The organism is Bacillus songklensis (assembly GCF_042649685.1).
Taxonomy (GTDB): domain Bacteria; phylum Bacillota; class Bacilli; order Bacillales; family Bacillaceae_H; genus Bacillus_BA; species Bacillus_BA songklensis.
The window spans coordinates 708,043-765,713 of record NZ_JBHRZT010000020.1; the positions used below are offsets into that span (position 1 = coordinate 708,043).

A 57,671-nucleotide genomic window follows, 5' to 3' on the forward strand; every position below is an offset into this window, starting at 1 on the left:
ACTTCTTCAGTTCCTTCTGCATACTCGATACCTGCATAGATATCTTCAGTATTTTCACGGAAAATCACCATATCCGTATCTTCAGGACGCTTAACAGGTGAAGGTACACCTTCAAAGTAACGTACAGGGCGCAGACATACGAATAAATCGAGTTCCTGGCGCAACGCTACGTTTAAGGAACGAATCCCGCCGCCGACAGGAGTCGTAAGCGGACCTTTAATCCCAATTATGTACTCACGGATTACATCCAATGTTTCTGAAGGCAGCCACTCACCTGTCTCGTTGAACGCTTTTTCTCCAGCTAACACTTCTTTCCAAACAATTTTCTTTTGGCCATTGTATGCTTTCTCAACAGCTGCTTCTAATACACGTGAAGCTGAAGCCCAAATATCTGGACCTGTTCCATCCCCTTCAATAAAAGGGATAATAGGATAGTCTGGTACGTTTAATACACCGTTAGTTACTGTAATTTTTTCTCCTTGAATCACGAAAATTACCTCCTAATAGCTTGTCTAAATGAAGTAGTTTAATAGAGAGTGCCCAACAACACTCCAGTACTATTGAGCACTCTAACGCCATGTTATTACATGCGCTGCTCGATTGGAATGTAGGCCTGTTTTTCAGGACCAATATAATCCGCACGCGGACGAATCAAGCGATTATTTGAATATTGCTCTAAAATATGGGCAATCCACCCGGATACACGACTCACCGCAAAAATTGGTGTAAATAAGTCATGGTCAATTCCTAGACAGTGATATACAGAAGCTGAATAGAAATCCACATTAGGCGGTAATGCTTTTTCAGATGTTACAATGCCCTCAATTTTCACAGACATTTCATACCATTTCGTCTCGCCATTCAATTGTGTTAACTTTTCAGACATTTTTCTTAAATGTTTCGCACGCGGATCACCTTGTCTGTATACACGGTGTCCGAATCCCATGATTTTTTCTTTATTATTTAATTTGTTGCGGATATAAGATTCTGCATTTTCCACTTCTCCGATGTCTGACAACATTTTCATAACCGCTTCATTTGCTCCGCCATGAAGCGGACCTTTTAATGCACCGATGGCTGCCGTAATACCGGAATAGATATCAGATAAAGTGGCAACACAAACGCGTGCAGTAAAGGTCGAAGCATTCAATTCATGATCAGCATGAAGCACAAGTGCCTTATTGACAGCCTCAACTGCTACATCGCTTGGCTCTTCGCCAGTTAATGTATATAAGAAGTTCTCGGCAATGCTGTAATCTGCTTTTGGCCTGATTGGCTGTAATCCTTTACGAATACGCGAAAAAGCCGTAACAAGAATCGGCAGCTTTGCTTGAAGACGAATGGCTTTACGATAATTTGCCTCTTCATCCATTACATCCGCTTCCTCATCATACAGCCCTAATAAAGAGACCGCTGTTCTAAGGGCTGCCATTGGATGAACTTGCTTAATGGGATATGCGTTGAAATGGTTAATGACTTCTTCCGGTAAACTGGCATTTTCCGCTAGCTGTTTAGTGAAAGCAGATAGCTCTTGTTGATTCGGCAATTTGCCATGCCACAATAAATAGACCACTTCCTCAAATGTTGCGTATTCTGCTAGATCATCAATATTATATCCTCGATAAGTTAGTGTATCATCAATTATTGAACTAACAGAAGATGTAGTTGCTACAACCCCTTCTAGACCACGAGTAGCTGTCATAATCCTCTCTCCTTTACTGAAAAATTCCCCATAACCCATTTGTCTAAACCATTAGACAAATGTAAACATTCAAATTGAGCGCATGCTCAGCGTGAGAGTAAACCGTGGAGAAAAAGCACATCCAAATAAGCCATAAATAACGAAAAACTGGTGCACCAAAAAAGTAAATGCTTACATTTCCATTTTCAACCAATAGTACATAAAGCAGTATAAATGTACATGGAAAAGTTTTAGAAAAATCATTCTTAATAAATTTAAGGATATGTAAGCGGATGTTGCTTCAAGTTATATTATAAACAATTATCAGACTTTTGTGAATGAAAACAATAAATTATTTTTTTAAAACATTATTATACGAGAAAAATTTATGAAAAAACATTAACTAATTTCATAAATAAATAAGCAATCCCAGCCCCTATTAACGGTCCAACAGCCACCCCCCTAAATAGCGAGACCGCTAAAATGGTTCCAAACACGAGAGCTGTTGTAATATGAGGGTCGTCAGCCAAAAGCTGCAATCCATATTTTGCGATAAGCGCAACTGCAACCCCTGCTCCCAAAGCAACCCAGGCATAAGACGATTTCATCGCCTCTCCAAGCTGCTTAAATCCAATTTCCCCTGTTGCAATCGGAACTAAAACGGCAATCGTAATGATAGTAACGCCGAGATTAATCCCCTTCGACTGCAGATAAGGAAACACCTTTCCTTCTAATCCTGCCAATTTTAAAATGAGCAATAATCCAGCAGCAATAATCAATGACTGATTTTTGGCCATCAGTCCAATAATGAGCAAAACAAGTAAAAACAAAGATGCTTGTGAAATCACCATTTTCTTCCTTTCCGCTTTCAAAAATTTGAAACTTCTCTTTTATTATTTTCGTAAAAACATGAAAACGAGTAAAATAAAGGTAATAATGCCTTAGAGGGGGGAACTTTTTGAACAAGCAATACTTATACAGCTTCCTGCGCTTTTTTATAGTAGTAGCTGCCATTATTTTAGGAGTCTATATGCTTTATTATGTATCCACTCTTACATACCCTTTCATTATTGCTCTTATTATCGCTTTCATCATTAACCCTGTTGTTAATTTATTCGAAAAAAAAGGTAAAATGCCCAGGGCCTTGGCCGTCATTATTTCCCTCACCTTGATATTCGCTTTACTGGCAGGATTGATCACATTATTAATAGCTGAAATTTTATCAGGTACGGAATACTTGGCAAAAGTCGTCCCAGATCACGTCGGAAGCCTTGTCATGTTTATTGAAGACTTCATCGCCAGCCAAATCATTCCTGTCTATAATCAAATCAATTCCTTATTCAACAACCTGGAAGCCGGCCAACAAGAAACCATCATGACAAACATTCAAAACATCGGAGGAAAAATCACTCAAACAGTAGGTGAGTTCATTAAAAATTTTCTTCAAAGTATTCCGGCCCTGCTGGCATGGCTGCCAGACGCCGCAACAGTCATTATTTTTTCATTGCTTGCCACCTTCTTCATCAGCAAGGATTGGTATCGTTTAGGAGCATGGTTTCAACGATTTCTTCCGCTCAAAGCCCGCAAAAGCAGCAAAACGATATTTGCAGATTTGCGCAAAGCTTTATTCGGATTCCTTCAGGCACAGTTAACACTCATCTCTATTACAACAGTCATCGTTTTAATCGGCTTGCTTATTTTACGGGTAGACTATGCCATCACAATCGCTTTATTAATCGGTCTGGTTGATATTTTGCCTTACCTGGGAACCGGCCTCGTCTTCATCCCGTGGATTATTTACGCTTTTTTTACCGGCGATACATCATTTGCTATCGGTTTATCCGTTCTTTATTTAGTCGTAGTGGTGCAGCGTCAAGTAATGGAACCGAAAGTGCTCTCCTCAAGTATTGGACTTGACCCGCTCGCTACGCTAATTTCTCTATTCATCGGATTTAAGCTTTTTGGATTATTGGGCTTAATCGCAGGTCCAGTTACTCTTGTCCTCTTAAAAACCTTACACAGTGCCCATGTATTCGAAGATTTCTGGGATTTTATTATCGGTAAAAAAATAACGTAATCACTGAACTTCAGTTAACATCAAACATAAACGTCAATTTCCCAACTAATAACGCGGATATGGATTGACAAGAAGACTGTCCCCTAAATCCTAAAAAAGACAATAAACATGCTTTTTAACTGAAATGAACCGTCAGGGAAATCCTTGGCTTCAATAGGTTTCCCATGGCGGTTCATTTTCAGGAGATGACGTAGGAAGCATGTTCTTTATGTTTTCTGCGTCATCCTCTTTTTTACCATCTCTTGATTGTCATAAATGGACCATTTCTAAAAAATCGCTGCAGCCATTTCGCTAATATTGGCTTTACCACCCTTCTTGTCGGTGGAAACAGCAAAAAGAATCCCAATACATCTGTAAGAAAGCCAGGTGTCAATAAAACTGCCCCGCCAAACAGAATGCATACTCCGTCCAGGATGGCTCCGCCAGGAATCTGACCATAAGATAATTGCTCTCTCGCTTGCATTAAAACCGCCATACCTTGTTTCTTGGTTAAATATGCACCAAGAACCCCCGTCAACATCACTAGTAAAAAGGTTGGCAACGCTCCAAAGGTTTTACCGGATAAAATTAATAACCACATTTCCATTGCAGGCACAATAATCAACACAGGAATGAGAAAACGCATCTATAAGTCCCCTTTTTTGCAAACAAACGGTTGTACATACCCTATTATAATTAATAATACGCTAAAACCCAAAATTAATGTACGAAAATGCCCGAGATCCATTTTATGGATCTCGGGCATTTTTTAACTATATAAGTCCTACTTAATTTTTTAACCTCTGTCACTGATCCTTCTTCTATTTGCGCCTTTCTGTTCTCTCACCTTGAGCAGGCTTACAAAGGTCTTCGTATAAGCGGCTGACAAGAACCCGAAAGGGAGATTGGCGGCCGCTTATGCGTAAATCATTTGCGCGGATGTTTTTTATCCACGTCAAATGATTTATGTGGATTTATATATTATAGAACACTTGCATGACCTTGATAAATGATACCTTGTGTTGCATCTACTGTAATTTCTTGACCGTCAGTAAAAATGCTTGTCGCATTTTCAACCCCGACGATAACTGGAACACCTAAGCTTAAACCCACAACGGCAGCATGGCTTGTTAATCCACCTTCCTCCGTGATGATAGCCGAAGCCTTCTCAAGTGCTCTCATCATATCTCGATCCGTACCGTTTGTAACAAAAATCGCACCATCCGCCATTTTCTCAGTAGCTTCTGCTGCATTTTTAGCCACCACTACTTTTCCGAAAGCAGATTTACGGCCGATTCCTTGTCCTTTCGCTAACACATCGCCAACAACATGAATCTTCATTAAGTTTGTGGAGCCTGCTTCGCCAACTGGAACACCTGCTGTAATCACGACAACGTCACCGTGTGAAATGATACCCGTTGAAAGGGCTGATTGAACAGAGTTATCCAACATTTCATCGATTGAAGCAGCGTTTTGACCGCTTACAGGATGCACACCCCAAACAAGGGCTAAACGGCGAGATACATCCTCATTTGCTGCTACCGCAATGATTGGAGCCTTTGGACGATACTTTGAAATCATTTTTGCTGTATGTCCACTCTCTGTTGGTGCAAGGATTGCGGCTACCCCCAAATTTAAAGCAGTATGCGCAACCGATTGTCCAATCGCATCCGTCACCGTAGAACCTATTTGTTTATTACGTTTTGATAAAATTTCGCGATAGTCTAATGCTTGCTCTGCACGGGAAGCGATAGAATGCATTGTTTTAACAGCTTCAACAGGATATGCCCCTGCTGCTGTTTCACCAGATAGCATGATTGCATCTGTGCCGTCAAAGATTGCATTCGCTACGTCACTTGCTTCCGCACGTGTCGGACGCGGGTTGCGTTGCATAGAATCAAGCATTTGAGTAGCTGTGATCACCGGTTTACCAAGAGCGTTACACTTTTTGATTAACGCTTTTTGAACAAGAGGTACTTCTTCAGCTGGAATCTCTACCCCTAAGTCTCCACGAGCGACCATTAAGCCGTCAGATACTTCCAAAATCTCATCGATGTTATCGACACCTTCTTGATTTTCAATCTTTGGAATGATTTGAATGTGGCCTGCATTGTGCTCTTCAAGCAATTGACGAATTTCCAATACGTCAGCAGCACGTCTTACAAATGAAGCAGCAATGAAATCGATTCCTTGTCCAATGCCGAACACGATGTCATTTGCATCTTTTTCTGTCATACCAGGTAAGTTCACACTAACGCCAGGTACGTTTACACCTTTTTTATTCTTTAATGTACCAGGGTTTAATACTTTTGTTTTAATTTCTTTTGCTTGCTTATCAACACTTAATACCTCTAAACCGATTAATCCATCATCAAGCAAGATTTTAGACCCGGCTTGTACATCGTCAATTAAGCCTGGGTATGTAATGGAAAACTTCTCTGCTGTCCCGAGTACTTCTTCCATTGCAACGACTACTTCAGATCCCTCTGTCAAATCGATTGCCCCGTTTTCCATATTATGAGTACGAATTTCCGGTCCTTTCGTATCTAATAAGATTGCTACCGTTTTGCCTGTCATTTTAGCCGCTTCACGGATGTTGCAAATACGATTGCCGTGCTCCTCAAAATCGCCGTGTGAAAAGTTCAGACGACATACGTTTAATCCTGCGTTCATTAGCTCAACTAATTTTTCTACACTTTCACTCGCAGGACCGATAGTACAAACAATTTTTGTTTTACGCATTCCCTTATATCCTCCTCGAACTTGTTCCATTCGCATTAAATTGATAACTCTTGAGAAAGCTTGTACATTGAATGATCAATGTCATGTCTGTGTTCTAAAATTTCAAGGATGTCGTGATCAACGAGTTGATTTTTCTGAATTCCAACACAACGTCCACCTTTTCCTTCAAGCAATAATTCCACAGCTTTTGCACCTAAGCGGCTTGCAAGCACTCGGTCAAATGCAGTCGGTGAACCGCCGCGTTGAATATGGCCTAATACGCTGACACGCGTTTCCAGACCAGTCTGCTCTTCAATTTTTTTCCCGAACTCTACACCACTGCCTACACCTTCGGCTACGATGATGATACTATGCTTCTTGCCACGCTCTGTTCCGCGCTTTAAGCGATCAATGATATCTTGCATATCATAATCTGCTTCTGGAACCAAAATGGATTCAGCTCCACCTGCTAATCCTGACCATAGTGCAATATCACCCGCATGTCTTCCCATTACTTCAATAACATATGTACGATCATGAGATGTAGCCGTGTCACGAATTTTATCAATCGCATCAATAACTGTATTTAAAGCAGTATCAAATCCAATGGTAAAGTCGGTACCTGGAATGTCATTATCAATTGTACCAGGAACGCCTACGCAAGGAAAACCATGTTCTGTTAATTTTTTAGCACCCATGTAAGAACCGTCGCCGCCAATGACTACTAGTCCTTCAATCTCATGTTTCTTTAACTGTTCAATTCCTTTTTGTTGTCCTTCAAGTGTTTTAAACTCTGGACACCTTGCTGAGTAAAGCTTTGTACCGCCGCGGTGAATAATGTCACCCACGTCGCCAACTTCAAGTTTTTTAATATTGCCTGCCATCAAGCCGGAGTATCCATTGTAAACACCATAAACTTCTACATTATGATAAATGGCTTTACGAACAACTGCACGAATGGCAGCATTCATACCTGGGGAGTCTCCGCCACTTGTCAAAACACCAATTCTTTTCATGTCCTTTTTCACCTCATTGCGTTTTAACTGTCTATAAAATACCATGAAGAATGACCGAACACAATAGAGAAGGTAGATTCCTAAAACAGGAAAGCGCGCATCCCTTCCTTCACAAGGATGCACGCTCCTTTATTTTATCCCTATGGTATCGTTTTCAAGCGAAAATTTTCCGATTTTTTTGTATTTTGAATAGCGTTGTTGAATGAGTTCTTTTTCTGTCATTTTTTTTAATTCCATCAAGGACCGCTTCAGCACCAAATCCATCAGTTCCGCTTGTTGTTTAACATCGCGGTGTGCGCCGCCTTTGACTTCCGGAATCACTTCATCCACAATATTTAGTTCTTTTAAATCCGGAGCTGTAATTTTCATCGTTTCGGCTGCTTTTTTCGCTAAACTTGCATCCTTCCATAAAAGTGCTGCTGCACCTTCAGGAGAGATAACTGAATAGGTAGAGTTTTCCAGCATATGGATGTAATTTCCTATTCCGAGTGCAAGCGCTCCTCCGCTTCCGCCTTCTCCAATGACAATACAAACAACAGGAACCGTTAAACCGGCCATTTCGAATAAATTTCTTGCAATGGCTTCACTTTGACCTCGCTCTTCTGCCGCTTTTCCAGGATAGGCTCCTTTTGTATCGATAAAGCAAATAATAGGTCTGCCGAATTTTTCTGCTTGCTTCATGAGTCGAAGTGCTTTACGATATCCTTCAGGGTGCGGCATCCCAAAATTTCGTTTAATGTTTTCTTTTGTATCCTTTCCGCGTTGATGTCCGATGACTGTAACAGGCAGCCCATGGTATTTGGCGATACCACCGACAATCGCTTGATCATCACCGTAATAACGGTCTCCATGACACTCGAAAAAGTCTGTGAATAAATGTGAAATATAATCAAGCGTTGTCGGACGCTCTGGGTGTCGGGCAATCTGGACGCGGTCCCAAGGTTTTAAATGCTCGTAAATTTCTTTTTCAACTCGCTCTAAGCGGGCCTCTAATTTTTCAATCTCATTATTTAAATCCACATCCGTATTTTGGGCGAACTCTTTTAATTCATTAATTTTATTTTTTAATTCGATTATAGGACGCTCAAACTCCAATTCTCCTACCACTCTAGTTCACCACCGTTCACATGAATATCAAGGATTTGGGCCAGATTCTCTTTTAACTGATGACGCGGAATAACAGCATCCAATTGACCGTGCTTTAATAAAAATTCAGCCGTCTGAAAGTCCTCCGGCAATTCTTCCCTAATCGTTTGTTCAATAATTCGTCGACCGGCAAATCCAATCAATGCGCCAGGTTCGGCAAAATTATAATCGCCAAGGGAAGCGAAGCTTGCCGATACTCCTCCCGTTGTCGGATGCGTCATCACAGAAATGATAAGTCCGCCCTGGTCGCTAAACATTTTTAGTGCCGAACTCGTTTTGGCCATTTGCATCAAGCTCAGAACACCTTCTTGCATCCTGGCCCCGCCGGAAGCGGTAAAAATAAGGAAAGGCACCTGCAGCTCCATCGCTTTTTCAACAGCACGGGTAATTTTTTCACCGACAACAGACCCCATGCTTCCCATCCGGAAATGTGCATCCATGACAGCTATGACCACTTTCATATCCTGTATCTTAGCTTCACCTGTAACGATGGCCTCGTTCAAATCTGTTTTCTGTTTATCTTTCTCTAATTTTTCTTCATAATCCGGAAAATCCAGAGGGTTCCCGGAAACAAGATTGGCATCATACTCTACAAATGTCCCTGCATCCACAAGGCTGTCAATTCTTTCAAATGCCGTCATGGGATGATGATGACCACAATTCAAACACACTCTTAAGTTTTTGACAAATTCCTTTGTATACATGATTTTTTTACAGTTTTGACATTTCGTCATAATACCTTCAGGTACATCTTGTTTTGCGTGTTCTGAAGGAACGGATGCATACTTCTTCTTTTTGACAAACAATTCTCTTAACAAGCTGTAACCTCCCTTTTTTAAAGCCTCTTTGATTAAAGAACAAAAAGACTCTTACTGTGGGAATCTACTGCATACTCCCCAAGAAATAAATTACCTTTACTTTACATAAAAGAGAGTAAATGATGTGTAGAACGATGGCATGTCCTATTCGACATTTTCCATCTTGATTAATGTCTCATAATACTGGCGGTGGATCGTTAAAGCACGTTGTTCGTCCCGGTTGATCATTGCTTCAAACAATTCTTTTAATATCTCCCTGCCATATGTGGGATACGTATGCTCAAATGTCTTAAAATACCCTTCCACAACTCTCCAAATGCGTAGCAACAAACGATTATCAATATATTGAAATAACTCTTTTACAAGGTATTCATAGTTAGGCTCATCCAGCACCTTCGTTTGCAAGTGCTGTAATTGTGAGTCTGTCAATCTATAAAAGGCTATTTTCAAACCGATTTGCTCAATCCAAAATTTCGTTTCAATTAAATCTTTTTTGGCTTTACTATCTTGAAGGAGAAAGGTAGCCAGCAGTTCAATTAGTTGATGCTCACCAATTTCCTTTATGAATGTACCTTCCCCTCGCCTTGTTTCAATGATGCCCAACAATTCGATTGCGCGTAGTGCTTCCCTTACAGAAGAACGCCCCACATTCAAACGCTCGGATAGCTCTCGTTCAGAAGGGATTTTATCCCCTGTCTTTAATCCGTCTGTCTCCATCATCTTGCGAATTTGATTTAAAATCTCTACATATACCTTCGATTTCTCGCCAGTCAATGGTTCTCTCACTCACTTTATTCAATAATGGCTAAACGACGCGTTTTCTCTGCTACATCTTCCGGGTTTACCTTAATGCGGGCTACGCCTGTTTCCATTGCAGCTTTTGCAACCGCTGCTGCTACAGCAGGGGCAATGCGCGGATCAAATGGAGCCGGGATGACATAGTCCGGGTGAAGCTTATTCTCGTCAATTAAACCTGCAATCGCTTCTACCGCAGCCATTTTCATTTTTTCATTGATATGCGTAGCACGAACGTCTAATGCGCCGCGGAAAATTCCAGGGAACGCTAAAACGTTATTTACCTGGTTAGGAAAATCTGAACGACCTGTCCCGACCACTTTTGCACCGGCTGCTTTTGCCTCTTCTGGCATGATTTCCGGAACAGGATTTGCCATAGCAAAAATAATGGGATTTTCATTCATTGTTTCAATCATTTCTTTTGTTAATGCACCTTCAACGGACACTCCAATGAAAACGTCTGCCCCTTTGATGACATCTGCCAAAGATCCATCCAGCTTATCACGGTTTGTGTATGCGGCGACTTCTGATTTTACGTTGTTCATTCCATACGGGCGCCCTTCATAAATCGCACCTTTTGAGTCGCACATAATAATATCGCGTACACCATAACGATATAAAAGTTTAATAATGGCAATTCCTGCCGCACCTGCTCCGTTTGCTACTACTTTAATTGCTGACATCGTTTTTCCAACTAGCTTTAGTGCATTGAGCAACCCTGCTACCGTAACGATGGCGGTTCCATGCTGATCATCATGAAATACAGGAATATTGGTTTCTTTTTTTAGTCGTTCTTCAATGACAAAGCAGTTTGGAGCTGCAATATCTTCTAGATTTACACCGCCAAATGTAGGTTCCAACATTTTGACTGTCTCTACAATTTTGTCCACATCTGTCGTACTTAAACAAATAGGAAATGCGTCAACTCCAGCAAAACTTTTGAATAAAACAGCTTTTCCTTCCATTACAGGCAGGGCAGCTTCAGGACCGATATTCCCTAAACCTAACACAGCTGTTCCATCCGATACGACAGCTACCATATTTCCTTTCATCGTATATTCATACACTTTAGTGACATCATCATAAATAGCCTTACAAGGCTCTGCTACACCTGGAGAATATGCCAAACTTAAATCCTTTGCATTTCGAACCGGGATTTTTGATTTAGATTCTAATTTGCCCTGATGAATTCGATGCATGTGCAATGCTTCTTCCCTTAACGACATACGTACCCACTCCCTCTTTTATAAAAAAACCTTTGGTCAATTTATGAAATGAAAGCTCCCCTAAAGTGGTCTGACCACTCCAACTACTTTACAATATAACAAAAGAACGTCAAATGTAAAGATTATAATTCTTTTAATACAACATTTCCTTCTCCTAAAACATCCGTTAATTGCTTTAAACATTCCGAAGCAGGATGGACATTGTACATCTCAGGAAGCTTTACTGTTCTTTTTTCATCTTCATAGTACATGATGACAGGAACATTCCCTTTATGTGATGCTAAAATATGCTGAATATGCGGAAGGCACCCCCGGTATTTATGCTGTTCCTCAATCTTTAAATACAATACATTCGCTGCTTCTTGTGCCAATTCCTGTGAATTCGGCACTTTTTTCGCTTCTTGAATAACGAATTGCAATTGCCCTTCGCGCCTTTCTACCTTCCCTTGCAGCAATAAAACCTCTCCCTGTGTTAACAGAGTTTGATGGGGTTGATAAACACGCGGAAATGCGACAGCTCTTACCTCTCCTGTTTCATCGCTCGCTGTAAAAAAGGCCATAAGCTCTCCATTTTTCGTGCGAATAACCTTCTCAGATGAAAGAAAAACCCCAATAGCCACTTTGGATACACGTTGGTTCACCAGTACTTCGTATATCGTTTTTGCTCCGTACGATGAAAAGGCGGAGCGGAAGAGCATGGCAGGATGACTTGTTAAATAGAAGCCAAGGGCTTCCTTTTCCAGCTGTAACTTCTCTGCTAACGGCATCGGACCTGCTGTTACATACTTTGGCTTTAATGAGAATTCCTCATCCAAAAAGAAATTTTCTTGATCATCAACACCTATCAACTCGATATGCTCTAATGCCACATCGATGCTGGCAAGAAGCGTGGCACGATCTTCTCCAAATTCATCAAAACTCCCTGATGTAATGAGAGATTCCAATGTACGGCGATTAACGATTTTCATGGAGACACGCATACAAAAGTCAAACAAATCGGTAAAGTGCCGCTGTCTCCTTGCTCGGAAAATTTCTTTTAAAGCCATCGCCCCCACATGTTTAATAGCAGCTAAGCTAAAGCGAATCCCCTCTTTCTCCACTTTAAATTCGTACATGCTTTCATTAATGGAAGGAGACAAAATCTTTATAGCTTTACTCCTTGCCTCATGAATATATTGTGCCATTTTCCCTTCATTTCCAATGACGCTCGTTAATAAGGCCGAGAAAAAATAAAGCGGATAATTGGCTTTTAAATAAGCAAGCTGATAAGCAATCATACTGTACGCTACTGCATGGCTCCGGTTAAAGCCGTAATCAGCAAATCGGACGATTAAATCGTAAAGAGACTGTGCCAATTGCTCATTGTAACCATTTTGCATGCATCCGTTCACAAAGCGGGCCCTTTGCTCGTCCAATACCTCTCTTTTCTTTTTACTTACTGCCCTTCGCAGCAAATCCGCTTCGCCAAGGGTAAATCCCGCCATTTTAGAGGCAATTTGCATAATCTGTTCCTGATATACAATGACACCATAAGTTTTACGTAATATCCCTTCTAAATCCGAATGCAGATAATGAATGGGATTTTTTCCATGTTTGCGCTCAATGTAGAGCGGAATATTTTCCATAGGCCCCGGCCGGTATAACGCGTTAACGGCCACAATGTCTTCTAGCTCCGTTGGTTTAAGCTGCTGAAGGACGCGTCTCATCCCTTCTGACTCCAGCTGAAAAATTCCGGTTGTATCGCCTTTTGCCAATAAGGAATAGGTTCGCTCATCTTTCAGCGTTAAATTGTTCAATTGAAGTCGCTGACCCGTTTCTTTTTGAATGTGATGGACAACTTTGTCCAAAATCGACAAATTCCTTAACCCAAGGAAATCCATTTTTAATAAACCTACGGCTTCCAACCCTTCCATATCAATCTGCGTCAAGTATACACCCTCATGCCCTTCTTGAATGGCCACTAAATCCATTAATGGCCTTTCACTGATCACTACACCTGCTGCATGTGTGGATGTATGTCTCGGAAGCCCTTCAATGCCCATGGCCGCTTCGAATAATCGCTGCCTCTCCTTGGATTGCTGCAAATGGATTCGCAGCGACTCAGATTGCTCGTATGCTTGCTTTAACGTGATGCCCGCTTTGTTGGAAATGAGCTTAGAAACTTTATCCACTTCTTTTCCATCCATCCCTAAAACACGTCCTACATCACGTATGGCAGCCTTGGCAGCAAGTGTTCCAAACGTAATGATTTGAGCTACATGGAATTCACCGTATTTTTTGGCTACATAGCGAATCACTTCATCTCGACGATGATCAGGAAAATCGATATCGATGTCAGGCATCGACACACGTTCAGGGTTTAGGAAACGCTCAAATAATAAGTCATACTCCAGAGGATCGATGGCTGTAATGTTCAATACGTATGCCACCAGCGAGCCCGCTGCCGATCCCCTTCCCGGTCCGGTCATGATTCCTTGTCGGTGCGCATAATTCATAAAGTCCCATACAATCAAAAAGTAGTCACTGAACTTCATTTGCTGGATCACAGACAATTCATAGCGTAATCTTTCCTTATAGGTTGAAATGTCTTTTTGTCCTTGGATTTTTTCTCTTAACCCCTTTTCACACAACTGGACCAAATATTCGTCTGCCGTTATCCCTTCAGGAGTCGGATATTTGGGGAGAAAGGCTTCTCCAAGCGGTAGATTCACATTACACCGTTCACTGATTGAAATCGTCTGTTCAAGCACCTCGGGGAAATCGGCAAACAAGTCCGTCATTTCTCGCGGTGATTTTAAATAATACTCTTGCGTACGATATGTCTCCTTGTCGAGTTCCTCGAGCTTTGCTCCCTGTTTAATCGCAAGAAGACAATCATGAGCGAAAGATTGCCCTTTCTTTAAGTAGCGCACATCGTTTGCCGCCACAAGCGGGACTCCCCATTTTCGAGCCAGCGGAATCATTTTTTGGTTTAATTCTTGTTCTTCTGTCCCATGCCGCTGAATGGAAAGATAGACGTTCTCTTCCCCATATGTCTTCTGGAAAAAACGAATCGCCTTTTCAGCCTCTTGTATTCGGTCGTCTATAATATATCGTTCAATTAGTCCTTTTTTTCCGGGAGTTAAAACAATAAGTCCTTCACTATAACGGAGCAGCCACTTCTGTTTTAAGCCGGTTTTCGCTTTTGTTTGGACAAGGCTGCTCATTTTCAACAAATTTTGATAACCTGTGTTATTTTTGGCCAAGAAAACGAATGGAAATGAAACAGCATCACACTCATCATCTTCTAATATAGAGAGAGTTAATCCAATGATAGGCTTAATCCCTTCCCGTCTGCATGACTGATAAAAGGAAACCGTCCCATACATGACATTTTCATCCGTTAGAGCAAGGGATGAATAATTCAATTTTTTGGCTTGCTGAACTAATTCGTTTATTTTAACGGCACTGCTTAATAAGCTGTAACCGCTTTGTACTTGTAAATGAACAAAAGCCACTATGGTTCCCCACCCTTAATGTGAATATCTTTGAATTCATTATAAATTTTGTCACTGGCATAGACAAATCTCATAACTTGTACGGTCTGTCCATATATATGAATTGAGGAGAAGGGAGGCAAATCATGAAAGATACATTTATGTCTTTATTTATATTAAGCTATTTTATTGCTCTTGGTGTGATGCTTGGCGGAACACTTATCGGAGCGTTTGGAGCCTTTTTAATTGGAAAGCCGCCTTTATCGTATATGGTCACACTGGCAAACAATTTAAAAATATGGGCACTTGTAGCCGCCATCGGTGGAACGTTTGATACGTTCTACAGCTTAGAGCGCGGAGTTTTCCAAGGAGCAACAAAAGATGTATTTAAACAAATGCTTTATATACTAGCGGCTATGGGAGGAGCGCAAACAGGAGCAACGTTCATTAAATGGCTGACCCAGGAGCATATGGGCCCATGAGAATCCCCCCGCTTTATAAAGATATCAAATGGCAGCGATTCTTTGCCGGCATGATTTTGGGATCTGTGGTCAGTTGGTTTTGTTTCTTGATGCTTTTTGGTATTGCGCAAGACAGGCAAATCAGGACCATTCACGAGCAAAAGGAGCAAATTCGGAACTTAACGGGACAAAGAGATATTTGGCAAAATGAAATAGAAGAGTTAAACAAACTGAAAGAAAAAAAATTAGTGATCGAAGATATAAAGGTAAAAATCATAAACGGAGGAAAATTTAAAATCGACTCCTATACCGCTTTCCTTATACAAGAAAGTGCAAAAGAAGAGATTGAACATGTCATTTCGAAAAATATTGAAGATATATATAAATCCATGGATCTATTAAAAAAAACAATCGAGAATAAACAGTATAAAATCGATAAAACAACTTATACAGTTGAAGTACATGAAGTCTTTCTTTACACAACTCTTTCTGTACAGTTAAAGATAAAAGACATTAAACAAAGTTTATAAGGGAGTCCAAAAAGTACTGAAAAAATGTAATTTTCGGACTCCCTTATGCTTTTTCCTTGCCAGATCAGTTATTTCGGCAAACCTCTTCTAAATCCGCCAAGACGGCTTCGGCCTCATCCCACGAGTAGACGGAAGCCCCGGCTGCCATCGGATGTCCGCCTCCTTTGTATTTTTGGGCAATCGTGTTAATAACAGGCCCTCTTGAGCGTAAACGAACACGAATCAAATCATCCTCTTCGATAAAGAAGACCCACGCTGTGATTCCTTCAATACTTCCAAGCACCCCCACTAACTGGGAGGCTTCTGACGGCACGACTTCAAATTTTCCAAGTATTTCTTTTGTTAAAATGATATGGGCCGCACCCGAAGCATGGAGTGTAAAGCTTTGAAGTACGTATCCTTGAAGGCGGGCAACATTTAGTTTTGTATTATAAAGCTGATCATACAGCTCTTTGAATTCAAATCCATATTGGATTAACTCACTTGCGTATTGGAATGTTCTCGGTTTTGTACTTGGGAATAAGAACCGACCTGTATCCCCCACGATTCCTGCATAAATTAAACGGGCGGCTTCAGTTGACATTTTCAATCCTTTATCTTTTCCGAATAAATAAAATTCATAAATCATTTCACTGGCAGAACTCGCCGTCGTATCCACCCACAACACATCGCCGTATGGATCTTCATTTGGATGATGGTCAATTTTAATGACCATTTTTCCCTTTACATAACGCTGATCGCAAACACGTTCTTCATTGGCCGTATCACACACGATTACAAGCGCTTCGTTATATACATGATCTTCAACCGTATCAAGGCGATATAAAAAGTGAAGGGAAGGATCCTCTTCTCCCACCGCATATATCCTCTTCTCTGGAAACGAGGCTTTTAACATTTCGGCCAAACCGCATTGAGACCCGTACGCATCAGGATCGGGACGGACGTGGCGATGAATAATGATTGTCTCAAACTTCTGGATAAGTTCTAATACTTTTTCCTTCATATGTATCTCCCTTTCACTGTCATTACCTCTATTAAATCACAAAAATAAATGCGTTTAAAAGAACATCTATATATTCAATAGTAGAAATTGCATTTGCATAACGTTAAAATGAAAAGAAAAACGATTACTTTTTAATGGGGGAACAACGATGCCTATTTTTGTCATTCTCATTATTATCTCGCTGTCTTTTTATCTTTATTTTAAAACAAAGTATTTTCGCACAAAGCGCCCAATGGAAAAGCAATGGATTTCCGCAAAATCCAGCATTGCCCTTGGTGCATTTGTCTTGCTGTTCGGAATCAATCAGTATTTCATCCATCAATCTACTCTGTCCATCGTCATTGGCATTCTTTTTATCGCAATGGGCGGAGGCAGCATTTGGGCAGGCATGCGCGCTTACAAATACTATTATCCTCTAGCAGTAAAAGAAACACATGAGTAAGAAGCCTATTCCTCATAAGTAAAAAGGACTGACCCTTAAGTCCTTAATAGACACTAAAAAGGTGTTTGGTGAAAGGACGAGTCATCAAAACTCTTCATTTTACCGGATTCCTCATGACGGGTCCTTTCAGGAGAATGGCTTGAAGGTGCGCTTTTTATACCTTCAAGCCATTCTCTTTATGTGCGATCTAGAATTTGAGCCATCATTAGTGCTTTTCCCACTACAATTCCTTCGTTATATACTTCCACATCCACTTTTGCAAATTTACGTCCTAACTCTAACACTTTCGGCCTAATTTCAATCATACTGTCAATTTGAACAGGCTTAATAAAATAAATCGTTACATTTTCGATAACCAAGTCACCCTTTTTATGGGCACGGAGCACACGATTTGCCGCTTCTGTCACAATCGTTGTAAAAACGCCGTACGAAATGGTTCCCATATAATTAGTCATTTGCGGCGTCACTTCACAACGATAAAACTGATCGCCTTTTGCTTCGGTCACATCGATAAATTGATTTGTGACGATATCATCGATCGTTTCTCCCACTTGCGGCTGCCGCTGAATCATCTGCAAGGCTTTCAATACATCTTGTCGACTGATAATTCCTTCTAGGCGATGATAATCATCCACCACCGGAAGTACTTCAATCCCTTCCCACACCATCATATGGGCAGCTGAAGCAACTGACGTTTTCCCATGAACAATCATCGGGTTTCTCGTCATCAGTTTTTCAATGGGTGTTTGCTTGTCGAATCCAATGATGTCTTTCGATGTAATCATTCCATGAACTTTCAAATGTTGGTCTACAACCGGGAAGCGGCTGTGATGGGTTTTCTCATTATACTCATACCATTTTTCAATTGTGTCATCCAGCTTTAAAATAACCGTATTGTGAACAGGAGTTAGAATATCTTCTACAAGAACAATCTCTTTTTTTATCAATTGATCGTAGATGGCACGGTTAATCATCGTCGCCACAGTGAATGTATCATAACTTGTAGAGATAACAGGAAGCTTTAGCTCGTCCGCTAATTTTTTAACATCATCATCGGTATCGAATCCACCGGTAATAAGGACGGCTGCTCCGGCCTCAAGGGCAAGCTCATGGGCCTTTGTACGATTCCCGACAATCAGTAAGTTTCCAGCCCCCGTATATCTCATCATCGCTTCAAGCTTCATTGCACCAATTACAAATTTATTCAGGGTTTTGTGTAAGCCTTCTCGCCCTCCCAGTACTTGGCCGTCCACGATGTTAACAACTTCTGCAAATGTTAGCTTTTCAATATTCTCTTTTTTCTTACGCTCAATTCGAATTGTACCTACACGTTCAATTGTTGAAACATATCCTTTATTTTCTGCATCTTTAATTGCCCGGTAAGCTGTTCCTTCACTTACATTTAAATCTTTTGCAATTTGGCGAACAGATATTTTCTCACCGATCGGTAAGGAATCAATATACTGTATGATTTGTTCATGCTTAGTAGCCAAGCGGATTCACCTTTCTAAAAACGTTTTCACTTTATCAATAACCGAATTCTAGCTTTTATTATATATAAATCTAATTTAAGTTTTTAACCTCTGTCACCAGGCTTTCTTCTATTCGCGCCTTTCTGTTTTTTCATCTTGAATGAGCTTACAAAGGTCTTCGTATAAGCGGCTGGCAAGAGCCCGTAAGGGAGATTGGCAGCCGCTTATGCGTAAATGATTTAACATGAGTATGTTTTTTGCTCATGTTAAATCATTTATGTGAATTCATATAACTCATTATGACATTTTACTGGCAAAACATGTTGACGTAAAGAGTTTCTATTAAGTTCTATTATAAGGATGAATGTAACGGGATTCAATGTAACTCATCCACGTTGTCTTATCTGTTTTTTTGATGTTTTTTTGTCTATATGCTGAATATTCTTACGCCGTGCTTGAAACTTCTTTGGAGCGTATAGAAGGCTTGATAAATTTCCCCCGATAACAAGGACAGCAAGCAGCAGCCATGCCAATGAGAACATCCCTTGTGTACTATTTGCATCCACAACAAGACGCGGTACTGCATAATAAAGCATCAGCCCGCACAATAGTAAAGATAAAAGCGCTTTATTTTTCATCATTCTCCCTCCACCTGTCTATACTTGCTTTATTTTATGCCCGTCCTATCCATCTCAGAATCAAAAAAGAGGGATGACTCGAAAGGTAAAAAAATACCTTTGAGTCATCCCCCACTGAAAGGACCCCCAATGAGAAATCCAGTGAAACCAAGGATTTTTTCCGGCGGATTCTTTCAACAAAAATGATTCTGGCTATTTGCTTCAAACTTATGGGATAACTTTTTTCCTATAACTCGATCACTTCACCGCTTTTCATTACTTTGCCTTCTGATTCCTTCAACTGCCGGACAAAAGCATGAGCATCCTGTTTAATCACCGGGAATGTATTGTAATGGATTGGTACGACGGTTTTAGGCGAAATCCATTCAGCAGCGATCAGCGCATCTTCCGGTCCCATCGTAAAATTGTCGCCAATCGGTAAAAATGCTACATCCACGTTATAGCGCTCCAGTAATTTCATATCGGAATAAAGGGCCGTATCTCCAGCATGATAAATAGTTTTACCATCAATGGTAATGAGCAGTCCTGCAGGCATACCGGTATAGATAATTTGTTTCGTTTCTTCATCTATATAACTCGATCCGTGGAAAGCCTGTGTCAATTTTACTTTGCCGAAATCGAATTGATGTGAACCTCCGATATGCATCGGGTGAACACGAAGGCCCTTCCACCCTAAAAATGTCGCCAGCTCAAACGGAGCAATCACAAGGGCATTGTGGCGCTTGGCAATCTCTACTGTATCTCCCACATGATCATTATGACCGTGTGTTAATAAAATAACATCCGCTTTTACCTCATCCGCTTTTAAATCGCAGTCGTCATTTCCGCTGATAAATGGATCAATTAATAATGTTTTGTCTCCTGCTTCAATTTTGACAACAGAATGTCCATGATAAGAAATACGCATCTATACCTCTCCTTGCCTTAATTTATTCATTTCTTTATTTCAAGGAAAATAAAGAAATTCCTTGTCTGTTTTGAAAATCCAGCCATCATTTCATCTTTTTCTACTATTACCCTAATTATTGAACCGTAATCATTTGGCAAGATAAGGATGCCATACTTTTTTCTACATCTCAACTAATTTGCAAGGAGTGTATATATTAATAAAAACAGCATACATCCCATGGGGCATATGCTGTTTTTACAGTTGGCCAAGTAAAGTGCGGGCATCTGAATAAGTGAGTTGATGAGCTTCAGCTACAGCCCCATATGTGACAAACCCATTTAATGTGTTGATACCTTTTAATAGTGCTTCGTTCTCCAAACATGCCTTCTTATATCCCTTATCAGCAATTTGAACGGCATACGGAACCGTTACATTTGTGAGAGCAATCGTTGATGTTTTCGGTACGGCACCAGGCATGTTTGCCACAGCATAATGTACTACTCCATGTTTTACATACGTTGGGTCATCATGGGTTGTAATGTGATCCGTTGTTTCAAAAATACCGCCTTGGTCAATGGCGATGTCAACCACCACAGATCCCTGTTCCATCGTTTGAATCATTTGTTCTGTTACAAGTTTTGGCGCTTTCGCTCCAGGAATCAGAACAGCTCCAATGACGAGATCAGACTCTTTTACTGCCTGCATAATATTATATGGATTAGACATCAATGTTTTAATGTCGTTACCAAAAATATCATCCAGCTGACGAAGGCGATCTACATTCAAGTCGATAATTGTAACATCCGCCCCTAAACCAATTGCAATTTTGGCTGCATTTGTTCCGGCTACGCCGCCTCCGATAATGGTAACTTTTCCTTTTTGCACCCCAGGAACGCCGCCTAATAAAATTCCTTTTCCACCTTTTGTTTTTTCCAGAAATTGCGCTCCGATTTGTGCCGCCATCCTTCCTGCCACTTCACTCATCGGTGTCAAGAGCGGAAGAGAGCGGTTTGGCAGCTGGACCGTTTCATAGGCAATCCCAACTACTTTTCTATCTATCAAAGCTTTAGTTAATTCCGGTTCCGGCGCCAAATGCAAGTATGTAAACAAGATTAGGCTGTCACGAAAATAATCATATTCAGAAGGTAGCGGCTCTTTTACTTTCATCACCATGTCCATTGACCAAGCTTCTTTAGCAGTGTCTACTATTTTGGCCCCCGCTTGGGTGTATTGATCATCATTAAAACCAGAACCGATCCCTGCCCCTTTTTCGATGTATACTTCATGTCCCCGATTCACTAATGTCATAGCCCCTGCCGGTGTCATCGCAACACGGTTCTCATTATTCTTGATTTCCTTTGGTACTCCTATTCGCATAGAATGACCGTCTCCTTTTGATATAGCTGTAATTTATTGTATGTCTGAATACAAAGACAGACACTGTAAACAACCCAAAGATTATGCTATGTCTTTATTCGCTTATATTCTTTTAATATTCCATAAAATATTCTCGCTATCTTCAAACAAGGACAACCGTGAAAAAACATTTGATTGCCTGATGTTAAAATCCAATGTTCATTTTCACCTCATTGTCACCTTAAGGCGAGCCAAAAATAGTAAATATCAACATGGTTCTTCAATAAGGCGTTAAAGAAGAGGTGGTGACGCATGTAACTTTTCCTTGCTTCAAACACCTCTTATCCCTGAATACCTATCCTCTCTCTTCGGCTTCCTTCACAACATCTTCATATGTCGCAGCCATATAGCCATCCCCTATAAAGCCGCTCTCGTAAGCGTCATTCATCTGCTGCTGTGTGACTTGCATCCCTGCTTCGTCATACTCATATACGTGCTGCGGTTGCTTTTTATCATTCATAAAGCGTTCTCTCCTTTGTCATCAATTGTTTAACACATACGTATTTTCTGTATATTTTTTAATGTTATACTCAAGACATAAGTTGTACTTTCTTATACATTAAAAAAGGTCGCGATGATCGCGACCTTTTTAGCTAATTAACTACATGTTCGGTTATGATTTCCTTTGCTTTTTGAATGGCCAGTTTAACTTGAGTAAAGCCCGTTCCCCCATAACTATTGCGGCGATTTACAGCCGTACGCGGGTCCAGCACTTCGTAAATGTCCGGCTCAAATAAATCCGAAGCCTCTTGATAGTCTTCCACTGATAAATCCATTAAATAAACACCTTTTTGAATGCATGTTAATACAAGCTTTCCAACCACTTCATGAGCTTCACGGAAAGGCATACCTTTCGCAGCTAAGTAATCCGCTAATTCCGTTGCATTCGAGAAGTCTTGCTTTGTTGTTTGCTCCATCTTTTCTTCATTTACAGTCATTGTTTCAATCATGCCCGCAAAAATCGTTAAGCATCCTTCCACCGTTGTGACGGTATCGAACATGCCTTCTTTGTCCTCTTGCAAGTCTTTGTTATAAGCAAGCGGCAGACCTTTCATAACCGTTAACAGGCTCAATAAGTTCCCGTATACACGCCCCGTTTTTCCGCGAATGAGCTCTGCCATATCAGGATTTTTCTTTTGAGGCATAATGCTGCTGCCTGTTGCATATACATCATCCATTTCTATGAATTGGAACTCTTGACTGGACCATAAAATGAGCTCTTCGCAAAAGCGGGATAAATGCATCATCAGCATTGAACTATTGCTTAAAAACTCAATAATAAAGTCACGATCGCTCACCGCATCCATGCTGTTTTCGTATATGCTTGAAAACCCCAAAAGATTTGCACTGTATTCACGATCAATCGGAAATGTTGTACCTGCAAGTGCTCCCGACCCTAACGGAGACATATCGATACGCTTTAACGACTCTTTAAATCTTTCGACATCACGCTGCAACATCCAAAAATAAGCTAACAAGTGATGCGCAAATGAAACGGGCTGAGCACGCTGCAGATGCGTATAACCAGGAACAAGAGTTTCTACATGCTGTTCCGCTTTTTCGACTAACACTTTTTGCAAGTTGCCAATTAATGAGACAATGGTTTGAACATGCTTTTTCAAATACAAATGCATGTCTGTTGCCACTTGGTCATTTCTGCTTCTTCCTGTATGCAGTTTACCTCCAACAGGTCCGATTTTATCAATCAAATGCTTTTCGATGTTAAGGTGGATATCTTCATATTGAGCAGAAAATGGCAATTCATTCTTTTTCGCTTGCTCCAGTAAGGAGAGGAGACCATTTTGAATAGCCTCCGCTTCCTCTCTCTGTAAAATGCCGCATTTCGCTAACATTTTCACATGGGCTAAGCTTCCTTCAATATCCTCTTGGGCCAACTGCTGGTCGAAAGCAATTGAAGCTCCAAACTCGTCTATCCACTGTTCAGGACGCTTCGTAAAGCGCCCTCCCCATAATTTGTTCACACCGTCACCTTCTTCTGATTCACCATGCTGTGTACCTTTGTCGGCAAGCCCCATAATTCGATAAATCCGACAGCCGCATCATGATCAAATTGATCTTCTTTCGTATAGGTTGCCAGTTTTTCATCGTATAAAGAATTAGGAGATTTACGGCCTTCCACAATGGCATGGCCTTTAAACAGCTTCACTCGTACCGTACCGTTTACGTATTGCTGTGTTTCCTGCAAGAAAGCTTGCAACGCTTTCGTTAACGGTGAAAACCATAATCCTTCATAAATGATTTCAGTTAATTTCTTCTCAATTACTGGCTTGAAATGAGCCATTTCTTTTACCAATGTTAAATCTTCCAATTCCTTATGGGCTTTTAATAGAGTCATGGCACCAGGACATTCATACACTTCACGTGATTTAATGCCTACAAGACGGTTCTCTACATGATCAATGCGCCCGACTCCATGTTTTCCCGCGATTTCATTTAATGCTAGAATCAAATTTGCTAACGTATAAGATTGGCCGTTTAATGCAACTGGAACCCCTTTTTCGAATTCAATTTCAATGATTTCCGGCACATCCGGAGTATTTTCCAATGCCGCCGTTAACTCGTACGCTTCTTTTGGAGGTGCTGCCCATGGGTCTTCAAGAATACCGCACTCATTGCTTCTTCCCCATAAGTTTTGGTCAATGGAAAATGGACTGTCTAAGTTAATGGGAATAGGAATCCCATTTTGTTTTGCATACTCGATTTCTTCTTCACGAGACCATTTCCAATCACGCACAGGCGCAATCACTTCGAGGCTTGGATTTAACGCCTTGATTGACACTTCAAAACGTACCTGGTCATTCCCTTTCCCCGTACAACCGTGAGCAACGGCTACCGCTCCTTCTTGTTCTGCCACCTCGACAAGCTTTTGGGCAATAAGCGGACGGGAAAGTGCAGAAACAAGTGGATATTTCCCTTCATATAACGTATGAGCTTGTAAAGCTGACAATGCATAAACATTCGCAAATTCTTCTTTTGCATTAATCATGTAAGACTTGATCGCTCCGACTGTCAATGCCTTTTCTTTGACAAAATTCAAGTCTTTTCCTTCCCCTACATCCAAGCAGCATGCAATCACATCGTAACCCTTATCTTGCAGCCACTTTATCGCAACAGATGTATCTAATCCTCCTGAATAAGCTAATACAACTTTTGGTTTACTCATTACTAGTTCCCCCTCTATATGAACAACTGATTAATTTTTATTCATTAAATTTAATAATAATGTACCACGACTTATCGCTGATTTCAATACTTATTCATAATTTAGTATAAATATAAATCAATATAGCACTAATTCCGACTCCTGGCCGCTTGTGCGTAGCATGTTTTTATACTTTTTTGTAAAATAAAGAGGAAGAAGAAGGGGGAAGGGAAAAATGCAGTCTTATTTTATGTATAACGCACGCTTAGGTATTGAACTCCCATCACTAACGCTTGAATGGGAAGATTATGATAAACAAACACAACAAGCCATTTTATTACATTGGGAAAAAATAAGAGGAAGAATTCCTGATCGAATTGTAGACTTAGAAGATTTTATTAATGAAAAACAAGCCCGTCTCGAGGAAGAAATGGATTTTAAAAAGTCCTGTCAGCTAAACAGCGAGATTGCAGAGCTGGCTTCCGTTATTAATGATTTATGGATTTGGTATCGCACTAACCAGGATGTCACAACCAAAATTCATAGCTAAGCGAGAAAATCATCATCCATAAGGAATCAAAATCGAATGCCTCCATAATTGTTCACATAAAAAAGAATTGTCCCCTAACATACCCAAAAGGGAAGAAAACAATGCTTTAAGCCGAAAGGAGGCTGGCCCGAAGACATGCTTTTTTGTCTTCGAGCCAGCCCCTTACTTATGAATCTCACTAATAATATGTCGGAGCTCAGGAAGAATCAGTTTGTTCATCCCTAATGTGACCGCTCCCGTTGAGCCCGGCAATGAAAAAATAATTTTATCATTTCTCACACCGGCGATCGCCCTGCTTAGCATTGCTGCCGCACCGATATCTTCTGTATAGCTTAACATCCGAAACAATTCTCCAAATCCTACTATTTCTTTCTCTAAAAGCGGTTTTACTGTTTCAATCGTTACATCTCTTTTTGCGATACCCGTTCCGCCGTTGATGATGACGGCATGAATATCATGTTGTCCTACCGCTTCCAATACAGTCTCCTCGATGCTGTTTCCATCGTCTTTAATAATTTTATATAGATGCACTTCATGCCCCTGTTCTTGTAAAAGAGAGATAATACGCTGGCCGCTCTTATCTGTTTCCTCTGTACGCGTATCACTCACTGTAATGACAGCACAACGCAAAGTGTCCGGCGCATGTGCAATATGCTGTTTATGATTCATTATGATCCCTGCCCTTTTCACGTAAATAACGATACTGATAAAAGCGTTTTGCATACTCGGTTACTTGACGGGTAAATTGATAGTTCATCACTCCCGCTACCAGCATGCTTAATATTGGATTGCGTTTTGCCACGCTTTTTTTCATTAGTATGAGTAAAATTGTTTTTAATAACTGATTCACGTTTTTTTCAAACCATGTTTCATCAAGAACATTTTCATTACCCTCGTAAAAAAAGGAATGCTCATGGGTTTCCAATTCATGAACTAAATAGTCCCACCCTTCATTTTGCCATTGCTTTGGGAGACTTGCTGCATGGAATACTTTTAGTGACAGCATAAGTTCAAATGGTGATTTGATTTCATATCCGTAACTCATGGCTGTTAATTGTACTGCTCGTAAATTGAGTAAAACCAATACAGGCATATCCAGGCTCAAGAAAAGAGAGGATCCTGTCCCCGTTAATGCTCCCTGCATTAACGAATAAAACCGTTGCTTGGCTAACTGCTGTTCCGCCAAATATGTAAGCTGATCGATCGTGAGCTGTTTTAATCCTTCGATTTGCTCGATGTCACCATAAAGCGCCCTTGCTGATGTTAGAATCTGCTTTTTGGCCTTCTTTTGCACGGCTGAATCTTGAAGCCAAGCACTAACATGAAACAGCCATTCGTCTAATTTATTAATGTATGTGAGGCGGACATCTTGAGGAACAATCGATACTGTCTGTTCAAGCCATTGTGCATATGTAAGCTGAAGGTCATGAGGAGTGTAGGCTTGAAGCTCCTGCCTCCATTCCCGTATTTCCTGTAACATAAGTTCATCCCGCTTTGTTAACAAGGCTTACCATCCTTTCTGACAGACACTCTTATTATTCATTATAACAAAAAACATAACGATCATTTAAAAACCAGTGCAGGGGGTGTCCCAACATCAAATGAATCATCATGGAGGATCTAGTGAAATCAATGGTTTTCATAGAGACTCATTTAATTAAAAGATTTTTATGATATGGAAGGATGGCCTTTTGAATCGGCCCCTGGAGATAATCTTTCCGCATGAGCGAGCAGGAACCATTAAAAATCAGCATGGTTCTTTAACAAAGCCAAAACAAAAGAAGATCCTTCCATCTTGTTTGACAGAAGAATCTTTCGCTACAGAGATATGTATATGAATCTACATAAATCATTTAACATGAGCAAAAAACGTTCTCATGTTAAATGATTTACGCATGGGCGGCTTTTACTCATATCACAAATTCTTTAGGTGGATTTAGATATTTGCTAGGCGAACAACGTCCCGTGCAATCATTACTTCTTCGTTTGTCGGGATGACAATCACTTTCACTGGTGAGTGAGGATAGCTAATGAATGCCTCTTCACCGCGAATGTTGTTTAATGCAGGATCCCAATATACACCCATGAACTCTAAACCGCGCAGGACACGAGAACGAATTTCTATACTATTCTCTCCGATACCGGCCGTAAAGATGATGGCATCTACCCCTGACATGCGTGCTGCGTAAGAACCGATGTATTTATGGATACGGCTTGCAAATACTTGCAAAGCTAGTTCTGCACGTTCATTTCCTTCCTCAGCTGCCTGTGTAATATCGCGAAGGTCGCTTGAAAAGCCAGAGATACCTAACATACCGCTCTTCTTATTTAATACATCTATAACTTCCTCAGCTGTTTTTCCCGTTTTTTCCATGATATAAGGAATTAAGGCCGGGTCAATGTTACCTGAACGAGTTCCCATCGCTACACCCGCAAGCGGCGTGAATCCCATTGAAGTATCAATTGATTTGCCGCCTTCGATTGCCGCAATACTTGCACCATTTCCTAAGTGACAAGAAATTAAGCGCAGTTGCTCGATTGGACGTCCAAGCAATTCCGCCGCACGTTGTGAAACATACTTATGAGAGGTGCCATGGAAACCGTATTTGCGAATTCCGTAATTCTCATAGTACTCATAAGGTAAGCTATATAAGAAAGATTGTTCTGGCATCGTTTGATGGAATGCTGTATCAAATACCGCTACTGCTGGAACGTTAGGCAAAATTTCTTGGAATGCTTTAATACCAACTACGTTAGCAGGATTATGAAGCGGCGCCAAATCTGATAGCTCTTCGATTTCTTTTAGCGTTTCTTCTGTGATTAATACAGAATCGTTAAAACGCTCCCCGCCATGAACAACACGGTGGCCCACACCCGTGATTTCATCATAAGACTTAATAATGCCCGTAGAAAGCAATTTATCAACTAAGATTTTTACGGCAACAGCATGATCCGGAATATCTGTCACCTCTGTTTGCTTTTCCCCGTTTACTGTAATAGTAAAAACAGCATCATTAAGTCCAATACGTTCAACAAGTCCTTTTGTTAAAACATTTTCACTTGGCATTTGAAACAATTGAAACTTTAATGATGAACTGCCCGCATTAATGGCCATAATTTTTGACATAACTCAAAACAGCTCCTTCTTCTGTACGTACATGTTGAATTTCGTCTCTACAATATTCTATGCAATTCGACACGCTTTCTATCCTTATACATTTAATCACCGCAAGCTGTTTATTTCAAGAGTTATCGCCTATTTTTAATAGGCATCCACTAAATTCGTACTATTCAGAAACGTCGCTCATCCGCGTTTTGCTCGAAACCATTTGTCGATCTCGGTCATGATCTGATTCATTGCTTCCTTATTTGTAAACTTTGGCAGTTCAACAAGCAAAGCCTGCTTGGGAGGAACGACTCCCTCTCCTTTTTTCTGAAGAATAAAAATGCTTTTGGCTGAGTTTTCATTCTTAAACAATGAAAGCGGGAGTTGAATCAATCCTTGGATAACCGCCTCTTCTTTTAAAAATTCATGCAAGCAAGGGGCTTGTTCTGTTTCAAATAAATTATTAGGAACAAGCACCATCACATAACCGCCTGGCTTTGTATAATTTAAACTTTGTTCAATAAAGAGATGATGGGCATAAGAAAGACCCTCTTGAGCTTTGACCTTATAAGAGGCCGCACCCATATCATTTGGATAATATCCAACCGGCAAATCGCATACGACTAAATCTACAGGATCGATAAATAAGGGCTGCAAGCTATCCTGATTGAAAAGCTGAACAGGGTGTTCTTGCAGATTTGCATTGACATAAGCCAATTTAATCAACAGATCATCAACATCGATGCCATATGCTTGCTTCGCTTTTAACTCTTCATAATTCAAAACGGTTGTCAATAAATTTCCCGTTCCGACTGCAGGGTCCAATATAGAGTAATCCTTTTTTCCTGCCATGAGCTTTCTGATCAAATAACTCATAAAAAGCCCTACGGCATCTGGTGTCATTTGATGATTCGGCTGTGTCGCTTCCTTCATCCCTTTTAAAATCGCTAACTGGTAGGCTTTGCGGATGGTCTCTTTGTCGTATTTATTTAATTTGATTTTATCGTATTCCTTCTCTAAGCGTTTTTGAGTCACTTCATCTAGTTCGTTCTGCAAAACTGTTTCATGAAACAAGTTCTCTCCAGTTTCGGCTACCGCTTCTAAATACGAGCATTGCAATTCCTTACGTAAAATAATAGCTGTTTGATCAATCACCCCAAATAATTCTTCCATCTGTGTTAAACCGTTCATCTCATTTCCTCCTATTCATTTGAACTTCTATGTAATAAGGAATATTTATATTATTAGAACATCCCATTTTATCATAAACCTGTTTAACAACACAAAAAAGAGAGTGTCCCAAAAAGTACAAAGAACCTACTTTTGTGACACCCTCCTGCGATGGACCGTCATTAAAAATCCAGGAAAATCAAGCATGGCGGTGACGGTCCATCACAGAAAAAATGGATGATTACCGTCATCTGGAGGCTTTTGAGTCAGCCCCTTTATGCTTAACATCATCGTTATGATATTATTTAGCTGCTTTTGCCGCTTCGATTGCCGCTTCGTAATTCGGATGGTCTGTTACTTCATTCACATACTCTGCATATGTTACTTCGTCATTAGCATTTACTACGAATACAGCGCGTGCTAATAAACGCAATTCTTTAATGGCAACACCGTAAGCTTCACCAAAGGATAAATCACGGTGATCAGAAAGAGTTTGTACATTTTCGATACCGTTAGCACCGCACCAGCGCTTTTGAGCAAATGGTAGGTCTACACTCACCGTTAAAACTTTTACATTGTCAAGCTTTGATGCTTCTTCGTTAAAGCGGCGTGTTTGAGCATCACATACACCCGTATCAATAGAAGGAACTACACTGATTAAACGAACGTAGCCTTTCGTATCGTCAAGTGTTACTTCAGATAAATCATTTGCTAAAACTGTGAAGTTTGGAGCTTTGTCCCCTACCTTTACTTGACTGCCGAGTAATGTTACCGGTTTTCCTTTAAATGTTAAAGCCATGAAAAATTCCTCCCTTTTTTAAAAAATTATGTACACTGTCCATCTTATCTTCAATAAACAAAGAATGCAATTATTTCAACTTTTCTATCTTCAAATTTAATATGAATTAAGGAACGAAGACTAGCTACACGACGTCCCAGTTGCGGCTAAAAACACTTACGCCCTGTAACAACCCTATGCGTCCTGCAAGAACGTCTTCGTTAGCACGTCCTGTGCGTCCAGAAAAAAAACGCTCTTGGATACCAAAAGTTCTTGTCTTTTCCAAAGGAGCGATTTTTTCTATTTATAATACCGGATGGATGCCTACATTCCCATCGATGGTCCTTGTTGATTGTTTTGCTGGTGGTTTTGCTGTTGGTTTTGCTGGTGGTTTTGATTATTTTTATTATTTTTAAACATTTGCTGAATCTTTTCCATCGCTTGCGGTGCAGTATCTAAAATCTTCTCTACCAAGTGTGTTCCTTCATTTAAGTGAAGCATTTTAATTCCTGTTGGACTTACGATTAGAAAAGCAATCGGAGTGATAGAAACACCGCCTCCGCTTCCGCCTCCAAACGGAAGGTTAGACTCTTGGTTTTGGCCTTGTCCTTGGTTTTGGCCCTGCCCTTGACCGTTTTGACCAGATTGTTTTTGTCCGTTCTCTATAAAAAATTCGCTTCCTCCTGCCGCAAATCCAAAACCTACTTTAGAGACGGTTAAAATGACACTCCCATCAGGTGTTTCAACCGGATCACCAATAATGGTATTTACATCGATCATTTCCTTTAAATTTTCCATTGCTGTTGACATTAAGCTTTTAATAGGATGTTCTGACATATTGTTAGCCTCCTCACATTTTTACCGAATGAATCTTGTCAGATTGCACATTTTCTAAGCGCTGATCCCGTTTTTTACGGAACCTTTTCCAACGTTTGAGAATTCGTAAACTCGTTACAATAGCATGCCCGATTCGAAATGAAATCATACATTGGAACCTTGTTTCTGAGACAGGGGACTGAAAGGAAGGGATAACCTGCATGATTGGAGGGTCTTTTAATCTCATGTAACGGCTGATCAGGCTAATAATCAAGCCTTTGAGAGACCAGGCCATTCCAACTGCCACTCCCGTATACATGGCATCTCCTATCCCAATCATGGTATTCCAGCGAATTCTTTCAACGGAGATATGGCTGAAAAACTGTTTCATAATTTTTTGAAGCCCTACCACTTGCTTAAGAAGCTCTTTCGCATTCTGAATTGCATCCATGGCATCTTGGATGGAGTAATCTTTCCATTGATTTTCCTCCCCTCTCCCTTTCTGTCGGCTGCCTTGCTGCTGCTCTTCTTTAACGACAAGAGTGGAAGAATCTTTATCTACTTTTGCAACTGGAATTTTATATGTATAGCGAATCAGGCCAAACCATAATGAAAATTTGATTTGATGGAAATCGTTATCTTGTGAGTGATTTAAATTCAGTTTAATTTTCAATTTGCTAATAAGAATAATAAAGACAAATAAACAGAAAGCTGCCGCCAATAACCAAACCCATAGCACGGATCTTCACTCCTTCTCAGCCTTCCATTATGTCCATTCCTCCCCCAGTTCAAACTATTCCCTCTATTTTTCCCGTCTATAAAAGCGATAATTTATAGATTTTATATTTTTCATCAAAAACCGTATTGATTTTTCGCTATGCTGACCCATTCATGTCAAATGGCCAGTTCGCATGTTTGTTACTTAAAATGAAAGTGAATGAGCCGATTATAAATACTAGACTTTAACATAAGTCCAATTAGAAAAGCGCGATTTATGCTTTCCCATACAATAAAAAAACTCCCCTGGAAGTAAAGGGGAGTGTAAGATAAAGGTGCACAGCGATTGTGTTTCGTCACTGTTCAATTTGAATTTTACTGCGCTCTAGAAGGTGCGGCTGCTTATTTTCATAAATGACAGAGGTCTCAGAAAAGTAATCATGAAACCCTCTTTTTTTCTTTGTAAACGCCACGACAATATATCCAAGGAGTAAGACTGTTTTTGAAATATACCGCCCTACCAGTTCTCTAAAAATAACTGTAGACCAGGTGAGCCGTTCATCTGTTAAACTAATAACCTTTAATCCGAATACCATTTTACCAATGGTCTGTCCGAAACGTTTTGTCATGAAAACAAAATAGAGGTAAAAAATCAAAGCCATCATAACGTTTACCGGAGAAAACAATCCGTCATCCCGCACACCCCCCATTCCTTTAAATAATGGAGTAACCAACAGCCGCTGGATACTCATTACTACTAGTAAATCTAGAAGGTAAGCCCAAAACCTTATCCAAAAGCCGGCGTACCATATGTACATCTTCTCCTTTTCAGGTTCCGGCAGCATGATCGCTTTTGATTCATGCTCTTCTTTCTGTTTTTCGGTATGCGTTTCATAGTCGTTCATTTCCTCACCTCTATTCAGCATATAAATACATTAATCTTGGCGAATTCGGCGTTGATAACACCTTCATTAGACCAGCCAGCTCTACATCATCCGAAAATAATTGCTGAGATTTCGCCGAAAGGAAAGATGGCAAGCTAAATGTTTGTTCATACTCAATGACCTGGGCATTGTGCAGCGATGCTGTTTTTTTCATATCGGCTATCGCATCTTCCGTATAACCGAGTTTATCGATCAATCCAAGCTCTTTTGCTTGTCTTCCATCATAAACGCGCCCATCAGCAATTTGACGGACTTTTTCCTCAGGCATCCTTCTCCCCTCTTTTATGACTTGAACGAATCCGCTATACGCATTGTTCACCAGTGTTTGCATAATCTTTCTTTCCTCTTCCGTCATCTCTCTTGAAGGAGACATAATATCTTTGTACGGCCCGCTTTTAATGGTTTGGAATTTCACTCCATACTTCTCCGCTAATCCACTGTAATTAATCCCCTGCATGATGACTCCTAAAGAGCCAGTCAAAGTATCAGGGATAGCGTAGATTTTATCAGCAGCTGTGGAGATATAATACCCGCCGGAAGCAGCCATCGTACCCATGGATACATATAACGGCTTTTTCGTCTTCTTTTTGAAATCCATTAATTTTTTATGTAATTCGGCACTTTCGACTACTCCACCACCAGGAGAGTTCACTTTAAGCAACAATGCCTTCACACTCTTATCTTTTTCGGCCTGTTCAATCATGCTCAAGAAATCATCATGATTGTATCCCCCCTGATTCATAAAAGGGGAAGAAGCATCTCCGGTATCTTGAATGGTTCCTTCTAACTCAAGAACTAAAATTTTCTTTGTCGGATCTCCATCCTCTAGAAGAGTTTCATTAAATCCTTCATCCGCGCCTTGAAAAAAACCCGACATCCCTTCTTCTCCTATACCGGAGAAAACAGCCGTCGTTGCAAGGTTAACAAGATTTGAAATCAAAAATAAAGCAAGGGCAATACCTAACGCAATCCATCTTTTCTTATTCATTTAATGCCTCCTGATCCAATATTCTAAATTGTCCAACCATTCTTTCAATTACTCCAGAAAGAATGATATAATTATTTTAGCAAACCTTTTGATTTGCAGGAATTTTTTTCATATGCCGATTTATCGCATAAAAACAAGGGGGAGACAACATGCCTAATCGTCGTAATGTTTATTTATTTTATAAGAAAAGCGAAGAACTCGTCGCAAAAGTTCAATCACTTTATCAGCTTGCAGCAGAATACGATTTCAAGATAGTCGACAATATGCAGGAAGCAAATATTATTGTAGCTATCGGTGGAGATGGCGCATTCCTTCAAGCGGTACGCCAATCTCGATTCCGCGATGATTGTTTATATGCGGGTATTTCTACATCAGATCATTCCAGCTTTTATTGTGACTTCCATATTGATAATTTTGATTTACTCTCATACATGGCGACATTCTCGATCACTGTCATGACTACTTCAGCATCAGGGATATGGTCCGGATCGTTTACATTTTCACCGTCTATCACTTTTTGAAATACTTCATATGTACGTTCAAACCCCCCGCAATAGCTTAAATCTTCACTTTTTACCTAAAAATGGATTTATAAGTATTATAAACGAAAAAGAGGACACTATAAAAGAGTGGGGACAAGCCCCACCCTTTGTAGCCATCGTATATTTTGTTGTTTGTGTGATTAGAAGCTTCCGCCTCCAAGTTGTGACTCAGCCATTTGTACTAAACGTTTAGTGATTTCACCACCAACTGAACCGTTAGCACGGGAAGCTGTGTCTGCACCAAGGTTTACGCCAAACTCAGATGCGATTTCATATTTCATTTGGTCGATAGCCTGTTGAGCGCCTTGAACTAATAATTGGTTTCTGTTGTTGTTGTTTGCCATGTGTTTTCACCTCCTTGTGAGTATAGAATGTGTCAAAACACATGGCTTCATACAAAAAAATCCTGGTAATTATTCACAAATTATTCAAAATAAATCTTCCTCTATTTGTGCTGCTTTTGCTTTCCCTGTCGTTAACTCTATTGTTTCTGTTCCTTCTACGGCCTCTTCGATTAATGAATCAAAGTCAATAAACTGCTCATACCGTTCTACTTTATCACGTTTGGGGCGTGTTTTAGGTGCTGCTGGAGTAAAAATGGTACAGCAGTCCTCATATGGACGAATCGAAATATCGTGTGTATCAATCTCTTTGGCAATCTCGATAATCTCCGTTTTATCCATCGTGATAAGCGGACGAAGAATGGGCGTCGTTGTAACGTCATTGATGGCAAACATACTCTCTAATGTTTGGCTTGCCACCTGTCCCAAACTTTCCCCTGTCACAATGGCCAACCCTTGATGTCTATGACGTAAACGATCCGTAATTTTCAACATCATCCTTCTTGTTGAGGTCATCGTGTAGTTTTCGGGGACTTGCTTTTGAATGGCTTGTTGAACGGCTGTAAACGGGACAATGTGCAATTTTACTTTTCCGCTGAAATTAGTTAGCCTTTGCGCTAAATCTATTACTTTTTGCTTTGAGCGTTCGCTTGTAAACGGAGGACTGTAAAAATGAACGGCTTCCACTTCCAATCCTCTTTTCATCGCCAAATAACCGGCTACAGGGCTGTCAATTCCTCCCGACAGCATTAACATCGCTTTTCCGCTCGTACCTACAGGAAGACCGCCTGCTCCCGGCACATTTAAACTCGTGATATAAGTTGCATCCTCTCTTACTTCTACACGCAGGTTTATGTCGGGATTACGCACATCTACTTTTAAATGAACTGTGTTTTTTAAAATATGGCTTCCTATCTCATAGTTCAGTTCATTTGTATCCAACGGAAACCGTTTATACGCTCTTCTTGCTGTTACTTTAAAAGTTGTATTTTCTTGATCATGCTCCTTCATGACATTTAAAGCCGCTTTCTTGATTTGTTCAATGTCATTGTTCACTTTGATTGCTAAACTGAAACTTTGAATGCCGAATACTTTTTTTAGTTCATTCATAATAGGTTCATGCTGTTCGCCGTTTAGTCGAATGTACATGCGGTCCCGAGTATGCTCGATGAAGATATTGGAGAAACGCTCCAGGACATCACTAATGTTTCGTTTTAAACGCCCGACAAATTTCTTTCTGTTTTGACCCTTTGTTGAAATTTCGCCATAACGAATTAAGATATGATCATAAATCATCTGGAATCCCTCATTACTTCTTTCAATTGTTCTATGGATGTGAAAATGGATTGAATGATGTAGTTGACATCCTCTTCTATATTTAAGTAAGAAAAGCTGATACGAATTGCCTGATCAGCTTCTTCTTCACTTCTCCCCATCGCTAACAACGTTTTGCTCGGCTGCTTCTTTTTCGATGAACAAGCTGACGTGGTGGAGACAAAAATCCCCTTCTTTTCTAGGCTATGAAGAAATACTTCTGCCTTTAATCCTTTAACTGTGATGTTAACAATATGAGGCGCGGAATGTTCAACAGGCGTGTTCACCACAATGCCGTCATGTTTTTCCAGTGCCTTTATCAGCTGTTCCTTCATGGCTGAAATGCGATGAACATTTTTTTGATAATGGTCCATTGTCAATCTTAATGCCTTAGCCAACGCGACAGCCCCAGCCACGTTTTCTGTTCCTGATCGAAGCTGAAACTCCTGGGACCCTCCGCTTAAGAGCGGCGAAAGCACTACCCCTTCTTTTATATATAAAGCACCTGTTCCTTTTAGCCCATGAAATTTATGACCGGAAATGGTGCATAAATGAATATTCGCTTCTCTTATATTCAATGGTACTTTCCCGACTCCCTGTACATGGTCGACATGAAATACGACCTTTGGATGTTTTTTCAGCATTTTTCCAATTTCGATAACAGGCTGAACGGAGCCAATCTCATTATTGACATGTATAACGGAAACTAATATGGTATCAGGGCGAATCGCTGATTCAATATCTTCCGTACTTACAAAGCCATGTTGATCGACAGGAACATAGGTTACATCAAATCCAAGTTGCTCCAGCTGTTGAAGCGGCCGATGCACGGCATCATGTTCAATAGTCGTTGTAACGATATGTTTTCCTCGTGTTTGATATTGAAAGGCTACTCCTTTTATAGCCAAGTTGTTCCCTTCAGTGCCCCCCGATGTAAAAATAATTTCTTTAGATTGGACGCCCAATAGCTCTGCCATTTGCTCGCGTGCACGAGTTAATAAATTTTCTGCTTCCATTCCAAATTGATGGAGTGAAGATGGGTTACCATAATAATGAGTGGACACTTTTGAGAATGAGTCCACTACTTCTGGATAAGGTGGTGTAGTCGCACTGTTATCCAAGTATATCATCACCGAAACCTCCCTGGTGCGTACAGCGTGTCGAATATCAATTTATGTTATCATATTTAAGACATTTTTTGAAATCTGATACAAGTAACGAACACTTTTCTTGTAATATTTTGACTATGTTAAAAATCGACATTTTTTTTCATAATCTATGTTAGTATGTATCACGGATTTAATCTTCATGAAATTGTGAGAGGAATTATGAACAAAATGTTATCAAAAAAGAGACGTTGACAGTCGGCTTAATGTTGTTTGCGTTGTTTTTTGGAGCTGGCAATATAATTTTCCCGCCTGCTTTAGAACAAGCCGCCGGAACCAATGTATGGGTTGCGCCCCTTGGCTTTAACGCCCTTATACTTCGTGCTTTAAATGGGCCGACTTGTCGAATTTGGCTTCAGCGCTGCCCATTTATTCTTTCTTAATACATAAAGAAAAGCCTCCCATACAGGAAGGCCTTTTCTTTATGATTCTTCTTTTGGCACTAAGCTTTCCAGGCGTTCAATTGCTCCTGGTTCCACTTGTTCAATCGCACTTGCTGCCTGTTGAAAGGCAGCATGATAATGGTATTTTCTAAATGATTCTTCCGCTTCTTGGAGCGATTGCGCCACAAATTGATGGCGGCTGCGATAACGGTTTCCGTACTGGATGACTTTTTCAACAAGAAACGCATCACGAACCATCGCTTCTGTTTCTGTAAAAGTTAATTGCACAGTCTCTGTTGCCTGCTCAATCAGTCCATTTACAGCTGCAATGTTTAACGGCTTTTCTTCTAGTTTTGCCATCACATCTTGAAGAGAGTTTCTCGCCTCTTCCACACGTTTCTTATATTCAAGCGGGACCCCGGGTAAATTCCCTTTTTGGATGAGTCGCTTTGCTTCTATTAATAGTTTGCGTAATTCTTGAATTCGCTCTTTCGCTGCTAATTCGTCTTTACGTAGAGCCTGTAAAATTTCGATATACGACTTTTGGTGATCTCTAACTTGTTGAAGCTGTAACGATACCTCGTTTAATTCTTCCTGAATGACCGTGTAAGCAAGGTTATGTTCAGCAATTCTATTGGCAACATTGTAATACAAATTAGACAATCGTTTTATTTCACGATCTATTTTATGATACATGTCCAATTCAGCCGGGTTCAACTGGTAACTTTGCTGAACAAAAAGCGTTTCCTCTTTTAATTCCTTATTCTTGTCCTGCAGCTCTTTTAACAAGGAAGCGATGCTGTTGGATTCTCGTTTGATCTCATGGTACGCATATACTTCTTTTTCAAGAGCATCGTAGAGCTGATCCGTGACTTGATTGACCTCTGCTAGTCGTACCTTTGCTTCCTCCACATTTAAATCTTCTACTTGCTCCACTATCCAGTTCAGATCATTTGGCAAGATTTCAAGAGTTTCTTTTATTTGTAAATGCTCTAGCATATAACCCTGTTCACACATTTCTTCATAGCCGTCGGCTAACTCCCTTAATTGGGAAGGCAGTGTCGTTTGACATTCTGTTAGTAATCTTGGAATGTCTTCTAAATATTCATTAATTGTAACTAAATCTTGTTGAATGCTTAACACGATCTCACGGGCATGCAAATAGTTCCCATTGTCTGTTGCTTCTTCAAACAATGTAAATCTGCTTTTAATTTCAGATAGTGCTTGTTCAAGATTGCCCTCAGCTTTACCGTAGGTGTAACGATGAGCCAGTAGTTTCTTTTTGATGTCTCGATAGAACTGCTCTAACTCCTCACTATCATGGCGGTTGCTTTGTTCACTGCCAATCAAGTTTTGGAGTTCATCCAAAATCGTTTGAATGCTTCCTTTAATCCCCGTTAAAGCTTCCTGTATATGTACCAATAACTGCTTTGCTTTTTTGAATCGGTATTTATCCGCAGCTTCTTCAGTTTCAAATAACAGCTCATCGATTTTAGGAAGATCCGTTGTAACAATGTCATCCCATTGTTCTCTCCAGCGTTCGAACAATTCTTCTGTTTCGCCTGTCATATTGAGCTCCTTGACTTTTGAAATCTCCTCTGCAACAGGCATATGCATCAATTCCATTTTAATGGCTTCTAACCGGTCTACTTCTTTATATATTTGCTTTCGGGAATAAACCCCATAAATAATGACTCCAATTACTAGTACGATAAGCGCTATCGTGAGTTCCATACTAAGCCCCCTTACACTGCCCGTCCGATAAAACAGTTTCTTCTTTTATCCCGCATTAACTGTCCGTAAAACTCCCCTTCTATAAGTCGGAGATAAACCGCCAATAAATGCCCGATTGGTTCAACTATCCTTCAGTGGGGAATAGAGCCGCCACTGAAAGAAGTTTCACTTTATGTAAAAGCGGCTAAAAACAAGCCCATTTTTAATTTTTTCGTCAATGTTTTAATGATACCATGTTCACCGCCGTTTTTGAGAAAAATTTTTAATTTTTTTGTATAAAATGTTGGCAGTTTCCCGCTTCTTTTTTATAAAATTGGCATAAAGGGTTTAAAGTAACATCTTTAGGAGGTTAGTTGATTGAAAATTGATGGTCATATTCATACACCATTTTGTCCCCATGGCTCGAAAGACCTGCTATACCAATACGTCGAGCGTGCCATCGAACTGGGGTTTGAAAAAATTTCTTTTACGGAACACGCCCCTCTTCCCCAAGGATTTATCGATCCGACCCCGATGCAGGACAGCGCAATGCGAATGGAAGAGATGGAGCGCTATTTGCTGGAGATAGGGAGAGTCAAAGAGGAGTTTAAAAACGATCTTAGCATTCAAATCGGATTGGAAGTGGACTACATCGAGGGATATGAAGACGAAACGAGACAATTTCTTGATGAATATGGGTCTTATCTGGATGATAGTATTTTATCCGTTCACTTTTTGAGAAAAGACTCTGCCTATTATTGTTTGGATTATAGTGATGATATGTTTTCCATTATCATCGAACAGTTTGGCTCAGTCGAAAAAGTGTATGAGGCTTACTTTAAAACGGTAAGAAACTCTATCGAGAAAGATTTGGGGGAATACAAACCTCAAAGAATCGGACATATTACCTTGGTTCATAAATTTAAACAACGGTTTCCTTGTCCAATTGATTTCAAAGAGACGATTATTGATCTTTTAGAGAAGGTTAGGCATCACAATTTACAGCTGGATTATAACGCAGCCGGATTGTTTAAGCCTCTTTGCCAGGAAGCCTATCCTCCACAATGGGTCGTTCAAGAAGCAAAAAACAAAAAAATCCCTCTTGTCTATGGGTCTGATGCCCATTGTGCGAAGGATTTAGGCCAGGGATTCACAACTGTTTTTAAAGGTTAACATATATCCGGGTCTGTTCCCGGCAAACAACATGATGAACCCAATTTTCCATTTCTTTTATATATTGATCAATGAAATATGGCTCATGTGGCAAGACGTACAAAACCTCAGATAAATATTGGGAATGCAGATAAGGCATCGTTAACATCCCTTTTAGCTGCATAATGACATACGGGATATTGGAACGCTTGAATTCTTGCTGTTTTATCCCTTTTTCCAATAACGAGGCTAAAATATATTTTTCCTTAGCGAGATAAGTTGTCATAACTTCACGAATGAATGTCGTATCTAATGAAACTTCACGGTAAACAACCCGGGCAATATGGCGATGCTGATGCTGATAATTCATCACATATCGAATTAAGGTCATCAAGCATTGTTTTGCCGATTGTTGCTCCAAACAAATGAAGGCTTCCTCGAGCTCTTTAATATACCCTTCAAAAAAGGTTGTGACCAAGTTTTCTAATAGTCCTTCTTTGCTTTCAAAATAATAGGATATGTTGGCAACATTCACTTTTGCTTTTTTGGCAATTTCCCGTACGGAGGTCCCGTCAAAACCTTTTGTATTAAATAGAGACACAGCAGCATCCAATACCTTTTCCTTTGTTCTTGATTTGACAGCCATTTTAGACACACCTTTCAACAAAAAGATTGTGTGCGATACTTATTAATTGAAAAAACATACTGATTGTGACAAAATAAGTCCCTAATAAATCGACTTATTATACTAATTCGTTTTTACTATTCTCTTTCCTTTAAGATCTTCTCGACAAAGTCATAAGAGAACTGACGTAATCTGCTAAAACCAACCTATTTCTATTCATAGATGGAGGGAATTATTATGTTTCATGTCGAAAAATACAGCGGCTCTAAAGAAAAGAACTATGAGCTTGTTATTAAACAGCTGCAAGCATTGCTTGAGGGAGAGCCCAATCAGATTGCCAATTTAGCTAATGCATCGGCTTTATTGAACCAATTTTTAACAGATATTAACTGGGTAGGCTTTTATTTAGCGGAAGAAAACGGACTTGTGTTAGGACCGTTCCAAGGCCTTCCCGCTTGTGTAAGAATTCCGTACGGAAAAGGGGTTTGCGGTACGTCCGCTCAAAATCGCCTGACGGAACGAGTGGCCGATGTTCATCAATTTCCTGGCCATATTGCTTGCGATGCAGCTTCTCAATCGGAAATTGTGGTGCCGCTGCTGAAAGATGGACTATTAATCGGCGTGCTAGATATTGATAGTCCTATTAAAAATCGTTTTGATGAAGTGGATCAACAGTACCTTGAAAAGTTTGTAGAAACACTTGTTGCGTTTTTATAAAAAGGACAGCCCCATCATAAAAAGCCGAATACAATCCCGCAGTTAAAAAGCCCGCATGTAGCGGGCTTTTTAACTGACGACATTTTCGCCTTGTGCGATCACTTGATTTTTCCCAAGATGCTTCGCCTTATAAAGGGCTTCGTCTGCTCGATTAAACAACTTTTGTACACAGTCATCCATGTCTCTTGTCCAAAATGACACTCCGCATGAGATGGTTGTTTTAGGATTCGTGTATTCCTCTACTTTTTCCACTAGGCGTTTAGCGATTTGAACACCGCTTCTTAGTGGAACAGAAGGCAAATATACTGCCAGCTCTTCCCCTCCCCAGCGTGCTCCGATATCATTCTCCCGAACATGGGTCTTAATAATACGGGCGATCTGAATAATAATTTGATCACCGATTTGATGGCCATATGTATCATTGACCTTTTTAAAGTTATCGATATCAATAAGGATGAATGTCCCAAACCCGTCTTGCTCCATAGACTTCTGAATTTGTTCATCTAGATAACTGCGAGAATACAGCTTTGTTAAATAATCAGTGACGACCAACTTCTCCAATTCTTCACGCAGCATTGAATTAGTGAACGCCAATGTGGAGTGGTGAACGAGTGACTGTAAAAGCTTGAAATTGTCAAATGAGAAGAAATACGGCTCCTCATGCAGAACAATCGTGGCTCCTTTTATCATTCCATCTTGCATCATCGGAACAGCCATGATGGAGCGGAACTGAAGCAGATCCTCTTCCAAATGAATAGAAGCCTCATTAACAAACAGTGAATCTTTCTCTTTCATCATCTTCCGATAAACAAATTCAACATATTGCTGCGCCGCTGATGTAAAAAAGAAGGTCGTACTGCCCGCCAATCGCTTATCATTCGTCCCATCCGTAAACAATACGAACCCTACTTCACTTGCACGGAAAGACTTGCAAATTTGTTTGGCCATAAAGCTGATCGTATCAGTTAATCGCAGGCTGGAATTCAAGCGATGTGATGTTTCATTAATCAGCTTTAGATCTTCAACCAATTTTTTCGATTGATGATATAACTGAGCATTTTCCAAAGCACCGCCTGCTGTGTGAGCTAACAAAGTAATGAATTTGACCTCCTCTTTTGGAAGCAATGTCATGTCAGGAGCAATCACTTGTAGAATTCCATATATCCCTTGTTTTCCATTAAGAGGAGCATATAAAACAGAATACTGTTCTTCCATTTTCCCTTCCATCCGAACCGTACCCGTTACATACGATTCCATTGCCGCACCGCTAATGTTATCTCCGTCATACTGAAGATATTTAATAGGTAAATACTCATGGCTTCCGTAGTCATGTGAAAGCAATAAATGATATTCAAATGTCGGGTACATTTCTTTTAACGTGCTAATCACTTCTAGTAAAACATCATTCATATCCATAGATGAATGGAATTTAGTCGTAACCCGGTATAACTGTTCATACCGGGTTTCCTGGGTGGATATTTGCTGATAATGATAAAAGAAATTGAATACATGTTCGCATTCTTCCCCTACACGAGAAAGGAAGGAAGAAGTTCTGGACTCTCCGCTTTTTTTTCGAATATATAAATATCCTTTTCTTTCATTATGTATAATCAAAGGGACTAAAAAGCTATCTTTATACTCTTTTGATTCTTTCTGTAAAGGGCCCAAAGATGTTTTTTCGTACGAATCAATCAAATCTAAAACATGGGAAGATGATGGAGAACCTTCCCATTCCAGCCCAAAAGAAGCCTCGGCTCGTCTACGAGTTTTCGTTGAATGCTCCAAAATGAAAGCTGCCTCATGAATATCACAAACAGAACTAACAATTTTAATCATTTCGTAAGCTAATTCTTTCAAGGAAAGGCTTATATATTTGTTTGTCAAAAGGTCAAAAAATTCAGTTTTTAACTGTTGTAACTGATTTTTCTCTAAACTGCCCATATTATCACCCGTGATAAATAATAACCGCATCTATTTTCCTAATATTACTATTATATATGAAGAAATGTCTATTTTCCTATCAAAAAATTGTTAAGATTTTATTTTATCCGCGGGGAGAATCCCACATTTTTCTTTCATAATTTCAAAGAACATTTGAAACCGACTAACGATATTCAGCAAGCTTGAAATCGAAATTCGCTTGACATTATCCTTTGCAAATCATATAATATGCTTTGTGTGAAATATGCAGCCTATACAGTCTTCTTTATGTCATCATTTTATTCCTCCACGCCGAGGTGTATCGTGTAACTCTCTGCTGCTAGAGCGAGGATACATGAAAATAAAATGAGCATATCGCAAGAATGTGTCTGTTTTTGTTTCATGCGAAATAAAAACACAAGGAGGAGTCATCATGGCTCGTTATACTGGTCCAAGTTGGAAATTATCTCGTCGTCTTGGCATTTCATTAAGTGGTACAGGTAAAGAATTAGAAAAGCGTCCTTACGCTCCTGGTCCACATGGTCCTGGCCAACGCAAAAAATTATCTGAATACGGTTTACAATTACAAGAGAAGCAAAAATTACGCCATATGTACGGTGTAAATGAGCGTCAATTCCGTAATCTTTTCGATGCTGCTGGCAAAATGGCTGGTAAGCACGGTGAAAACTTCATGATTCTTTTAGAATCTCGTCTTGACAATTTAGTATACCGTATGGGTCTTGCTCGCACTCGTCGCGGAGCTCGCCAATTAGTAAACCATGGCCATATCTTAGTTGACGGCCAACGCGTTGATATTCCATCTTACCGCGTAAAACCTGGTCAAGTAATCAGCGTTCGCGAAAAATCTCGCAACGTAGCTTCAATTAAGGAAGCTATCGAAGTAAACAACTTCGTACCTGACTACTTAACATTCGATGCTGAGAAATTAGAAGCTACATTCACTCGCTTACCTGAGCGTTCTGAATTACCAGCTGAGATCAACGAAGCATTAATCGTAGAGTTCTACTCCCGTTAATAAAAAAGGAACCCCACTCTTCCTGGTGGGGTTCCTTTTTTATTAATAGATGAGGTTTAGGTTTCATCCAGAAATATAGCAAATACACTATTTATTTGTTTGATAATGCGAATCAGGACAATAAAACATGTAAAATAGAAACCAATACACAAACAAAAGGGACCTTTCATCAAGCCGACATGAAAGGTCCTTTTAGGGAAGATGTTTTAAAGGCCTGTATTTTAGATCATTAAAACATCTTCTTTAATATTTGATTAAGTAATATTTTTTCTTGCCGCGACGGATGACCGTAAACTGTCCTTCGATGCGGTCTGCAGCGGTAATAACTTTATCCAGCTCCTGTACACGCTCGCCGTTAATGTAAATGGCACCACTTGAAATATCTTCACGTGCCTGACGCTTTGATGGTGAGATTTTGCTATTTACAAGAAGATCGATTAAGCCAATCTCTTCTCCTATGTGTTCATAGGAAGGAACATCTTTAAATCCTTGCTTGATTTCTTCCGCTGTTAATTCAGAGATGCTTCCGCTGAATAATGCTTCTGAAATTTTGATTGCCTGGCTTAATGACTCCTCTCCATGGACAAGTTTTGTCATTTCAGCCGCTAAAGCTTTTTGAGCAGCTCGTTTTTCAGGAGCCTCTGCCGTTTGCTTTTCTAACTCCGTGATCTCCTCGTGAGACAAGAATGTAAAGTATTTTAAGTATTTCACAACATCACGATCGTCTGTATTGATCCAGAATTGATAAAACTCATACGGTGATGTTTTTTCCGGGTCTAACCAGATGGCACCGCCCTCTGTTTTTCCAAATTTCGTTCCGTCTGCTTTCGTGACTAAAGGCACAGTTAAACCGAATGCTTTTGCATCTTCTTCCGTTTTACGAATTAATTCCAGCCCTGCTGTGATGTTGCCCCACTGGTCACTGCCGCCAACTTGAAGCTTACAATCGTAAGTTTGATATAAGTTCAAGAAATCATATGATTGTAAAATCATATAGCTAAATTCCGTAAAGGAAATACCTGTTTCAATACGGGATTGCACTGAGTCTTTTGCTAACATATAGTTGATGCCGAAATTCTTACCGATATCCCGCAAAAACGTAATAACATCCAGGGAACCAATCCAGTCATAGTTGTTGGCAATCATGGCCGGATTTCCCGCACGATCAAAATCTAAGAAGCGAGAAAGCTGGTCTTTAATGCGCTGGCTGAAAAAGGCGACCGTTTCTTTTTCATTTAATGTACGCTCCGCTTTCTTCCCGCTCGGGTCTCCAATCAGACCTGTTCCTCCCCCAACAAGAGCGATGGGGTGATGGCCGGCTTGCTGGAAACGGCGCAGGATTAAAATAGGCAGCATATGTCCGATATGCAAGCTGTCTGCTGTCGGATCAAAGCCGCAATACAGCCTTACACTTTCTTTTTCTAACAGCTCTTTTAATCCCTGTTCATCTGTTTGTTGATTAATTAATCCTCGAAATTGTAGATCTTGCAAGATATCCACTCTCGTCCACTCCTCTTTTTTTCGGATAAAATAAAAAAATCGCCCCCTAAAACAAGGGACGATGAGTATCGCGGTACCACCCTAATTGGAGTTTTACAAAAAACTCCCGCTCAAAAAGAAATAACGGTCAAACCGTCTTTTGCTAATAAGTTCATGAGTATAACCGTTCACAAAAGATGCTCACGGGTGTAATTCATAATTATCTTTGTACTGGTTTTCACCAACCACCAGCTCTCTAGGAAACAGGGAGATAACTACTACTTGTTCCGATCAATGCTCTTATATTATTTAGTATCCATTATTACCTGTAGAGAATTATCCATACAGTATGTATTATGAAACATTTCCCCCTCAAATTCAAGTATATAAATGCACATAAATAAACGGACGTGAATAAAAAACGCTCGCGACTGCTTATGCGTACATAATTTGACATAAATGCTTATTATTTATGTGGATTCATATATGATTTTCTTAAACAAGAAGAAACCGGGTGTTTTTTACCCGGTTTCTTCTTGTTTCTAGTCTTCCATCGTTGATAAGTCGCCTGTAGGCAAATTAAGCTCCCATGCTTTTAATACACGGCGCATAATTTTACCACTTCTTGTTTTCGGTAATTTATCACGGAACTCGATTTCACGTGGTGCTGCATGGGCAGCTAAACCTTTCTTGACAAACTGGCGGATTTCTTCAATTAGTTCATCAGATGGGGAATAACCATCACGCAGAGCAATGAATGCTTTAATAATTTCACCGCGAACAGGGTCTGGTTTACCGATGACACCCGCTTCCGCTACAGCAGGATGCTCAATAAGCTTGCTTTCTACTTCAAATGGGCCTACACGCTCACCAGACGTCATAATGACATCGTCAATACGGCCCTGGAACCAGAAATAGCCTTCTTCATCCATATAAGCCGAATCACCGGATACGTACCAATCACCTTGTAAAAAGTAAGATTGATATTTCTCCTCATTATTCCAAATAGCACGCATCATGGACGGCCATCCCTTCTTAATGGCAAGGTTACCCATGCGGTAAGGAGGCAATTCATTACCATGATCATCCACAATGGCAGCTTGTACACCCGGAATCGGTTTCCCCATAGAGCCAGGCTTAATTTCCATACAAGGATAATTACAGATTAATTGACCGCCCGTTTCCGTCATCCACCAAGTGTCGTGGATACGTTTATTGAATACTTTCATGCCCCAGCGTACAACCTCAGGGTTTAACGGCTCGCCAACACTTAAAATATGACGAAGTGCGCTTAAATCGTATTTTTTCAATAACTCATCGCCTGCACCCATCAACATGCGGAATGCAGTCGGTGCACTATACCACACGCTTACACTATAGTCTTCTAAAGCCTGGTACCATGCTTCAGGGCTGAAACGTCCCCCGATAATGACATTAGATGCACCCACTAGCCATGGACCAAAAATACCGTAAGCTGTACCCGTTACCCAGCCCGGATCAGCTGTGCACCAATAAATATCATCTTCTTTTAAATCAAGAACCCATTTCGCTGTTTGATAGTGTTGAACCATGGCATTATGTACATGGAGAACACCTTTTGGTTTACCAGTGGAACCCGAAGTATAATGAAGGATTAATCCGTCTTCACGGTCTACCCATTCGATCTCTAAGTTTCTGCTGGCTTCATCTAAACGCTTTTTAAAATCAAGATACGGACCTTCTTCTGTGATGTTTTCACCGACGAGTAAGATATGTTTTAAGGCAGGTAATTCGTTTACAGGGACACGATGGAGTAATTCTGGAGTTGTTACAAGCACTTTTGCTGCACTGTCTTCTAGACGGTCTTTTACGGCACCTTCCATGAAGGCTTCGAATAATGGCCCTACAATGGCACCTAATTTGATCGTTCCTAGTACTGTAAAATATAATTCAGGTGAGCGAGGCATGAAGATGAATACTCGATCCCCTTTTTCTACGTCAGCTTGCTTCAGTACATTCGCAGCCTTGTTGGAAAGTTCTTTCATTTCCTTATATGTGTATTTTTCATCACGATTCCCATCTCGATAATAGAGGGCAACTTTGTTTTTGCGAGCTGATTCAGCATGCCTGTCAATCGCTTCATAAGCTACATTGACCTTTCCTGTTTCATACCATGAAAATTCCTTCTCTACTTCTTTCCAATTAAATGATTCATAAACCCTTTTGTAATCTTCCAAGTTGTAATCCCCTTTTGTTACAGGAAGCGCTTCCAGTTTCATCACAAATTCCCCTTTGCGTATGTATATTTTTTACATAATATATTATAATATAAAATGTATTTTTTCTCAATTTTTAAAATATTCTTTTAAAACATTTTTCTATTAATTCTCCTTACTAAATGTACTTATTCTAGCTTTCACGAAAATTCCCTCTTTAAATATTAAAGTTTTTTGAAAACAATTTATTTTCGGGTATTTTTTGTATAATACAAATTAAGCAGATGCTTTACTATCCAGGGTGGTGAATAGATTGGATCACACAAAAACATACAACGTTAAGGAGCTAAAAACTTCAGTCGGAACGATTGTCGTTGAGGGGCCGATTCCCCCTAATAGAATAGAAGAGTTAGAGTTTCATGAACAACTTACAGCCTTTCGCCCTCCTTCTCAACAAAAAAAAGCCTTGGTTGAAATAGCCGGCTTACCAGAGGGGCGCATTATCGTTGCTCGTCATCATGACATGGTAATTGGCTATACTACATATTTGCATCCAGACCCTTTAGAGCGATGGTCAGAAGGAAATATGGACAATTTGATCGAATTAGGTGCAATAGAAGTTGCTCCTCCCTTTCGCGGATTTTCCGTCGGTAAAAATTTGTTGCAAGTATCCATGATGGATGAGGCCATGGAGGACTACATTATCATTACTACTGAATATTATTGGCACTGGGACTTAAAAGGAACAGGATTGAACGTTTGGGATTATAGAAAAATAATGGAAAAAATGATGAATGCAGGAGGGCTTTTCTGGTTTGCTACTGATGACCCAGAAATTTGTTCACATCCTGCCAATTGTTTAATGGTTCGAATCGGAAAAAGGGTTGATTCAGATTCCATTCAAAAGTTTGACCAACTTCGCTTTCGAAATCGGTTCATGTATTAGTTTTTATCATCTATGATCCGACTTCATGTTACGACTAGTTTATCCTGTTCTACGGGTGGTAATCCTCTACTTTAAAGAGCGGAAGACGACCACTCCTAAGGACTCAATTAGCTTAACCAACCATCAGATAATAAAAGGGAACTACTTTCACGGCGCCCTGTGCGTCGGAAGTTTCACTTTAGAACTAAGGGAGTCGTTAAAGATGATTGTGGAAGAAATAATGACAACAGATATCATAACCTTAAATCCAAATGATTCGATTGCTGAAGCTATAAAATTGATTCACCAATTCAATATCCGTCATATTCCAATTGTCAATGATCAATTGCAGCTGGTCGGTATCATATCAGACAGGGATGTTCGCGATGCCAGCCCCTCTATTTTTCATAGCAGTGTACATATCGAGGACCTGGAAAAGCCCGTAAAAGAGATTATGAAGTCTAATGTGATTACAGCTCATCCTCTTGATTTTGTAGAAGAAATAGCGGGCATTTTTTACGAACATCGCATTGGCTGCCTTCCAATCACAAAAGGGAATGAGCTTGTTGGTATTGTCACAGAGAAAGACATTCTTGATACACTTATTCAACTTACGGGAGCGCATCAACCCGGATCAAAAATAGAGGTAAAGGTAGAAAACAAAGCTGGTGTTTTAAGTGAGGTTACAGCTGTATTCCGACAATCAAAAATTAATATTTTAAGTGTGCTCGTTTATCCCGACAAGGATGAAAAACATAAAATCATTATGTTTCGGATTCAAACTTTAAACCCGACATCGATTATTACTGAATTAAAACGACATGGATACATGGTGCTTTGGCCAAATTTACCGGGGATTACATCATGACAAAAGAAGCCGTTTTTATTTATTCAGATTCTTTTCTAAACTATAAATTCAGTAATAATCATCCTTTCAATCAATTGCGGGTTAAATTAACATATGATTTACTACGTGAAGCGCAAGCCTTGCGTCAGGAAGATATTGTCCCTCCTCGAATTGCGTCAGAAGAAGAATTAGAGCTTGTTCATGATCCCCATTATATTCAAGCAGTCAAATTAGCCAGTGAAGGAAAACTTCCGCTTGAGACTGCAGACGATTACGGGTTAGGAACAGAAGATACTCCAATCTTTCCTAACATGCATGAAGCAAGCATGTGGCTTGTTGGAGGCACTTTGACAGCAGCGGACTATGTCATGACAGGAAAAGCGCAACACGCCTTAAGTTTGGGGGGCGGTCTCCATCACGGATTCCGTGGAAAAGCATCGGGGTTTTGCATATATAATGACAGCTCGGTTGCCATTAAATATATCCAAAAAAAATACGGAGCAAAGGTGCTTTATGTTGACACGGATGCTCATCACGGGGACGGCGTCCAATGGACCTTTTACGATGATGAGCAAGTATGTACGTTTTCCATTCATGAAACAGGTCGATATTTATTTCCAGGAACGGGAAACATTAACGAAAGAGGACATGGAAAGGGATATGGATACTCATTTAATATCCCATTAGATGCCTATACGGAAGATGAATCGTGGATTGATGCCTACACAACTTCCCTTAAGGCTGTAACGGAATTTTTCCGCCCGGATGTCATACTTACACAAAATGGAGCAGATGCTCATTATTATGATCCTCTCACCCATCTTTGTGCCACTACTAAAACTTATCGTCACATTCCAAAGATTGCCCACGAATTAGCCCATCAATATTGTAATGGGCGCTGGATTGCCGTGGGAGGGGGCGGATATGACATATGGCGTGTTGTTCCAAGAGCCTGGTCTTTCATATGGATGGAGATGACAGGACAAAACAATATACAAGGACCTCTGCCGCCTGCCTGGATTGAAAGATGGAGCAAAGTATCCCCTGTTCCGCTGAGTACCCATTGGGACGATGGGGACCATTTATATGAACCCATTCCCCGCAAAGCGGAAATTACCGAAAAAAATGCCCAAACGGTGCAAAAATTATTATATCCGTTAAATCAGCATACAAAAAAAAGTATATAAGAGCATAAAAGAGGATGACTCGAATGGTATCCCTTTTATACCATTTGAGTCACCCCTGTTTTTTATTTTGTTGATTTTCTAAACTCGATTCGATGCGGAAGCTGCACAATGTGGCTGTCCACTTCTTCTTTATTCATATATTTCGTTAATAAACGCATCGCTACGGCTCCGATATCATAGATTGGTTGAACGACCGTTGATAACTGAGGACGTACCATTGTCGCTAATTTTGTATTATCAAAACCGATGATTTCGATGTCATTCGGTACATGATATCCTTTATCCTGTGCACCATGAATAACTCCCAATGCCATCTCGTCTGTACTTACAAAAACAGCCGTTGGTTTTTCATTTTCCTCTAGTAGCTTTTCAATCGCTTCAATTCCTGAATCATACGTATAATCACCAGCCACAACATATCCTTCTTTATACTCGATACCAGCTTCAGCTAACGCTTTTTGATATCCGCGCACATGTTTTTCCTGGTTGATCGGTTCTTCCAGAGGGCCTGTTACAAAAGCGACGTTACGATGTCCTTTCTCGATTAAGTGCTGTACTGCATCGTATGCAGCTTGTCCGTAATCAATGTTAACGGAAGGGATTTGCCCTGATGATTCGATAGATGCCGCCAGCACGATCGGAACGGGTGATTTTTTCAACTCTTCTACATGTTCCTCTGTCACATTTCCACTCATGAACACGATTCCGTCCACTTGCTTGCCCAGCATTGTATTTAAAAGGTGCAATTCCTTCTCTTTGTTCTGGTCTGAATTGCTTAAGATGATATTATACTTATACATGGTAGCAATATCTTCAATCCCCCGTGCTAACTCGGCATGAAAAATACTTGAAATATCAGGGATGATAACTCCAACTGTTGTTGTTTTTTTACTTGCCAACCCACGTGCTACTGCATTTGGACGATATCCTAAACGTTCAATTGTTTCTAAAACCTTTTTTCTTGTAGAAGGTTTTACATTCGGGTTTCCATTAACAACGCGAGAAACGGTTGCCATTGAGACATTTGCTTCTCTTGCTACATCATATATTGTTACATTCACAAAACAACACTCCTTGTATCAAACACATTTTTATATTAGTTTATCCTTAAGTTAGCTATTGTAATTATGTATAAAAGATCAGATGTCTTGTAATTAATATACGATACTATACATATAGACCGCAACGAATTTACAAGGATTTTACACGGTGCAAATCTAGAACGAGAAAAGCCCTCTACTTTTTTGTAGAAGACTCTCCTCCCAAAAGGTTTTCAGTATTCAAGATAATACATTGCATAATGGCTTTAACTCACTAATAAACTCTTTAAATTGGGGAATATCCATTTGCTGAGCTGAATCTGAAAGGGCAACAGCAGGATCCGGATGAACCTCTGCCATGACACCATCTGCTCCAATCGCGAGAGCTGCTTTCGCTGTAGGCAACAGCAAATCACGGCGCCCTGTTGAATGAGTGACATCAACAAATACAGGCAGATGGGTTTCCTTCTTCAAGATTGGAACAGCCGAAATATCCAGTGTATTGCGAGTGGCGCGTTCATACGTACGGATACCTCGCTCGCAAAGAATAATTTGTCCGTTTCCTCTGGAGATAATATACTCTGCTGCATTTATAAACTCATCCAGAGTAGCCGCTAAGCCGCGCTTTAATAAAATAGGTTTATTGACAGAACCTGCCGCTTTTAACAATTCGAAATTTTGCATGTTACGTGCACCAATTTGAATAACGTCAATATAGTCAAGGGCCGTTTCAATATCAGCAGGTGTTACAATCTCACTAATGACCGCCATATCATACTCATCGGCAATTTGCTTTAAAATTTGCAGTCCTTCTAAACCAAGCCCCTGAAAATCATAAGGTGATGTTCTCGGCTTAAACGCCCCGCCTCGTAATAATCTTAAACCTTGCTTTTTAGCAGCCTCCGCCACTGCTGCCACTTGTTCATAGCTTTCTACAGAACAAGGGCCTACAATGAAATGCTGTGCCCCATTGCCAATCTTCTCGCCTTTAATATTGACAATTGTATTTTCAGGTTTCTTTTTACGGGATACAAGCAATGCTTTTCGATGATCGTCATGCTGCAGTTCCAGACCTGCCTTAAAGATTTCTTTAAAGATATGCTGCAGTGTAGATGTTTCAAAAGGGCCAGCATTGTTTTCCTCAATAAGATTCAGCATCGCTCTCTCACGTACCGGGTCGAATCGGTTCGTTCCCTGCATTTCTTTAAGTTTTCCGATTTCTTGCACAACTTTTCCGCGCTCGCTAATCAAATTTAAAATTTGCAGGTTAAGATCGTCCATTTGTTGACGCAATTCGTCTAAACGATTATCCGTCATTACATCACAGTCCTTTCACTTATGTTGGAGCTTTGAGCTTATGTCCGTTCTAAATAAGGATTAGGACATATTATAAACAACTTCAACCTGATTGTCACGACTTTTCTCCTTAGCGAATAACCGCTTTTCCGCAATGAAGTCCAAAAATGGCATAAACCGTTCAGTATATCGTTACAAATCGATCATTTGTAGAAACGTGGTTGAAGAATGGCCTAAAAGCATGTTCTTTATGCTTTTAGGCCATTTTCTCTAGATTTGTTCCGCCATTGCCTTTGAAGTGATATTCCAATGGGATGCATGCCATTTAACTTCTTTCTTGTTGATCATAAAAGTCTGTGGAGATTCATGTTTAATCCCAAATTTCTCAGCTATATAATTTGAAAGCGGGCGAGCCTCTTGGACATGTAAGAAATAAGCAGGTATATCGGCATGTTCATTGGTGAACTTTTCAAATTCATCATATCCGGCTTTACTGATAGGGCATGTGATACTATGTTTTAAAAACAAAAAAGATTCGTGCTCCTGAAGCAGTTGTTCAAATTGTTCAATGGTCGATATTTTTTCCACTAAAATCGCCCCTTATGATAGATAATATTATAGTTATCATATCATTTTTACACTTGCAGGCACAAATACAAAGACCTCATGTCTCTAGGGATATGAGGTCTAAAACAGTTGCTACGATTTCATACTATTTTCAATTTCGTCAAATGCTTGTTTCATTTCGTTGAGCTTTTGTTGTACATCAACAGCATCAGGAGAGGAAGGACGATTTTCCACTTCATCTTCTAGCACTTGTAAACTCGAATCTGGAAGTTCCTCCATTTGATCTTCTGAAGAGGATTTTCTCATCCCTTTTACTTTGTTTACCACTTCCGAAGACTGTTGAGAAATAGTGCCAGAAAGTTGTATGGTCTTATCTTTTGCCGTTACAGCAAGCTCTTGTCCTTTTTCCATCGCTGAATTTTTCACTTGTTCCGTTTTCAAGCGAATGTAAGTAGCCTGGTCATTAATATCAGACCGAAGCTCTCTTCCGGATTTAGGAGCTAATAATAGCGCCGTGGCCGCTCCTACTACTCCTCCAATGATTGTTCCCAATAAAAAATCCCTACTGTTTAACCCCTCTTTGCTCATGGCAACTCCTCCTTTTTCCCATTAAGTATACATTCTCGAACGGTCCATTTGTTCCTTCCGTTCTAGTGTTTCTTTTTCTTTTCCCATTTTTTGTTTTCTCGATTTGATACGCTCCCAAATATCAAGGGCCGCATTGCTCCATTGAACAACTTGGGCGACCGTTTCTTGATTAGCTTCTACCTGTTTAGAAACCTTACGGGAAACGCCCTTAATTGAGTTATTTAACCCTTGAATGGATTGACCGACATCCTTAACTGAATCGACCACTATGTTTAACGCTTCTGCTTTTTTTTGGATATCATCAGCTAATGCATTCGTTTTATGCAGCAGTGCTGTCGTCTCCGTTGTAATGCCAACCATCTGTTTTTCTACGCCTTCTAGTGTTCCTGCAACTGAATTTAATGTATGCTGAACAGAACGAAGTGTCTTTGAAATCGAAATGACAAGATAGAAAAAGGCAATCGCAATGATCGCTACGCTTATGTAAAGAATTATAATCATTAAATAATGGCACCTCCCGAATATTGTTACAAAATCATACCCAAATTTTTTTGAAAGTAAACAAATGACCCTGTAAGGACTCATAAATGTACTTCTATTATTTTTATTAACTCTTTTTCATTAAACTATAACGAAAATCCTTTTTTCTTTCATTTTGGAGCGCAAAGACCAAACAGTCAAGAGGAGAAGTCAATGGATAAACAAAAATAAAAGAATAGGGTACAATAAGAATGCAAAGCTTGATTAGACATAGGAGGCTATAAAATGAAAGACCCTCGCATTGAAAAACTCGCAAAAAACTTAATCAACTATTCTATTCGTTTGCAAAAAGGAGAAAAAGTACTGATTGAGAACTTCGGTCTGCAACGCGAATTGGTAAATGCTCTTGTGAAGGAAGCATACGCAGCGGGAGGCTATCCTTTCGTGTTATTAAAAGACCATTCGGTTGATCGTGCTCTTTTAATGGGAGCACAAGAAGAACAATTCAATATGATTGCCGACTTCGAAGCAAACGTCATGGCTCAAATGGATGCCTATATTGGATTGCGTTCAGGAGATAATATTTCTGAACAGTCAGATGTTCCAGATAACAAAATGAAGATTTATGGAAATACGGTCGGTAAAAAAGTCCATCGTGAAATTCGCGTACCAAAAACGAAATGGGTCGTACTTCGTTATCCAAACGCTTCTATGGCCCAGCTTGCCAAAATGAGTACGGAAGCATTTGAAGATTTCTATTTTGACGTATGTAACCTTGATTACAGCAAAATGGATAAAGCGATGGATGCACTTGTTGAATTAATGAACAAAACAGATAAAGTGCATCTTACAGGTTCCGGAACAGATTTAACCTTCTCAATTAAAGATATCCCGGCCGTCAAATGTTCCGGCCAAATGAACATCCCGGATGGTGAAGTGTACACGGCTCCCGTGAAGAATTCGGTAAACGGTACGATTACATATAACACCCCTTCACCGTATCAAGGGTTCACTTTTGAGAATGTCCAATTAACGTTTAAAGATGGCAAAATCGTAGAAGCAACTGCTAACGATACAGAACGTATCAACAAAATTTTCGATACGGATGAAGGAGCTCGTTATATCGGTGAGTTCGCTATCGGCGTTAATCCTTACATCCAACACCCTATGCAGGATATTTTATTCGATGAAAAAATTGACGGCAGTTTCCATTTCACCCCTGGCGAGTGCTATGAAGATGCTTACAATGGTAATCATTCCAACATTCACTGGGATATGGTGATGATTCAGCGCCCTGAATACGGCGGCGGCGAAATTTACTTTGACGATGTATTAATTCGTAAAGACGGCCGTTTTGTGCTCCCTGAACTTGAAGCCCTCAATCCGGAAAATTTAAAATAACTCTTCCCCCTGCTAAAGCAGGGATAAGAAAATGCTCCTCCCTTTTTAGAGAGGAGCATTTCTTATGCAAACGTCTTTTGATATAATTCTTCGAACTTTTGAATATCACCAGCGCCCATAAATACTAATACAGCACCCTTGTGATCTTTTAACATGACTGTCGTTTCTTCATTGATCAGTTCCGCACCTTCGATTTTCTCTTTCAAGTCATGGATGGATAACTTTCCATGATGTTCTCGTGCAGAACCAAAAATATCGCATAAATAGACTCGATCCGCTCCTTGCAGACTTTCAGCGAAGTCCGTCAAAAACGTCTGTGTTCTTGTAAACGTATGGGGTTGAAAAATCGCCACAATTTCGCGTCCTGGATATTTTTGCCGTGCAGCAGAAATCGTTGCTTTAATTTCAGTAGGGTGGTGCGCATAATCATCGATGAGAACCTGCTCTCCCACTACCTTCTCACTAAAGCGGCGTTTCACACCCTGGTATGTTTTTAAGCGTTCTTGAATAATCTGTACGTCAATTTCTTCGTAATGGCACAAAGCAATGACTGCCAGGGCGTTAAGAACATTATGATCCCCATAACCAGGAATTTCAAAAGACGCAAAGAACGTGTTGCGTACAAATACATCAAATGTTGATCCTGTTGTACTTTTTACAATGTTTCTTGCTTGAAAGTCATTTTCTGCATTTAATCCATAATAAAGAACAGGAACTTTTGCATGAATTTGCTGCAAGT

At 40.1% G+C, this 57,671-nt stretch carries 54 protein-coding genes, 2 pseudogenes and 1 other annotated feature (1 of these 57 running past the window's edge); of the genes and pseudogenes, 14 read left to right on the plus strand and 42 right to left on the minus strand.

Annotated elements, in window-relative coordinates:
• The 3 genes and pseudogenes from ACFOU2_RS06585 to ACFOU2_RS06595 form a co-directional block, all read right to left on the minus strand.
• Nucleotides 1-488 (minus strand): annotated as a pseudogene (locus tag ACFOU2_RS06585) (isocitrate/isopropylmalate family dehydrogenase); the annotation flags it as partial.
• Between the two features lie 95 nt (nucleotides 489-583).
• Nucleotides 584-1,702 carry a citrate synthase gene (citZ, locus tag ACFOU2_RS06590; RefSeq protein WP_377913377.1) on the minus strand — a complete coding sequence of 373 codons (1,119 nt, stop codon included), beginning with the start codon at nucleotides 1,700-1,702 and terminating at the stop codon, nucleotides 584-586.
• A gap of 365 nt (nucleotides 1,703-2,067) precedes the next feature.
• A complete protein-coding gene (locus tag ACFOU2_RS06595; RefSeq protein WP_377913379.1) occupies nucleotides 2,068-2,529 on the minus strand; it encodes a DUF441 domain-containing protein in 462 nt (153 codons plus the stop codon).
• A 110-nt stretch (nucleotides 2,530-2,639) separates the two neighbouring features.
• On the opposite strand from ACFOU2_RS06595, the gene ytvI reads away from it, so the two are divergent.
• Nucleotides 2,640-3,758 (plus strand): sporulation integral membrane protein YtvI, encoded by a 1,119-nt coding sequence (gene ytvI / locus ACFOU2_RS06600; RefSeq protein WP_377913381.1) that lies wholly within the window; start codon nucleotides 2,640-2,642, stop codon nucleotides 3,756-3,758.
• A 232-nt stretch (nucleotides 3,759-3,990) separates the two neighbouring features.
• Here the strand turns inward: ytvI and ACFOU2_RS06605 are convergent, their stop codons facing one another.
• The 8 genes from ACFOU2_RS06605 to dnaE all read right to left on the minus strand — a co-directional run bounded on the left by ACFOU2_RS06605 (nucleotide 3,991) and on the right by dnaE (nucleotide 14,956).
• The gene (locus ACFOU2_RS06605) at nucleotides 3,991-4,383 is read right to left on the minus strand and encodes an FxsA family protein (protein ID WP_377913383.1); all 393 of its coding nucleotides are present in this window, start codon (nucleotides 4,381-4,383) and stop codon (nucleotides 3,991-3,993) included.
• A 335-nt stretch (nucleotides 4,384-4,718) separates the two neighbouring features.
• A complete protein-coding gene (gene pyk, locus ACFOU2_RS06610; RefSeq protein WP_377913385.1) occupies nucleotides 4,719-6,479 on the minus strand; it encodes a pyruvate kinase in 1,761 nt (586 codons plus the stop codon).
• Nucleotides 6,480-6,514: 35 nt separating this feature from the next.
• Nucleotides 6,515-7,474, minus strand: a complete 960-nt coding sequence (gene pfkA / locus ACFOU2_RS06615; protein ID WP_377913387.1) for a 6-phosphofructokinase — start codon at nucleotides 7,472-7,474, stop codon at nucleotides 6,515-6,517.
• A gap of 129 nt (nucleotides 7,475-7,603) precedes the next feature.
• Entirely contained in the window at nucleotides 7,604-8,581 is a 978-nt protein-coding gene (gene accA / locus ACFOU2_RS06620) for an acetyl-CoA carboxylase carboxyl transferase subunit alpha (RefSeq protein WP_377913389.1), read from the minus strand.
• Complete coding sequence (gene accD / locus ACFOU2_RS06625; protein WP_377913391.1) at nucleotides 8,575-9,438, minus strand: acetyl-CoA carboxylase, carboxyltransferase subunit beta; 864 nt, start codon at nucleotides 9,436-9,438, stop codon at nucleotides 8,575-8,577. The genes accA and accD overlap by 7 nt, the downstream gene beginning before the upstream one ends.
• Nucleotides 9,439-9,582: 144 nt before the next feature.
• Entirely contained in the window at nucleotides 9,583-10,158 is a 576-nt protein-coding gene (locus tag ACFOU2_RS06630; RefSeq protein WP_377913618.1) for a FadR/GntR family transcriptional regulator, read from the minus strand.
• A gap of 71 nt (nucleotides 10,159-10,229) precedes the next feature.
• Nucleotides 10,230-11,459 carry an NAD(P)-dependent malic enzyme gene (locus ACFOU2_RS06635; protein ID WP_377913393.1) on the minus strand — a complete coding sequence of 410 codons (1,230 nt, stop codon included), beginning with the start codon at nucleotides 11,457-11,459 and terminating at the stop codon, nucleotides 10,230-10,232.
• A gap of 122 nt (nucleotides 11,460-11,581) precedes the next feature.
• Nucleotides 11,582-14,956, minus strand: a complete 3,375-nt coding sequence (gene dnaE, locus ACFOU2_RS06640) for a DNA polymerase III subunit alpha (RefSeq protein WP_377913395.1) — start codon at nucleotides 14,954-14,956, stop codon at nucleotides 11,582-11,584.
• Between the two features lie 125 nt (nucleotides 14,957-15,081).
• Here dnaE and ACFOU2_RS06645 point away from each other — a divergent pair, with 125 nt between their 5' ends.
• Together ACFOU2_RS06645 and ytrI are read left to right on the plus strand one after the other, a co-directional pair.
• A complete protein-coding gene (locus ACFOU2_RS06645) occupies nucleotides 15,082-15,417 on the plus strand; it encodes a YtrH family sporulation protein (protein ID WP_377913397.1) in 336 nt (111 codons plus the stop codon).
• Nucleotides 15,414-15,926 carry a sporulation membrane protein YtrI gene (gene ytrI, locus ACFOU2_RS06650; protein ID WP_377913399.1) on the plus strand — a complete coding sequence of 171 codons (513 nt, stop codon included), beginning with the start codon at nucleotides 15,414-15,416 and terminating at the stop codon, nucleotides 15,924-15,926. The genes ACFOU2_RS06645 and ytrI overlap by 4 nt, the downstream gene beginning before the upstream one ends.
• A gap of 64 nt (nucleotides 15,927-15,990) precedes the next feature.
• Here the strand turns inward: ytrI and ACFOU2_RS06655 are convergent, their stop codons facing one another.
• On the minus strand, nucleotides 15,991-16,830 hold the full coding sequence (locus ACFOU2_RS06655) for a DHH family phosphoesterase (protein WP_377913620.1): 840 nt from the start codon (nucleotides 16,828-16,830) through the stop codon (nucleotides 15,991-15,993).
• Between the two features lie 247 nt (nucleotides 16,831-17,077).
• On the opposite strand from ACFOU2_RS06655, the gene ACFOU2_RS06660 reads away from it, so the two are divergent.
• The gene (locus ACFOU2_RS06660; RefSeq protein WP_377913401.1) at nucleotides 17,078-17,371 is read left to right on the plus strand and encodes a YtpI family protein; all 294 of its coding nucleotides are present in this window, start codon (nucleotides 17,078-17,080) and stop codon (nucleotides 17,369-17,371) included.
• 176 nt (nucleotides 17,372-17,547) lie between these two features.
• Here ACFOU2_RS06660 and ACFOU2_RS06665 read toward each other — a convergent pair whose 3' ends face one another.
• The 7 genes from ACFOU2_RS06665 to ACFOU2_RS06695 all read right to left on the minus strand — a co-directional run bounded on the left by ACFOU2_RS06665 (nucleotide 17,548) and on the right by ACFOU2_RS06695 (nucleotide 24,970).
• Nucleotides 17,548-18,864 (minus strand): DRTGG domain-containing protein, encoded by a 1,317-nt coding sequence (locus ACFOU2_RS06665; RefSeq protein WP_377913403.1) that lies wholly within the window; start codon nucleotides 18,862-18,864, stop codon nucleotides 17,548-17,550.
• Nucleotides 18,865-19,229: 365 nt separating this feature from the next.
• Complete coding sequence (locus ACFOU2_RS06670) at nucleotides 19,230-19,484, minus strand: hypothetical protein (RefSeq protein WP_377913405.1); 255 nt, start codon at nucleotides 19,482-19,484, stop codon at nucleotides 19,230-19,232.
• 223 nt (nucleotides 19,485-19,707) lie between these two features.
• A complete protein-coding gene (locus ACFOU2_RS06675) occupies nucleotides 19,708-20,388 on the minus strand; it encodes a metal-dependent hydrolase (RefSeq protein WP_377913407.1) in 681 nt (226 codons plus the stop codon).
• Between the two features lie 237 nt (nucleotides 20,389-20,625).
• A complete protein-coding gene (gene ald / locus ACFOU2_RS06680; RefSeq protein WP_377913409.1) occupies nucleotides 20,626-21,747 on the minus strand; it encodes an alanine dehydrogenase in 1,122 nt (373 codons plus the stop codon).
• 334 nt (nucleotides 21,748-22,081) lie between these two features.
• Nucleotides 22,082-22,246: a hypothetical protein gene (locus tag ACFOU2_RS06685; RefSeq protein WP_377913411.1), complete on the minus strand. Its 165-nt coding sequence runs from the start codon at nucleotides 22,244-22,246 to the stop codon at nucleotides 22,082-22,084.
• A 133-nt stretch (nucleotides 22,247-22,379) separates the two neighbouring features.
• Entirely contained in the window at nucleotides 22,380-23,768 is a 1,389-nt protein-coding gene (gene argH / locus ACFOU2_RS06690) for an argininosuccinate lyase (RefSeq protein ID WP_377913413.1), read from the minus strand.
• Nucleotides 23,765-24,970 carry an argininosuccinate synthase gene (locus tag ACFOU2_RS06695; protein ID WP_377913415.1) on the minus strand — a complete coding sequence of 402 codons (1,206 nt, stop codon included), beginning with the start codon at nucleotides 24,968-24,970 and terminating at the stop codon, nucleotides 23,765-23,767. The genes argH and ACFOU2_RS06695 overlap by 4 nt, the downstream gene beginning before the upstream one ends.
• 214 nt (nucleotides 24,971-25,184) lie before the next feature.
• On the opposite strand from ACFOU2_RS06695, the gene ACFOU2_RS06700 reads away from it, so the two are divergent.
• Nucleotides 25,185-25,499, plus strand: coding sequence for a hypothetical protein (locus ACFOU2_RS06700; RefSeq protein ID WP_377913417.1), 315 nt, complete (start codon nucleotides 25,185-25,187; stop codon nucleotides 25,497-25,499).
• Nucleotides 25,500-25,661: 162 nt separating this feature from the next.
• Here the strand turns inward: ACFOU2_RS06700 and ACFOU2_RS06705 are convergent, their stop codons facing one another.
• From ACFOU2_RS06705 to sppA, 9 genes are all read right to left on the minus strand, one after another.
• On the minus strand, nucleotides 25,662-26,168 hold the full coding sequence (locus ACFOU2_RS06705) for a MogA/MoaB family molybdenum cofactor biosynthesis protein (protein WP_377913419.1): 507 nt from the start codon (nucleotides 26,166-26,168) through the stop codon (nucleotides 25,662-25,664).
• Complete coding sequence (locus ACFOU2_RS06710; RefSeq protein WP_377913421.1) at nucleotides 26,158-27,003, minus strand: EcsC family protein; 846 nt, start codon at nucleotides 27,001-27,003, stop codon at nucleotides 26,158-26,160. The genes ACFOU2_RS06705 and ACFOU2_RS06710 overlap by 11 nt, the downstream gene beginning before the upstream one ends.
• 432 nt (nucleotides 27,004-27,435) lie before the next feature.
• Complete coding sequence (locus ACFOU2_RS06715; RefSeq protein WP_377913423.1) at nucleotides 27,436-28,626, minus strand: acetate kinase; 1,191 nt, start codon at nucleotides 28,624-28,626, stop codon at nucleotides 27,436-27,438.
• Nucleotides 28,627-28,803: 177 nt separating this feature from the next.
• Entirely contained in the window at nucleotides 28,804-29,796 is a 993-nt protein-coding gene (locus tag ACFOU2_RS06720; protein WP_377913425.1) for a class I SAM-dependent methyltransferase, read from the minus strand.
• A gap of 280 nt (nucleotides 29,797-30,076) precedes the next feature.
• Complete coding sequence (gene tpx / locus ACFOU2_RS06725) at nucleotides 30,077-30,574, minus strand: thiol peroxidase (protein ID WP_377913427.1); 498 nt, start codon at nucleotides 30,572-30,574, stop codon at nucleotides 30,077-30,079.
• Between the two features lie 303 nt (nucleotides 30,575-30,877).
• A complete protein-coding gene (gene ytfJ, locus ACFOU2_RS06730) occupies nucleotides 30,878-31,390 on the minus strand; it encodes a GerW family sporulation protein (RefSeq protein ID WP_377913429.1) in 513 nt (170 codons plus the stop codon).
• 13 nt (nucleotides 31,391-31,403) lie between these two features.
• Nucleotides 31,404-32,108, minus strand: coding sequence for a DUF2953 domain-containing protein (locus ACFOU2_RS06735; RefSeq protein ID WP_377913431.1), 705 nt, complete (start codon nucleotides 32,106-32,108; stop codon nucleotides 31,404-31,406).
• Nucleotides 32,109-32,442: 334 nt separating this feature from the next.
• Nucleotides 32,443-32,991: an RDD family protein gene (locus tag ACFOU2_RS06740; protein ID WP_377913433.1), complete on the minus strand. Its 549-nt coding sequence runs from the start codon at nucleotides 32,989-32,991 to the stop codon at nucleotides 32,443-32,445.
• Nucleotides 32,992-33,001: 10 nt separating this feature from the next.
• The gene (gene sppA, locus ACFOU2_RS06745) at nucleotides 33,002-34,018 is read right to left on the minus strand and encodes a signal peptide peptidase SppA (protein ID WP_377913435.1); all 1,017 of its coding nucleotides are present in this window, start codon (nucleotides 34,016-34,018) and stop codon (nucleotides 33,002-33,004) included.
• A 149-nt stretch (nucleotides 34,019-34,167) separates the two neighbouring features.
• On the opposite strand from sppA, the gene ACFOU2_RS06750 reads away from it, so the two are divergent.
• Nucleotides 34,168-34,539 (plus strand): hypothetical protein, encoded by a 372-nt coding sequence (locus tag ACFOU2_RS06750; protein WP_377913437.1) that lies wholly within the window; start codon nucleotides 34,168-34,170, stop codon nucleotides 34,537-34,539.
• Between the two features lie 161 nt (nucleotides 34,540-34,700).
• Here ACFOU2_RS06750 and ACFOU2_RS06755 read toward each other — a convergent pair whose 3' ends face one another.
• The 3 genes from ACFOU2_RS06755 to ACFOU2_RS06765 all read right to left on the minus strand — a co-directional run bounded on the left by ACFOU2_RS06755 (nucleotide 34,701) and on the right by ACFOU2_RS06765 (nucleotide 37,345).
• Nucleotides 34,701-34,904 (minus strand): small, acid-soluble spore protein, alpha/beta type, encoded by a 204-nt coding sequence (locus ACFOU2_RS06755; RefSeq protein ID WP_377913439.1) that lies wholly within the window; start codon nucleotides 34,902-34,904, stop codon nucleotides 34,701-34,703.
• A gap of 84 nt (nucleotides 34,905-34,988) precedes the next feature.
• On the minus strand, nucleotides 34,989-36,197 hold the full coding sequence (gene thiI, locus ACFOU2_RS06760) for a tRNA uracil 4-sulfurtransferase ThiI (protein WP_377913441.1): 1,209 nt from the start codon (nucleotides 36,195-36,197) through the stop codon (nucleotides 34,989-34,991).
• Nucleotides 36,194-37,345 carry a cysteine desulfurase family protein gene (locus ACFOU2_RS06765; RefSeq protein ID WP_377913622.1) on the minus strand — a complete coding sequence of 384 codons (1,152 nt, stop codon included), beginning with the start codon at nucleotides 37,343-37,345 and terminating at the stop codon, nucleotides 36,194-36,196. Before ACFOU2_RS06765 ends, thiI begins: the two co-directional genes overlap by 4 nt.
• 212 nt (nucleotides 37,346-37,557) lie before the next feature.
• On the opposite strand from ACFOU2_RS06765, the pseudogene ACFOU2_RS06770 reads away from it, so the two are divergent.
• Nucleotides 37,558-37,686 (plus strand): annotated as a pseudogene (locus tag ACFOU2_RS06770) (branched-chain amino acid transport system II carrier protein); the annotation flags it as partial.
• Nucleotides 37,687-37,803: 117 nt separating this feature from the next.
• Here ACFOU2_RS06770 and ezrA read toward each other — a convergent pair.
• The gene (gene ezrA / locus ACFOU2_RS06775) at nucleotides 37,804-39,498 is read right to left on the minus strand and encodes a septation ring formation regulator EzrA (protein WP_377913443.1); all 1,695 of its coding nucleotides are present in this window, start codon (nucleotides 39,496-39,498) and stop codon (nucleotides 37,804-37,806) included.
• Between the two features lie 357 nt (nucleotides 39,499-39,855).
• Here ezrA and hisJ point away from each other — a divergent pair, with 357 nt between their 5' ends.
• Nucleotides 39,856-40,650, plus strand: coding sequence for a histidinol-phosphatase HisJ (gene hisJ, locus ACFOU2_RS06780; protein ID WP_377913445.1), 795 nt, complete (start codon nucleotides 39,856-39,858; stop codon nucleotides 40,648-40,650).
• Here hisJ and refZ read toward each other — a convergent pair.
• Nucleotides 40,640-41,275: a forespore capture DNA-binding protein RefZ gene (gene refZ, locus ACFOU2_RS06785; RefSeq protein ID WP_377913447.1), complete on the minus strand. Its 636-nt coding sequence runs from the start codon at nucleotides 41,273-41,275 to the stop codon at nucleotides 40,640-40,642. The genes hisJ and refZ overlap by 11 nt on opposite strands.
• Nucleotides 41,276-41,491: 216 nt before the next feature.
• Between refZ and ACFOU2_RS06790 the strand changes: the two genes are divergently transcribed.
• Complete coding sequence (locus ACFOU2_RS06790) at nucleotides 41,492-41,971, plus strand: GAF domain-containing protein (RefSeq protein WP_377913449.1); 480 nt, start codon at nucleotides 41,492-41,494, stop codon at nucleotides 41,969-41,971.
• 69 nt (nucleotides 41,972-42,040) lie between these two features.
• Here ACFOU2_RS06790 and ACFOU2_RS06795 read toward each other — a convergent pair whose 3' ends face one another.
• The gene (locus ACFOU2_RS06795; RefSeq protein ID WP_377913451.1) at nucleotides 42,041-43,942 is read right to left on the minus strand and encodes a sensor domain-containing diguanylate cyclase; all 1,902 of its coding nucleotides are present in this window, start codon (nucleotides 43,940-43,942) and stop codon (nucleotides 42,041-42,043) included.
• A gap of 382 nt (nucleotides 43,943-44,324) precedes the next feature.
• Here ACFOU2_RS06795 and rpsD point away from each other — a divergent pair, with 382 nt between their 5' ends.
• Nucleotides 44,325-44,927, plus strand: coding sequence for a 30S ribosomal protein S4 (gene rpsD, locus ACFOU2_RS06800; RefSeq protein WP_377913454.1), 603 nt, complete (start codon nucleotides 44,325-44,327; stop codon nucleotides 44,925-44,927).
• A 243-nt stretch (nucleotides 44,928-45,170) separates the two neighbouring features.
• On the opposite strand, the gene tyrS is transcribed toward rpsD, so the two are convergent.
• Entirely contained in the window at nucleotides 45,171-46,427 is a 1,257-nt protein-coding gene (tyrS, locus tag ACFOU2_RS06805) for a tyrosine--tRNA ligase (RefSeq protein WP_377913456.1), read from the minus strand.
• Between the two features lie 51 nt (nucleotides 46,428-46,478).
• Nucleotides 46,479-46,710 (minus strand) — a binding site (T-box leader).
• Between the two features lie 238 nt (nucleotides 46,711-46,948).
• On the minus strand, nucleotides 46,949-48,664 hold the full coding sequence (gene acsA / locus ACFOU2_RS06810; RefSeq protein ID WP_377913458.1) for an acetate--CoA ligase: 1,716 nt from the start codon (nucleotides 48,662-48,664) through the stop codon (nucleotides 46,949-46,951).
• A 250-nt stretch (nucleotides 48,665-48,914) separates the two neighbouring features.
• Here acsA and ACFOU2_RS06815 point away from each other — a divergent pair, with 250 nt between their 5' ends.
• The 3 genes from ACFOU2_RS06815 to ACFOU2_RS06825 all read left to right on the plus strand — a co-directional run bounded on the left by ACFOU2_RS06815 (nucleotide 48,915) and on the right by ACFOU2_RS06825 (nucleotide 51,560).
• A complete protein-coding gene (locus ACFOU2_RS06815; protein WP_377913460.1) occupies nucleotides 48,915-49,547 on the plus strand; it encodes a GNAT family N-acetyltransferase in 633 nt (210 codons plus the stop codon).
• Nucleotides 49,548-49,749: 202 nt separating this feature from the next.
• Nucleotides 49,750-50,394 carry an acetoin utilization AcuB family protein gene (locus ACFOU2_RS06820; protein ID WP_377913462.1) on the plus strand — a complete coding sequence of 215 codons (645 nt, stop codon included), beginning with the start codon at nucleotides 49,750-49,752 and terminating at the stop codon, nucleotides 50,392-50,394.
• The gene (locus ACFOU2_RS06825; RefSeq protein WP_377913464.1) at nucleotides 50,391-51,560 is read left to right on the plus strand and encodes an acetoin utilization protein AcuC; all 1,170 of its coding nucleotides are present in this window, start codon (nucleotides 50,391-50,393) and stop codon (nucleotides 51,558-51,560) included. Before ACFOU2_RS06820 ends, ACFOU2_RS06825 begins: the two co-directional genes overlap by 4 nt.
• A 62-nt stretch (nucleotides 51,561-51,622) precedes the next feature.
• Here the strand turns inward: ACFOU2_RS06825 and ccpA are convergent, their stop codons facing one another.
• From ccpA to ACFOU2_RS06850, 5 genes are all read right to left on the minus strand, one after another.
• Nucleotides 51,623-52,621, minus strand: coding sequence for a catabolite control protein A (gene ccpA / locus ACFOU2_RS06830; protein WP_377913466.1), 999 nt, complete (start codon nucleotides 52,619-52,621; stop codon nucleotides 51,623-51,625).
• A 219-nt stretch (nucleotides 52,622-52,840) separates the two neighbouring features.
• Nucleotides 52,841-53,917: a bifunctional 3-deoxy-7-phosphoheptulonate synthase/chorismate mutase gene (locus ACFOU2_RS06835; protein ID WP_377913468.1), complete on the minus strand. Its 1,077-nt coding sequence runs from the start codon at nucleotides 53,915-53,917 to the stop codon at nucleotides 52,841-52,843.
• A gap of 249 nt (nucleotides 53,918-54,166) precedes the next feature.
• Nucleotides 54,167-54,484 (minus strand): bacillithiol system redox-active protein YtxJ, encoded by a 318-nt coding sequence (gene ytxJ / locus ACFOU2_RS06840; RefSeq protein ID WP_377913470.1) that lies wholly within the window; start codon nucleotides 54,482-54,484, stop codon nucleotides 54,167-54,169.
• A 111-nt stretch (nucleotides 54,485-54,595) separates the two neighbouring features.
• Complete coding sequence (locus ACFOU2_RS06845) at nucleotides 54,596-55,051, minus strand: YtxH domain-containing protein (protein ID WP_377913472.1); 456 nt, start codon at nucleotides 55,049-55,051, stop codon at nucleotides 54,596-54,598.
• Nucleotides 55,052-55,072: 21 nt separating this feature from the next.
• Nucleotides 55,073-55,552, minus strand: coding sequence for a DUF948 domain-containing protein (locus ACFOU2_RS06850; protein ID WP_377913474.1), 480 nt, complete (start codon nucleotides 55,550-55,552; stop codon nucleotides 55,073-55,075).
• Nucleotides 55,553-55,816: 264 nt separating this feature from the next.
• Between ACFOU2_RS06850 and ACFOU2_RS06855 the strand changes: the two genes are divergently transcribed.
• The gene (locus ACFOU2_RS06855) at nucleotides 55,817-56,932 is read left to right on the plus strand and encodes an aminopeptidase (RefSeq protein WP_377913476.1); all 1,116 of its coding nucleotides are present in this window, start codon (nucleotides 55,817-55,819) and stop codon (nucleotides 56,930-56,932) included.
• A 62-nt stretch (nucleotides 56,933-56,994) separates the two neighbouring features.
• Here ACFOU2_RS06855 and murC read toward each other — a convergent pair whose 3' ends face one another.
• Nucleotides 56,995-57,671 carry the 3' portion of a UDP-N-acetylmuramate--L-alanine ligase gene (murC, locus tag ACFOU2_RS06860; RefSeq protein ID WP_377913478.1) on the minus strand. 622 nt of this gene lie beyond the right edge of the window, so the window shows 677 of its 1,299 coding nt (coding positions 623-1,299); its start codon lies beyond the right edge, outside the window; the stop codon is at nucleotides 56,995-56,997.

Bases quoted from the DNA above. Each gene is read 5' to 3' on its own strand.
- ACFOU2_RS06670 (WP_377913405.1), bottom strand. From the start codon at position 19,484: ATGATGAAAAATAAAGCGCTTTTATCTTTACTATTGTGCGGGCTGATG.
- ACFOU2_RS06790 (WP_377913449.1), top strand. From the start codon at position 41,492: ATGTTTCATGTCGAAAAATACAGCGGCTCTAAAGAAAAGAACTATGAG.
- ACFOU2_RS06755 (WP_377913439.1), bottom strand. From the start codon at position 34,904: ATGGCAAACAACAACAACAGAAACCAATTATTAGTTCAAGGCGCTCAA.
- ACFOU2_RS06630 (WP_377913618.1), bottom strand. From the start codon at position 10,158: ATGATGGAGACAGACGGATTAAAGACAGGGGATAAAATCCCTTCTGAA.
- ACFOU2_RS06675 (WP_377913407.1), bottom strand. From the start codon at position 20,388: ATGCGTATTTCTTATCATGGACATTCTGTTGTCAAAATTGAAGCAGGA.
- pfkA (WP_377913387.1), bottom strand. From the start codon at position 7,474: ATGAAAAGAATTGGTGTTTTGACAAGTGGCGGAGACTCCCCAGGTATG.
- ACFOU2_RS06750 (WP_377913437.1), top strand. From the start codon at position 34,168: ATGCCTAATCGTCGTAATGTTTATTTATTTTATAAGAAAAGCGAAGAA.
- citZ (WP_377913377.1), bottom strand. From the start codon at position 1,702: ATGACAGCTACTCGTGGTCTAGAAGGGGTTGTAGCAACTACATCTTCT.
- ACFOU2_RS06645 (WP_377913397.1), top strand. From the start codon at position 15,082: ATGAAAGATACATTTATGTCTTTATTTATATTAAGCTATTTTATTGCT.
- ACFOU2_RS06660 (WP_377913401.1), top strand. From the start codon at position 17,078: ATGCCTATTTTTGTCATTCTCATTATTATCTCGCTGTCTTTTTATCTT.
- ACFOU2_RS06715 (WP_377913423.1), bottom strand. From the start codon at position 28,626: ATGTCAAAAATTATGGCCATTAATGCGGGCAGTTCATCATTAAAGTTT.
- ACFOU2_RS06845 (WP_377913472.1), bottom strand. From the start codon at position 55,051: ATGAGCAAAGAGGGGTTAAACAGTAGGGATTTTTTATTGGGAACAATC.
- ACFOU2_RS06835 (WP_377913468.1), bottom strand. From the start codon at position 53,917: ATGACGGATAATCGTTTAGACGAATTGCGTCAACAAATGGACGATCTT.
- pyk (WP_377913385.1), bottom strand. From the start codon at position 6,479: ATGCGTAAAACAAAAATTGTTTGTACTATCGGTCCTGCGAGTGAAAGT.
- refZ (WP_377913447.1), bottom strand. From the start codon at position 41,275: ATGGCTGTCAAATCAAGAACAAAGGAAAAGGTATTGGATGCTGCTGTG.
- thiI (WP_377913441.1), bottom strand. From the start codon at position 36,197: ATGATTTATGATCATATCTTAATTCGTTATGGCGAAATTTCAACAAAG.
- ACFOU2_RS06850 (WP_377913474.1), bottom strand. From the start codon at position 55,552: ATGATTATAATTCTTTACATAAGCGTAGCGATCATTGCGATTGCCTTT.
- ACFOU2_RS06765 (WP_377913622.1), bottom strand. From the start codon at position 37,345: ATGATATACTTGGATAACAGTGCGACTACACCACCTTATCCAGAAGTA.
- ACFOU2_RS06700 (WP_377913417.1), top strand. From the start codon at position 25,185: ATGCAGTCTTATTTTATGTATAACGCACGCTTAGGTATTGAACTCCCA.
- ACFOU2_RS06820 (WP_377913462.1), top strand. From the start codon at position 49,750: ATGATTGTGGAAGAAATAATGACAACAGATATCATAACCTTAAATCCA.
- ACFOU2_RS06705 (WP_377913419.1), bottom strand. From the start codon at position 26,168: ATGAATCATAAACAGCATATTGCACATGCGCCGGACACTTTGCGTTGT.
- rpsD (WP_377913454.1), top strand. From the start codon at position 44,325: ATGGCTCGTTATACTGGTCCAAGTTGGAAATTATCTCGTCGTCTTGGC.
- ACFOU2_RS06635 (WP_377913393.1), bottom strand. From the start codon at position 11,459: ATGTCGTTAAGGGAAGAAGCATTGCACATGCATCGAATTCATCAGGGC.
- ACFOU2_RS06795 (WP_377913451.1), bottom strand. From the start codon at position 43,942: ATGCGGTTATTATTTATCACGGGTGATAATATGGGCAGTTTAGAGAAA.
- ACFOU2_RS06605 (WP_377913383.1), bottom strand. From the start codon at position 4,383: ATGCGTTTTCTCATTCCTGTGTTGATTATTGTGCCTGCAATGGAAATG.
- ezrA (WP_377913443.1), bottom strand. From the start codon at position 39,498: ATGGAACTCACGATAGCGCTTATCGTACTAGTAATTGGAGTCATTATT.
- ACFOU2_RS06695 (WP_377913415.1), bottom strand. From the start codon at position 24,970: ATGAGTAAACCAAAAGTTGTATTAGCTTATTCAGGAGGATTAGATACA.
- sppA (WP_377913435.1), bottom strand. From the start codon at position 34,018: ATGAATAAGAAAAGATGGATTGCGTTAGGTATTGCCCTTGCTTTATTT.
- ACFOU2_RS06720 (WP_377913425.1), bottom strand. From the start codon at position 29,796: ATGAACGGTTTAACACAGATGGAAGAATTATTTGGGGTGATTGATCAA.
- tpx (WP_377913427.1), bottom strand. From the start codon at position 30,574: ATGGCTTTAACATTTAAAGGAAAACCGGTAACATTACTCGGCAGTCAA.
- acsA (WP_377913458.1), bottom strand. From the start codon at position 48,664: ATGAAACTGGAAGCGCTTCCTGTAACAAAAGGGGATTACAACTTGGAA.
- ACFOU2_RS06740 (WP_377913433.1), bottom strand. From the start codon at position 32,991: ATGAACGACTATGAAACGCATACCGAAAAACAGAAAGAAGAGCATGAA.
- ytfJ (WP_377913429.1), bottom strand. From the start codon at position 31,390: ATGTCAGAACATCCTATTAAAAGCTTAATGTCAACAGCAATGGAAAAT.
- ytrI (WP_377913399.1), top strand. From the start codon at position 15,414: ATGAGAATCCCCCCGCTTTATAAAGATATCAAATGGCAGCGATTCTTT.
- ACFOU2_RS06855 (WP_377913476.1), top strand. From the start codon at position 55,817: ATGAAAGACCCTCGCATTGAAAAACTCGCAAAAAACTTAATCAACTAT.
- ACFOU2_RS06685 (WP_377913411.1), bottom strand. From the start codon at position 22,246: ATGAATGATAAAAAGCAACCGCAGCACGTATATGAGTATGACGAAGCA.
- ald (WP_377913409.1), bottom strand. From the start codon at position 21,747: ATGCGAATAGGAGTACCAAAGGAAATCAAGAATAATGAGAACCGTGTT.
- ACFOU2_RS06825 (WP_377913464.1), top strand. From the start codon at position 50,391: ATGACAAAAGAAGCCGTTTTTATTTATTCAGATTCTTTTCTAAACTAT.